The sequence below is a fragment of the Phormidium tenue FACHB-1052 genome (assembly GCF_014696675.1).
Taxonomy (GTDB): Bacteria; Cyanobacteriota; Cyanobacteriia; order Phormidesmidales; family Phormidesmidaceae; genus Nodosilinea; species Nodosilinea tenuis_A.
In genome coordinates, this window is the sequence record NZ_JACJQN010000028.1 from 1 (window position 1) to 46,590 (window position 46,590).

Genomic DNA, 46,590 nt, shown 5'->3' on the forward strand with positions numbered 1-46,590 from the left:
CCAGGGGCAATCTGTGGCTGAGGTCCTGGAGGTGCTGATGCCTGCTTAGACTCGATAACTCTGCCCCGAAGTAGCCCTTCAGGCTAACCTTCCAAGTCGTGTAGGGCACCGATTGACCCAGCCATATGTTCAAGGCATTGTAGAGGTGGGAGTTTTTTTCACAGCGGTCACGCTTTTGAGTGGCATCTAAGCTTAGAGCGCTGGCTCCCCCTTCATTCCTCCAATCTCTGAAACTACGGCATAGCGAAGCATCCAGCTACTTACAATCAACTTTTGTCAGTCAACCAGCTAAATCCCACGCTCTACCATTGCCTTGCCAAAATTGTTCGGAGGGTTGAGGTGAGATCTAACCTTGGCTAAATTTTCCTGCTTGCCAAATAGATGAGTCAAACCATATATTAATTAGACGTAGCGTTTTTCTAAGTTAAAAGTTCCTTGAACGGCATTGAAATCAAATATTTCGCTTGTACGTCACTGAAATTTCTGCGGACATTTACTATTAAATTTTCTAAAGATTATGGCATTTGATAATTTTCGTAATCATGTCAGCAAATTGTTGGCAGTCAGTGCTTTAGGTATAGGCTTCTTAGGGGCACCGCCACCTGAACCTGTCGCAGCTCAAGTTTGCAATGTCTTTGGCTGTTCGCAACCAGGGGCAGGAGCTTGTAACCCGTTTGGCTGCCCTAATCCTGGAGCTGGAGAATGTACTCCCTTTGGCTGCCCATCACCTCCGCCCAGCCCCTCTAACAATACCAACGACTCCCGTCGAGATTTTACTGTTTATAACAATACCGGCACTAATATTACGGCTCTGTACCTCTCCGATTCGAGTGATTCAACCTGGGGTTCTAACGACCTTAGCAACTTGCTTTACAGCGGTAACTCGATACGCTACTCGCTTACCGGCGGGTGTCAGTGGGATCTGAGAGTACAGTTGGCCAATGGGGGTGAGATAACTCAGTATGCCATTGATACCTGCCTCAATGCTAGCTATAGTCTGGGCGGAAATGTCACTCAACCTGCGCCCTCAAGCTCCGCTAATGGCAGTGGCGTTAGCGAGTGTATGGATAGGGTAATGTATCAAGAATTTAGAGCCTATACGGGGCCGGATAGGGATGGTTGGTATAGATTCAATTTGCCTTCCAGCCTGAGTAATGACCAGGTTCGGCAAGCTGGATTTCGTTACTCAACGGTGAGGTCTGACAATCAAAATCAGCAGTCTGTAGTACGGGTGCAGGTTGAAACCGCTGAGCAGGCGGCCCAGACTTGTCGGTAAACCGGCCTCCAATTAGAAGCAGATGCTGAACCACTCACGGAGAATATTTACGTAGATTACGACCAATCGGGCATGGTTTAAAGTGGGTATGGCTTACCTACCAATTTTTCAATTCTGGGGCAGCTAGAACTTTAAGGTTTCCCTAGAAGTGAAAAACGTAGAACCCTGAAAAAAATTAGTGCTTTTAAAGATTTATGGTTTAGTTCAGCAGGTCTTAATGCATCAACAACCTACAGTATTTGCAACGTTATTGACCATTCAACAATAATACCGAGGGGCTCGGCCCAACAGTTCTCAATGCTAAGGTTGCCAGCTCCATATCTTCTAAAGCGGCTGATAGGTAAAGGTGAAATAGAAGCCGTTTTCTTGCCAAGAATTGCCCCGGTTCAGTACGCCAATTAGGGGAATGCCGTAGGTGAAACCCAGGCTAGCGGTGGGGATGGGCTGCCACTGCACCCCCAGCCCAGTGCCGAGCAGCACTGAAGGAGTGGGGCTTTCGGTCAGCGTGTTCCAGCCGGTGCCCGCGTCCACAAAGGGAATCAGCAAGAGCTGGTTGGGGGTGGCCGACAGGGGAATGCGCAGCTCGACTGAGCCGATTACAGCGTTGTCGGTGACGATCTGGTTTTGGGCGTAGCCGCGCACGGTGTCTTGCCCACCGACGCTAAAGCGCTCTAGGGGCAGCAGGGAATTGGGGGTGAGCTGGGCGTTGACGCGGCTGACCAGCAGCAGGTTAGGCGAAACCCGCTCGACCCACTGAAACTGGCCCAGCCAGGCAAAAAAGCGGCCATCGGTGCCGCTGTCGTTGACGGTGGCATCGAACAGGCCCAGGCCGAGGCTAAACTGCGATCGCGCCGCCACCACCCGCCGCAGATCTCGCGCCAGCCAGTCCTGGGAAAATCGCAGGGCGCTCACCTTCGCCACCCCATTCTCTGGCCCGATCGAAAACGAGAAGGGAATGTCGTTGAGAATAAAGCTACGGCTTTCGCGCAGGTCAAAAGCCAGGCCCAGGGCAAACTCCTGGCTGATCGAGCGGCTCAGGGGTTGGCGCAGGCTCAGCGCCAGGGTTTGGCTGTTGCTGCGAATGCCCGCATCGACAAACTGGGGCGTGACGATGCGGCTGCTGACATTTTCGTAGCGCAGTTGCAGGGTACCGTCGCGGGCGTTGAGGGGCAGGCCGTAGCGCAGTTCGTAGAGGTTTAACCCCTCGGTGTGGCCGTAGCGCAGGCTGGCGGCATCCCCCAGACCCAGCACGTTGCGGTGCTGCACCTGGGCCTCGGCCTGCCACGAGCCAATGCTCGATGACTGGGAGTTGTCGAGGGTGATCGCCGCTGAGAGAGGGTCGGCCTCCGCCACATCGAGAATTAGAATGTTTTGCCCCGGACGGCTGCCAGCGGTGAGTTCGGCATCGACGCGCTCTAGTAGGGGGTCGATTTGCAGCAGGCGCAGGGCATCTTCGATCTGGGCAATTTGCAGGGGCGACTGGGTGGCCAGGGCAATGCGATCGCGCACATAGCCCTCTCGCAGTCGGCCCAACCCATTCACCTGAATGGTCTCGACCCCGCCCTCGATCACCTGAATCTGCACCACCCCGCTGCCCAAATCTTGGTTGGTGGGCAGAAAAGCCCCGGAGGTGACGTAGCCGTTGCTTTGGTAAAGCTCGGTAATGGCGGTGCGCAGCCCGAGTAAATCAGCCAGGGATAGGGCATTCCCCTCCAGAGGTTCCACTAAGGCTGCGATCTCACTGTCTAAGACGGTGTTGCCCACCACCTCAATGCGGTCAACGGTAAACACGAGTTCCTCGGTCGGGGGGGCGCTCTCCTCAGGAGTGGTTTCTGGCCGCAGTAGCGGCTCCTCGGGCGGAATCGGCTCGGGCAGCGGTGGGTTGAGGGGGGCTGGTCGGGTGGGCTCCGTCGGTTCGGGCAGCGGTGAGCCGGGCGGCGTCTGGGCCTGAGCCCCCAGATCGAGGGCCAGCGACACGATCAGGGCACACAGCCCAGCACGAAGTAGATGCATCACAAGTAGCGTCTCTGATTACAAAACCGACGGCGGCATGGGGAGTTGCTCTGACAGTTGCAACTATCTAACGGGGCGATCGCGGCGTCAATGGAGAAATCGGCCAATTTGGCGAACTGCCCTGCGGTCTTAGGCTCTAGCCCCTGGGGGCTGAGCGATCGGCACAGCGACGGCTGAGCACCAGGCGGCCATCGGGCAGTTGATACACCCCATCGGGCTCTTGAATGGCGGACGCGGTGGACTCCTCCACCGTGCGCACGGTGCCAGTGGGATAGGCCGAAATCGCGCCATCCCCAGGGCTCAGCGGCAGACCACCGCCGCCTGTGACGGTAAACGCCCCTAGCCCTGGCCCTGTGCGGGCAATGCAGCTGCCGCTGGTCAGCGCCGCCGTGTCGACCAGGGCATCTTCGAGCGGGGTTAGGCTGCCTTCAATAAAGCTGGTGTCGAGCGTCTCTACGGCGACCACTCCGCTTACCCCCAGCTCTGAGGTGGCGGTGATGTCGCTGAGGGGGCTGCGATCGAGCCGGGGCTCAATGCCAAAAATGCCCCGCGCGGCGATGGAGACATTGCCCCCCGCTCCCGCAAAGGCATCGGCTCGAATGTCGCTGTTTTCGCTGGGGATGGCGACGATGAAGGGGGCGCGAATGGTGATGTTGCCGCCGTTGCCCCCGGCCTGGGCGGTGCCCGCCGTGGCGGAGATAAGGCTGCCGTTGCGCAGCAGCAGCACCTGGCTCAAGTCGATGACAATGTTGCCGCCATTAACGGCTGCCGACTCGGCAATCAACTGCCCCCCCTGGTCGAGCACCAGGCGCGGAGTGTTGCCCAGGTCGCCAATGATCAAGTTGCCCGCTGCACCCGCTGCACTAGAGCGCACCGAAATAGTGCTTTGGGGAATAAAAAGACGGGCGATGCTGGGCCTGTTAGCGGCTTGGGCAGCAAAGGTTGGATTGCTGCCGGAGACCAAGATACTGTCGGTGGCGTTAACTCGCACGGTGCCTGCCGAACTCCGGCCCTCGCTGTTAGCTAAGACTTGACCGCCGTTGAGCACCTGTACCTGGCGGGCTGATAGGTCAATGTCGCCACTTGGCCCACTGGTGGGAAATTCGGTAGAGGTTTGGAGTCTGCTGGGAAAGCCCGATTGCGCACTGTAGCCGTCGATTAGGAGGCGATCGCGCGCCTCCACCTGAATATTGCCCGCTGGCCCCCGCCCCACGGTTGTAGCGCTAATAACGGCTCCCTCGGTTACCGATAGAGCCCCTGCTCGAACTGAAATATTGCCGCCTTCACCAGTGCTGGTGGTATCTACAGTGCTCAAGAATGCACTAGGAAAAAATTCATCATTCTGAAAGAGAATTCCGCTGTTGAGAGACACCGTAGTCACTGCATCAATCTCAATGTTTCCAGCATTGCCGTTGCGAAAAGTGCCAGCCTGAATCTGTGCGCCATTATTGAATGAGACAATTCCCTGCGACACAATTTTAATGTTGCCAGCATCGCCTAAGCCATCTGTAAAAGACTGTAATCGTGATAGGTTATCTACATCCACGCGATCGCGAGTATTAATCGTAATGTCCCCTGCATCACCCTGGGCTACGGTTGTTGTACCTATGTTCCCATTGTTCGCAAAAAAAGAACCGGCTTCTAGAGTTACATTGCCTGCATTCCCGATTGCTATTTCCGATTCGATACTGCTTGTAATGCTTGCGGTGTCGCTCAGCGAAATGTAGTTTCCAGCTTGGATATATATGTCACCGGCATTGCCTGACGCATTTCCATTATTTGTAACAACGCTTGCGATCGCGCTGGGGATTATAACAAAAACAGGCTCATCAATTCCTGGGACAATTGTAGTTCCGCGGCTAGCAAAGCCATCTAGCGATACAAAATCACGGGCTTGAATAAAAATGTTACCAGCATTCCCCTGGCCACGTGTAAGAGATTGAATCGTACCGCTATTTGTCAACGCTACAAAGCCAGCATTAATTCTAACATCACCTGCTGTGCCTGTGCCTTGCTCCTCAATAGTGCTAAAAATAGAACTGCCTGGTCTGCCTTCAATAATGCCATCAATAATAAAGCCATCTTGAACATCAATAATCACGTTTCCACCGCTGCCCTGACCATTAACACTAGTATCAAGTTTGGCGCTGTTTGTGAGTGATAGCTCTCTCGCTGTGATCCGAATATCACCTCCTATATTCTGAGAACTGCCAAAGATGGAGCTGAAGATAGCGCTGGGGAAGCCATCTAAGCTGACGCGATCGCGAGCATTAACCACCACGTTGCCAGTTGTACCTATTCCAAAGGAGCTAGCGCTAATCTGAGCCCCATTTGATAACGAAAGATTAGTCGTTTTGATGTTAACATTGCCCGCATTCGCAGCTAAGCTTTCTATTCCCAAGCTAAACACATTAGAGGCATTTAAAGCTATATCTCTATCAACCAAGATATTGATATCGCCAGCATTACCTGGGCCAAAGGCTATGCCACTTATATTGGATTGGTCAGCAATAAAATTGTTGGCGCTGATGTTGACAGTTCCAGCGTTGCCTATTCCCCCAGGAGTAATTTGATTTGCAATTATGCTGTTAGCCTCAACGCGAAGAGTTTCGGCTGCATCTAAGTTGATATCACCTGCTTGACTTTGTTCATTGCCTACGCCTGAAGCGATGCCAGCTAAAATCGTGCTGCCACTAGTATTAACGTTGCGTCCTGTAATGGCGATGCTGCCGCCACCATTGGCGCTGACATCGATGCCCGAGTTCTTGATGATGATGTCAGCGCGCTCTAAACCCCCTGGAAAAGTTAGGCGAAGCAAGCTGTCGTCTTTTGCTAGTTGAACTGTGCCTTCTCCAGCAACAGCACCTAACTCAATTCGTCCTCCAGCCGAAAGATCCACATCCAGGATGCTGTTATCGAGCACGATGTTGCCGCCTGCCAAAATCAGGCTTTGTCCTCCATCCACAAAAAGAATGCCTTGACTGGTAATAGATCCCCGACTGAGTTGGTTGAACCAGAGGGCTGAGGGATCCACGGTGAGAATCGGCAGCGGGTTGGGATCTGCTGCACCAAAGCTGCCCTGTTCACCAAACTGAATAGCGCTGGCCGTCGTCGCCGTAAACGCCCCCTGCACATCCAGTCGGGCACCGGGGCCAAACACCAGCCCGTTGGGATTCATTAAAAACAAATCGGCTGTGCCATCGACCCCCAGGGTGCCAAAGATGTTTGATGGGCTGCCCCCGGTGACGCGGCTAAAGATCGCCTCCACTCCAGCGGGGTTAGCGAAATAGACCCGCTGCCCGGCATCCACATTGAATTCCAGAAAGCTGTGGAACAGGTTACCCTCCTGCACAGCACCGCCACCAATCAGTTCGGCGAAACCGCCCTGCACAGGGGCATCGGGAGTCACCGTTGAGCTTTCGGTTCCTAGGGTGGCGTCGGGCACGAGCTGTGCCAGGGTGGGGGAAGTAGCGGTGAGGGTGGCGATCGCCCCTAACACCAACATGCCGCAGACAGGGAGGGTAGAGTAGCGCATAACCAGGGGCCGAGGAAAAAGCACCCAAACTTTAGCACCTGTCTCAGTTTTGCGACGGTCAAACCTTGAGATCAGCGCATGGCGTAGTTGATGGGTTTTGGATAACAAGTTTGAATTTGCAAACCTTGCAACAGACAAGTCATCGAGCTAGCGCGCTTCCACTTAACCTGCCATTGCGGAGGTTTCAGCAAGCGAGTTAACGTAACTCTGCAACGTTCTAGCGCTAAGGTTTTGTAGGCTTGGCTTAGCGGTGATTTCCCTCGTTTTGACCGTCACGTAATCCCTTGGCCCTATGAAACCCTTTGACAAACTTCGGCACAGTTGGCAGCGCCGTCACCCGGTAGGGAAAACGCCGTGGCGGCAGGTGGTGCCCGGTGTGGTGGTGCTGGGGTTGGTGGTGGGTGCCCGGCTGCTGGGGCTGTTTCAAGGTCTGGAGCTGAAGATGCTGGATACGCTGCTGCGCTGGCGACCGGCTGAACCCACCGATGAGCGGGTGCTGATTGTCGGCATTGATGAGGCCGATATTCAACGGCTCGGTACCTATCCGGTGCCGGATGGCGTGTTGGCTGAGCTGCTGCAAACCCTAGCGGTGCATCGGCCCCGCGCCGTGGGCATCGACATCTACCGCGATATGGCGGTGGAGCCGGGCCACGCGGCCTTAGTTGAAACCCTAGCGACCAAGCCCTACGTAATTGGCATTGAGAATATTTTGAGCAATCCGCCCGTGGCGGGGCCGACTTATCTGCCCCCCGAACAGGTGGGATTTGTGGATTTTCCCCAGGATGACGATGGGTTTGTGCGCCGGGCTCTGCTGGGGTCGCCCAACGCCGTGGGAGAGTTTCGGTTTTCCCTGGCGCTGCGGCTGGCGGAGACCTATTTGCAGGCAGAGGGGCTGGCCCTGGAAAATGGCCTGCGCGACCCCTGGGCCATGCGCTTTGGCTCAGTAGAATTTTCTCAAATTTCTCCCCATGCGGGTGGCTATGTGGGGGTCGATGCGGGGGGGCATCAGGTGTTGCTGAACGGGCGTAGCGGTTCTCAGCCCTTTCGGCAGGTGACGTTGCAGCAGGTGCTCGACAACGCCGTAGACCCCACCTGGATTGAGGATGCCATTGTGCTGGTGGGAATTACGTCATCAAGCGCGAAGGACTTTCTCAACTCGGCGGCGGTAGCGTCAGACAATCCGGGGCTGGTGTATGGGGTGGTGATGCAGGCCCACGCCACCAGCCAGCTGGTGAGTGCGGTGATGGAGGGTCGCCCACTGTTGCGCACCTGGCCCGACGGCCTGGAGTATCTATGGATTGTGCTGTGGGGCGGAGTGGGCACGGTGCTGATTGGGTGGGTCAGATCGCCCTCTTGGTATCTGCTGACCCTGGGCTTGATTGGTTTGGGTCTGGTGGGGGTGAGCTTTGGCCTGCTGTGGCTGGGGGGCTGGTGGCTGCCGCTGGTGCCGACGCTGGTGGTGTTTAGCGTCAATGGGCTGGTGCTGCCGGGGTTTTATCTGTACGACCAAACCCTGCGATCGCGTATTGCAGAGCGCCAGCAAATTATTGACCAAACCTACAGCGCCATTCACAATGGCCCCCTGCAAACCCTGGCCCTGCTGCTGCGGGAAGCCGAACCCGCCGCCTGGGCCGAGACCCGCCTCCGGCTAGAGCGCCTCAACCAGGAGCTGCGCGATATTCGCGAGAGCCTGCCTGCCGCTGTGCTGCCGGATAACGCCCAGGCCATTCCCCTACACGAACAGCTTTGGAACACCTATACAGCGACTCTGGCACGGGGCGAGCAAGACTTTCCGGGGCTGCGATCGCTCAAGCTCAAGGTCGTCACCTTTGAACCCCTCAGCACCCTGGGCCTTTCGGCTGACGACCGACAGGGTCTCTGTCAGTTTTTAGAAGAGGCCCTGCTCAACGTGGGCAAACACGGGGTGAACGTGACCCGCCTCACCGTCGTCTGCCAGGCTACCGACGCCGAAAACTTGATTCAGGTGATTGACAACGGCCAGGGCCCCTACTCCCTTGACACCTCCTCGGCGGGTACGGGCTGGGGCACCTGGCAGGCCAAACAGTTAGCCCAGCGCTTGAACGGGCAGTTTAATCGCGAGTTTAGCAGTGCGGGCACCTGTTGCGAACTGCGGTGGGCTCTGGTGGCTCAGCGTCGCCTGGGGTTTAGAAAGCTGAATCGATGAGGTGACGAGAATCAAACCCTAGGGCACCCCTTGCCGAAACCGGCAAGGCCGCTGACCGTTAAGCGTCGATAAACTGGCGCAAAATGTTGCCGATTTGCTGGGCCACTCATTTAATCTTAGGGGCACACCTACAGAAAGGTAATGAGGGATGCACAAATCAGCGATCGCGGCGGCACTTTTGACGCTTGGCAGCCTAACCGGCGTTTTCCTATCGGTGGGCAACCCTAGCTGGGGCAATGAGGTGACCTTACATTCCTCACCCCTGATTGCTCAAAGCTCAAATCGCCGTGGTTATGAGCCACCGCCCACGTCTCGAGCACCTCGCCGCACCGTGGGGGGTGGCACCCGAGGCGGCTGCGATGGCAGTGCCCCGATCAACCTCACGGCCCTGGCATCCCAGTCGCACATTGGCGCAACAACGACTCGTCGTCCCACCTTGGTCTGGTACGTGCCCGAAGAAACCCCTTACCAAATGCAGCTTCAGCTCTATCGGTATGCGGCGGCTGAGGGTGACGAGCTGACGCCGGTCAACACGTTTGAGCTGGGGGAGAGCCAGCAAGGCTACACGTCGTTTACGCTGCCTGAGGATGAACCCGCGCTAGCGGTGGGCAGCACCTACCGCTGGAAGGTGATTTTGCTGTGCAACCCAGGGCAACCCTCCAAGGTGGCGTTAGATGAGGCCGACCTCCAGGTGGTGGCCGCAACGAGTGGGGCTGCGATCGGGCAGGGCAATCTGGTCGATCGCGCCGAGCAGGCGATCGCAGCAGGGCTTTGGTACGATGCGATCGCCCTGCTGTCCCAAACTCCAGTTTCCCCAGAGGCCGCCGCCTACCGCCGCGACCTGCTAGCGGGGCTGGCCGAGCAGGAAGCCCTGAACCCCAACGATGGCATCTCTCTATTTAGCGATCGCCTCAATTATCTGGCTGAGCAAGAGTAGTGCCCTAGTCGCAGGCGCGGCTCAGCACCAGGCGACCGCTGGGAAGTTGGTACACGCCATCGGGCTCTTGAAGACTGGTGGCGGCAGGCTCGTCTAGGGCGCGCACCGTGCCGGTGGGGTAGGCCGAGATGCCCCCATCGCCAGGGGTAGCGGGCAACCCATCGCGGCCTGTGACGACAAAGGAGCCTAGGCTGTCTTGACTGCGGGCAATGCAGCTCCCCGCCGTGAGGGCGCTGGTGTCGACAATGGCATCGGTTAGGGCTGTCAGGCTGTTTTCGACGAAGGTGGCGTCGCCCACAAAAATTTGCCCCGACTCGATGCCGCCTGTGGCGTTGATATCGACGCGATCGTTGCCGTCTAAATCTAGCAGCTCATTTCGGCTCAGATTGCGTGCAGCAATGCTGGGGTTTTGCCCAAAGAATGTAGTACGACTGAGGTCAATTACCCCGCCCCGGCCATCGGCAGAAAAGGCCAAAATATCGCTGTCTTCGAGGGCAATGAGGAAATTGGATGCGATCGCAATATTGCCACCTCCTCCCTCACCTTGGCTCACAAAAGTTTGAATATCCCCATCGTTGCGAAGAATGATATAACCCGACTGAATAGTTATCTGCCCTCCCGTAAAAGATTCTGAACTAGTCAATATAGTACCGTTATCAATCAATAGCTGTTCTGAGACTAGCAGCACAATATTTCCCGCATTGCCATCGCCAATGCTACTGCTGTCCAAAGCTGCGTTTTGCAGAATCTCTACATTTTTTGCTGAAAGCTCAATGTCTCCGCCAGTGCCGATACCGGCAGGCTCAACAATGCTAAATACACCTGTAGATTGAGAAGATCCAACGAAGCGCGCCAATTCAGAAACTCGTAGATTCACGTTGCCTGCGTTCCCAATACCAAAGGTAGAATTACCAATTTGTGCTCCATTCAAAACCTCAAGATTTCTGGTCGTTATTTCAACATTCCCCCCGTTACCGTTGCCTGTTGGCTCAACGCTACTAAAAACACCGCTGGGTGTATTATCTATAGAATTAAAGCCAATAAATTGAACCAACTCAGAGACATTTAAACTAAGGCTACCTGCATTACCTGCTCCAATAGTCGATACACTGATTTGAGCACCATCTTCCATTTTCAAGATGTGAGCAGTAATCTGAACATTGCCACCTTCTCCTTCTCCGCCAAATTCAATACGGCTAAACGCTCCACTAGGGCTGCTATCAACAGGATCAAATCCAGCAAAACGCGCTAGTTCGGCGATGTTTAGAATAACGCTACCTGCATTCCCGATACCAAGCGTTGAAGCACTCAGTGTTGCACCGCCAGAGATGTCAAGTGTGCCAGCCGTTATCTGGAGATTGCCTCCGGTGCCTATTCCCGTTGGTTGCACACTGCTAGATGCTCCGCTGGCGATACCCGCGATGGGGTTAGACCCACTAAAACGGGCCAACCCAGCAACGTTGAGAGTGACACTGCCTGCGTTTCCAAGACCAAAGGTTGAAGCATCCAACAATGCTCCATTCAAAACTTCTATAGTTCTAGTGGTTATTTCAACATTACCGCCTGACCCAACGCCCGCTGATTCAACACGGCTAAATGCTCCACTAGAAAATCCGCCAATACGAGTTCCTTCGAAGCGGGTTAAATCAGAAATATTCAAAATTACGCTGCCTGCATCCCCTATCCCAAAAGTTGAAGCACTCAATTCAGCTCCATCTAGCACCTCCAGCACTTGGCCAGATATCTGAACATTACCACCAGTACCTTCCCCAGTAGACTCAATATTGCTGAATGCTCCACTAACGTTGCCTAAAATTGGGTTGAACCGGGCAAAACGGATCAAATTAGCGCCATTCAAGATCACATTTCCTGCGTTTCCTAATCCGGAAGATGAAGTATTAAGTTGTGCACCATCAAGGACTTGGACATTGGCAGCAGTAAGCCTTATGTTTCCGCCATTTCCTACTCCAGTTGGATCGACACTACTAAAGATTCCACTAGACCTACCACTAACTGTATCAAAACCAGCAATCTGTGCTATCTCAGCAACTGTTAAAAATATATCGCCCGCATCTCCTGTGCCAAAAACACCAGTACCAATTCGTGCTCCATCTACAATGTTGAGATTTTTAGTGTTGATTTGAATACCTCCGCCGGTTCCTTGCCCAGTCGGTTCAACACTGCTCAAGATGCTGCTAGGAAAGCCGCTGATAGGGCTAGATCCCGCAATATGAACTTGCTCAGTCAAAGTTAAATTAACGCTGCCAGCATTGCCAAGCCCAAAGGTTGATGCGCTTAATACAGCACCATCTATAATTTCGAGATTTCTAGCAGCAATTTGAATGTTGCCTCCGCCTCCCTCTCCATTGGGAGCAATGCCACTGAACACTCCCCCCGCGATACCGTTAATTGGGTTGGAACCAATCAAGCGAACAGTGTCGCGAATATTGAATTTAACGTCACCACCTTGGCCATCACCAAAAACTAATGCTGTAATTTGTGCCCCATTTGAAATCTCTAAATTGTTAGCATTGATGCGAACGTTGCCACCAGTGCCTTCGCCTCCCGCGACTAAATTGGCAAACACTCCAGTGACACCGCTACCGTCAGCACCATCAAAAAGAATTGTGTCGGCAGCGTTGATTACTATATTTCCCACTGCCCCTGTTGAAGTAGTATCAATAAAACTGTTGGTTACAAGAATGTTGTTGCGAGCATCAAGGTAAACTGTGCCACCTTGCTCGTTAGCTCTGCTAGTGTTGATGCCATTTCCAAAGAAGCCTTCGCCTGTAATATTAATATTGCCTTCAGTTAGAGTGTTGTTGGGTTGATATTGATTGGTTAACAAGACTAGGCCATTAGGTGCGTTAATAAAAACATCACCAATAGTAATTTCTGCGCTTGAAGGTGAGTTTGTGGGAAGCAAGGCACCCAAAAATATGTCAGTATCACCAAGGCCCGTTATTAATTCTAAGGGTGCCGTTCCGAACATCTCTAAACTAACCCCAGCACGAACATCAAGAGTTGGTTGAGCACCGCCATCGACTTCCACTACTGTTCCATCCGAGAGCCTAATCGTCTCTCGTAAAAAATCATTCCCTAAAACTCCTGGATCAGGAGCCGTGATTAAGGCAGTGCCAAGGGCAACTGACCCACCAGCTAGGATGTGAAGCGAACTGCCTACATAGGTGTCAAAAGACACGTCTCCTCGTGAGCGGATGATTGGATCAATTGGGCTGTAGAGGCTGCCGCCGCTGCCGTTGAGGGTTTCTACGGTGAAGTTGCCGCCGCTCCAGTAGTGGGCGTCGCCGCCGACGGGGTTTTGCGATCGCAGCACCATATCGCCATAGCTGTATAGCCCGCTGTCGGGGTGGCTGAGAGCCACAATATCGACCTGCTCGTTGCCCTGCACTAGCAGATCGCCCCCGGCGAACCCTACAAACGGGGCATTTACCGCATCGCGAATTTGTACGGTGTTGCCCAACAGCGTTAAATCGCCGCCCGCTGCCACCTGCCGCTGCAAGTCAAGCTGGTTAGCGGCCAGGGTAAGGTTTTCGCCTGCGGCCAGTAGGGCTCGGCTTTCGATGTTGCCAGACGACTCACTTAGATAGTTGCTAAATAGGGCGCTAGGGTTCACCGTTAGCAGACTGCTCTGCTCTGGGGCCGTAGCGCTGTAGACCCCATCGCCCATCGAAATCGCCTCGGCGGTGCTGGCGTAGAATGAGCCCTGGATATCGAGGGTGGCGGTTTCGCCAAACACCAGACCGTTGGGGTTGATCAAAAACAAGTCTGCAGCGCCATCGACCCCCAGGGTGCCAAAGATGGCCGAGGGGTTGTTCCCAGTAATGCGGCTGAGAATTGACTCGACCCCTGCTGGGTTGGCGAAGTAGAGCCGCTGCCCAGGATCGACATTAAACTCTAGGAAACTGTGGAACAGGTTGCTGCCGCGCAGGGCACCGCCTTCAATCAGGTCGGCTTCGCTGCCGCGCACCAGCACATCAGGAGTCACGGTAGAGGCCTCACTTCCCAAAGTGTCATCGGGCGTAACTTGCGCCTGGGCTAAGGGCGTTGCTCCTGCCATTGAGAGCAAAACCAGGGTCGTAGTCAGCGGGAGTGACCTGGTCAGCAAGGCTTTGCTCAAAGCAGGAAAAATAGCCATAGATGCGGTTTAGAGCATAGTTCAAGGCAACCCTACCACGGGCCTAAGCTGAATCCGGCTCACTCTTAACGATCGCACAACGTGACAGCGGCATACCCTCTGTCAACAGACGTTATCGCTACTGGTGAGGCCGCTTAGACCAGCGGTTTAGACAGATGATAGGGATAGCGGGCGCTAAGGCTGTAACTCCTCACTACACTACAAATGTCGGTGGCCAGGGCTCCACGGGCAGCGCTCAGCTCTTCGGAGAGATCTGCAATGGTGAAAAGAATTTGCAGGGCGTCGGCAGGCAGCTCGTTTTCGACAAAGTAGTTGGCTTTGGCCTGGGCGATCGCCCCGTCTAAACCCTGCTTAACCGCTTGACGAAACGCCTCTAAAAATTTCTCTTGCTCATCGGGTAGGGGAGTAGAATCTGCCACTTGCTCCCAGTCCAGGGCTTCGGGCTGGTAGGGGCTACCCGAGCCCCCTCGCACATGGATGCGATACTGGCGCAGCTGGTCGGCTAGCTGCTTGAGCTGCTCAAGGGTGGTGTTCATTTCTTGCAGCTGCTCGGCCTTGGGCGGCTGGCAACGGCGAGGGCCACCGTTTTGGCGATCGCCTGCGCGATCGCGGGTGTACACCCGCTGATAGCGCTCTAATAGGTCTACCGCAGCCGTCACCTCGTACTCACTGCAGAGGTGAAAGGTGCGCAAGATTTTTGCCACTTGCTCCAGACTGGTGTCATTCAAAATGGCCCAGGGGCTGGCTCGGTAAAGCCCTTTTTCGAGCAGCATATGGTTTAGCTCAGGGTGGTTGCAGGTTAGGCGGTTGCTCCAGGTGCCCAGGGCGGCTTTGGTCGGGTCGTAGCTCTCCAAAATTTTTTGGGTAAAGGGGCGATGGATAGCGGGCGATCGCCCATCGTCATCGAGCACTAATGCCAGCAGTTCAACGGTGGTGAAGCCGTAGGTTTGGCCAAACCGCTGAGTCAGGCGGTGGCAGGCATCGCGAATTTGGTGACTGACCAAGCAGCGCAGGCTGAGCAAGGCCAGGTCGGCCTGCGCTGTCTTTGAGCGCCAGCGATCGAGCAAAGCCTTTTGCAAGTTGCTGGTTTGGGTATCGGTATTCTTTAACAAGTCAGCAAACGCCTGCTGAATCCAATCCTGTACTTGGGATAGCAAACGCGCCTGATACTCACCTGCACTGGTCATGCGAAGCAGTTGCCAATATCGAAATATCGTCATAATTCCGGGGCTGAGTTGCGACTAGTTTTGCCTTGAACAACCGAAGATTGAACACGCTATTTCTAGCTATGGCTGGGTCTGGGAAACTTATTTAACAGAGGCATAAGGAGCTGGCCTACGGCTGTAATTCATGGAGCGAATAAGTGAATGAATGGGTAAAAACTGTTTACCTCTGAACCGACTCGCTGATGATAGTAATGGCAACTAGACAGATCACCAGCAAAAATCCCTGGCGTAGCAAATAGGCCAAAAGGAAGGCGGCGACTTCGGCTAGCAGCCCCCAGCTAAGGGCGATCGCAGCAATATAGGCCACGGTGCAGCCAGCCACGCTCAGCAAAAAGTATTTCAACACCTGGGTACACAGGGCCAACAGCCAGTGATTAGAACGGGGGCATCGCATAATCAAATCTCCAAAGGGTTGAGTTGGGCTGAAAAGTTCAGAAAAAATTGTGTATTCTCTTGCTGTTAATAGCGATCTGTAGTGGTTCGTTATCTACAGCTGTGTCGGACAAATTGAAGGAGTTGACTAGCGGCTGAGTTAGCTGGCAAGCCACCAAGCCACATTTCTGCCTACAAATCGTTGCCAATCAAAATCAACGACTCATGAGGTGCCCCAGCCACAAACTTGGTATGGGTGATCTTGACTCAGACTGAGCGATAGTGATCTCTGCCTCAACCGGGTGTAGGTTCTGCATCTCTACCGATAAGCTTGGCCGTTGCACAGCAACTAACGCAGTAGCAGCAATCAACCAAAACCCCATTGTGGAACGACGCATAGGCAACCGGCGTTGCTGATCAACGGTATGATTTGCCCCCCTATCCCCCCAATCCTGGGGGGAACCAGACGACTGCAAAGCCCCCCAAATTTGGGGGGTTGGGGGGCGATGCAGCAACTGTTGCTTTTGCAGATTCATTCCTCAATTCAGCAACGCCAGACAACCCTCTACCGGCGACGACACCAGCATATAGGGCTAGTTGACGTGAACTTATTCAGTTTTCTGCCAAGACAACGTCAGCTTTGCGTACCCGTTTGGCGCAGCAGTAAATCTACAGTTCTGGTGAATAAGTTCCCCCATCTCAGCCATAGAACCTGGCAGAGAGACCCTAGGGACTCTCTCCCCCACGCCGCAGAGGACTTTTCCCATGACTTCTACATCCACCGCGCTTCGCCCCACCACTCGACGGCTACAGATGACGGCCCTGGCCGGGCTGTGTGGTTTAGCCGCAATCCTGTCGTCGTTAACCTCTAGCCCTCCGAGCATAGTGTTGACCCCTCTATCCACCTCCCTGACGGAGATAGCGACTTTGCCCAGTCTGCGGCTGCCGGTTTCGCTACCCACGGGTACCCAAATTACGCCCCCCATCGGCAGCGGCTATGGCCAGCTCACCGTCAAAAATGGCAACCCTGTTGATGCGGTTTTTAAGCTAGTGGATGCCAATGGCGAAACCCTGCGGTTTGTGTACGTGCGGGCCAACGAAGACGTCACCCTGGACGATGTGGGCACCTGCACCTGCGATCTGCGCTTCGCCACCGGCCTCGACTGGGATGCTGACCAGCAAAAATTTCGCCGCAATATGGCGCTCTCGGCCTTTAGCGACCCCACAGAGTTTGCAGTCAAGCGCGAAGGCAATACCGAATACTGGACGACCCTCGAAGTCACGTTGCATCCGGTAGAAGGCGGCAATGCTCAAACCGAAGCTCTAGATGAAACCGAATTTTAAAGTGATACCCAGTACTGGGAAGCCAGCCAGCCTGAGGGCGACCCCGTTTTCCAGCGCGATCCACAACGTCTTCACGTGCTCCCCCAGCTCACTTACCCTGTTTCTAGCCCTTCAGGAGTGTCACCGTGCCCAGCCTTAAGCGTCGTCAGTTTTTACAGTTTGCTGGATCAGCTCTGGCCGCTGTGGGCCTCAGCCAAGTCAATATTTGGCGGCAGGGCGATCGCTACGCCCGCGCCCTAGCCCAACCCACTCGCCGCAAACTGGCTCTGCTCGTGGGCGTCAACCACTACCCTACCGGGGTCACTTCTTTGCGAGGCTGCCTCACCGATGGGCGCATGCAAAAAGAGCTGCTGGTACATCGCTTTGGCTTTGACCCAGCCAATATTCTCACCCTAGAAAACCAGGCCGCCACCCGCCAGAACTTGCTAGATGCTTTTGAGAGCCACCTGATCGATCAGGCCCAGCCGGGGGATGTGGTGGTGTTTCACTTCTCGGGCCATGGCTCTTTAGTGCGTGACCCCGACCCGATCGCGAGCGCCAATGGGGCATCGGGCTACAACGGCAGCCTGCTGCCCTACGACGCTCGGCTCAACCTACAGGGCAACCAGGTCAACGACATCATGGGCAAATGCTGATGGCCAACCTCAAAACCGACCCGGTGACGGTCATGCTCGACAGCTGCCACTCCGGCGGTGGCACCCGAGGCGATCTGATCATGCGGGCCGTCGAGTCATGGGTAGCCCTGGGCGATGCGTCAGCCAGCGCTCTAGAACTGGCCGAACAGGAGCGCTGGCTGACGCGGTTGGCCTGGTCACCGGCCCAGCTCAAGACCGAGCGCAGCAAAGGCATTGCAAAAGGGGTAGCGCTGGGGTCGGCCCAGGCCAACCAGCTAGCGGCAGATGCTTCCTTTGGTGAGGGGGTGGGGCAGTTTTATGCAGGGGCATTTACCTACGCGCTGACCCGTTACCTCTGGCAGCAGCCCGGTAGCCTGCCGCTCGATCGCGGGTTTGTAGACCTATCCCGCAGCACGCGAGATGTAGCCAACAGCGCCCGCATTGTGCAGTCGCCCATCTACGAGGTGGAGCCAGGGCGCAACTTTGGTCAAGAGCCACTCTTTTTTAGCCCTCCCCAGAGCCCGGCAGCAGAAGCCGTGGTGGTCGGTACTGAGGGTGGCGAGGTCAAGTTTTGGCTGGGGGGCGTGTCGTCCCAAAGTTTGGCAGCGTTTGAGAGTGGGGCTGTTTTTTCGGTCGTGGATGACAATGGCCATGAGATTGGCCAAATTGAGCCAACCCAGCGGCTAGGGTTAAAGGGCTACGGTACCCTAACGAATAGCATTCTGGGGCAGATCGCAGCAGGGCAGTTGCTGAGGGAACAGGTGCGGGGATTGTCAACCGCTCTGACCCTACGAGTGGGTCTAGATGAATCCTTAGGGACAGATCGGGAGACAGCGCGATCGCAACTGGTAGCTTTTGACCGCATTCAGCCCGTCGCGGTAGACAGTGGCCAAAGCCCCCACTATCTGCTGGGGCGCATGACTGAGCAGGGGCTGGCGATCGCCGCTGCCGAAGCTGTGTAGGATGTAGATCAGTTGGGCAGCGTTGGCCTGTTTACGCAGGGGTTGTCAGCCATTCGCGACAGCGTTGGCGAGCCTAGTGAGCCTATTACAGCGGCAATTCAGCGGCTCAACCCTACGCTCAAGCTTCTGCTGGCGGGGCAGGTGCTGCGATCGGTGCTCAACGGCGACACCTCCCACCTCAATGTTGATGTCGTTGTGCAGCCGATCAATAGCACCGTGGCTGTGGGTCGTAGCGCCAGCCGTCGGGGCAGCCAGAGTAGCCTAATTGCCCAGCGGTTAGCGTCTTCGGGGCAGACGTTGCGATCGGGCAGCGAAATTGTGGTCAACGTCACCAACGGTGAAACCCGAGGTCTCTATGTCGGGGTTCTGGCTATCAGCGGCTCAGGCCGTATGTCGGTACTGCATCCCACTGATTGGGATGCCCCCGAGAGCGCATCGCTGCTCTTACCGGGTCAGCAGATTGGGGTACCGCAGCAGGAGGCAGGGCGCAACCCTAACCGCAACTGACCCCAGCGCAGCATTTCACCTCTGCCTAAGCAGTTCGGGCTATGCCGAAATTATGACCCTGGTCAGCACCAGCCCTCTGCGCGATGCCTTGCGCAGTCTAAAGCAGATTGCCGAGGCCAACAACACCCGCAGCGGCGACCCAATCGGGCTACAAGGCGATGACTCTGTCAGCGTAGTAGACACCCTGCTAGGTGACATCGATCGCGCGACTCGCGGCGAGATCCCGGTGTGTGGTGACGCCTGCGGAGTAGATACGACCCAGCTTGCCGCCCTCTCCACTCTGATTCAGGCAATAGACAACTGAGGACGTTGCAAAAAAACTACGAATAGACTCGTTCAGGTGGCTACAGGTGAGCTTTGACCAACATTAACGCGCCCGATAAAATTCCTAGCGACAGCGAAATAGAGCCCAGCAGGGTAAGCAGCATTTTGCGGCGCATAACTCGGCTTCTGAGTCTGGCTGAACCATCAAAGCTCTCTCGCTCGGAGCTAGGAAGAATGGTTAAAAACCCTAGAGAATACAGAACAGCAGCCATAAAAAATTCAAAAACTGGAGTCAATAAAACTAGGCCGCGCTCCACCCCAGCATCCATATCAAAGGGGATGGCTAACATAAAAATGGCTAAATAAGCTGCAATAGCGATTAGGCTAGCTTGCAACATTAATCGGCAGAATGAGTGATAAACCGCAAAGGAAGACTCTACGGCTGTTTCTGGAAGTGTTCGCACAATAGTCATGAAATATTAATATTACTCTTTATTTTTTGGCGTGGCTGCCAGTTATTTTAGTGAACAACTGCCACAGCTCGGCCTAAGCAGCTCCAACTTTATGCTTATTTTAGCGACTTATGTGGTAACCCAGAAGAGCGGCAAGATTTAGGAGAATAGTCTTTCATCAGCTCCTAAAACCTTTGCTGACGAAAAGAGTAGAGAATGCTGATTCCATGGGCGGCATTAGCTCAGCCGCACCACGGCCTCATTATCCAGCAGCGTATTGCCGGTGAGAATGTCTTCAACAGTAATGCGCAGCAGCCGATCGCGATCGACTTGAAACAGCACCCGCACCCGATCACTGCCCGGAAACCCCAGCGGATTGAGCTGAGCAATGGTGCGCGCCCCCTCGCGATCGTTCAGCGGCTGCACGGCGGGGGTATCACCGCTGAGCTGGCGCGTCACCAGGCGACCGTTTTCGAAATACACTTCGGTCTGGGTGCTAGCGGCCCCCAGTTCGCCCACGATCAGCTCAATGCTGGGCTGCTTTTCCACTGAGGCTCCCAGGGTGATTTCGACTGGGGCGGCCATGGGGTAGGGCTGCCCCTGGTTGAGAATGGGATGCCAGCTGTGGCAATTGTTGCGCCTGTCCCAATAGCGAATGCCGTAGCTGTGATAGAGAAAATCTTCGACGGCTAGGCCCTGGGCAATTTGCAGGGCTCCCTGGGCCACGGCTTCAAAGGGGCGATCGCACCTCACCCGCTCTGTCCCAAACCTCTCTGTCACCCACCGCTGCACCGCCGGAATCTGCGCGGTGCCCCCCACCAGCAGCACCGCGTCGATCGCATCCGCGTCGATGCCCTGGCGCTGCCCCTGCTGGAGCACCTGGGTCAGTCCCTTCTCCAACCGCTCAAAAAACTGGTTCTGGGTGAGAATCTCTTCAAACTGGTCGCGGGTCAGGGCCAGGTCGTAGGTGTCAAAGGTTTCGTCGTCAAAGTAGGCTTCCGCCGCCTCGGTCTGCTCCGACAGCGCGATCTTCAATCGCTCCGCCAGCCGCTGCACCACGGCCCCCCCTGAGATTCCCTGGCTGGCAAAGTGCTCCACCAACCAGTGGTCAATGTCGGCCCCGCCTAGGTTTTCGCCCGCCTTGGCCAGCACCCGCGCCACCTCGGGCTTTTGAGCGCTGGTCTGCTCCGCTCCCTGGCCCCGCCACTTGAGCAAAAACCCCACCGGCTGCTTTTGGGCGGGGGCCACCAACCGCACCAGCGACCAATCCAGCGTGCCGCCCCCAAAATCGAGCACCAGCAGGGTTTGCTCCCCCGTCAGCCCGTAGCCCAGGGCGGCGGCGGTGGGCTCGTCAATCAGCCGCACTTCTTTGAAATCCAGCGCGGTGGCCACATCTCCCAGCCACAGGCGGTAGGCCTCAAAGCTATCCACCGGCACCGTCAGCACCAGGCTGTCGTCTTCCCCAGCTACGGTGCGCACCTGGGTCAAGAGCGATCGCAAAAACCATTCCCCCAGCTGCTCAAAGGAGAGCGTCTCCCCATCAATATCGGGCAGAAACCCTTGCAGCGGTGTGCCAATGCCGCGCTTGACGTTGGCAAAAAATCGAGGATCGGTGGGGATGTCGAGGCCGCGATCGCGCACCGCCTGCCCTACCACTACCCCATCAGCCCGGGGCTTTTCCACGTAGACCAGACTGGGCACCAGGGGCGGCACCGTTGCCAAACTCAAGCTCAGCCCCGGCAGCGCTAGGGTCTCCGGGCTTTCAGAAACTGGGTTCCAGCGGGCAATGACGGTATTGCTGGTGCCAAAATCAACCGCTATAGCCATGGTTGCAGAAAGAAAACGGTGCTACTCATCCTACCGGGAGAATGGCGGCAGTACACTTGCCAGCTCACTCAGCAAACGTTCTACTAGAAGGGCCTATCCCTGGGGTTAGTATTCTGCCACCCCAAACTAACCAATCTCTCAAGTATGTCTGATTCCGATGCCTCCCTGTCACAAGCCTCGGCCCTGGCCCCCTGGCGCAGCGCCCTGGCGCGCGCCCTGCACCGCAATCGCAGCCGACCCTACAGCCGCTATTTTCAGCTCGCCACCGTCACCTCATCGGGCCGCCCCGCCAACCGCACCGTGGTCTTTCGCGGCTGGTTGCCCAACAGCAACACCCTCACCCTAATCACCGACCAGCGCAGCGCCAAGGTCGCCGACATCGTCGCCCACCCCTGGGCCGAAGCCTGCTGGTATTTCACCGATACTCGCGAACAGTTTCGCTTGGCAGGTTCCATCCAAGTGGTGACTGCTGAGGCCGATCCTGCTCTACTGCAAGCCCGGCAGAATTCTTGGGAAGCTCTCTCCGATAACGCCCGCCAGCAGTTCTACTGGCCCCATCCAGCCCAGCCCCGCACCGCCGAAGCCGACTTCTCACCCAAAGAAATTCAGGCAACGCCCCCTGCTGAATTTTGTCTGGTGCTGCTGGAGCCTGACCAAGTTGACCACCTAGAGCTGCGCGGCGAACCTCAAAACCGCACCCTTTATGACCAACAACCCGGTAGCACCTGGCAGATCAACGCGGTAAATCCTTAGGGAAGGCAGGCTCGTTCCTGGCTGAAACGGAAGGAACATAGGCAGCGCTAGACCGTTATACACAGCATAATCTCGGCCATTGGCATAGATATGCGACTTAAGAATTGGGGCAAGAATTGCTGTAGCGCAGGAGCCTCAAGATGCAGCTTCGACCCGGTAAAGTTATTCGGATAAATATAGCTATCCTCAGTCTCATTATGGGCGGACAACCTCGATCGTGGTATAAAAAGTTGCTCGCAAGGAGGCTGTATCGGTAGCGATAGCAACACTCCTGCCCATCGTGCCCGCTTGACGTGGTACCATCGAGCCGAACTGGCCGTGTCTACTATCGCGGCAATTTTTGGCAAAGCATTATGGCAACCGAAAAGTTTAGCGCTAACGAACGAGCTTTTTTGGAAAAAGTCATGCAGCGGGCCAACCTGCCAGATATTTACGACGCCCGTGACTTAACTCTGGTCGTGTTCCGCTCTATGCGGGACCTGATGACCACCGAAGCGGCCGATCGCACCGAAGCTGCTTTCAAAGACGACGAGATTGCCGCTCTTTGGAAAGACGATAACCCGATTGTGCGGGTGCTCAGCCGCCTGCGCCCTCCCCTCAAAATCGATACCGAAACCTTCCTGCGTCGCATTCAGCAAGAAGGCGGCATGCCCAAAGACGCGTCTGCGGAAGGGGTGGTGATTGCAGTCTTCTCCGCCGCCCGCGAAGAGCTGTCTGAAGCGCAAATCAAAGAGATTTCGAGCACTCTGCCCGACGGGCTCAACGTGATGTGGGATCAGATCTAGCCATTTAGCTCTGGCCCTGCCTCTTTAAACTCCCTGGCGGCGCAAACGGCGATCGAGCCACATCAACACCGCCAGAGCGGGCACCACCGTCACCATTAACCCCAGCCAAAAGCCGTGGGCTGCTGCCTCCCCCTGGTCTAGCGCCCAGCCGCCCAGGGGTGGGCCGATCAGGTAGCCTACGGCCCAGCACATGGAGTTCACTGAGAGGTAGACGCCGCGCAGAGGTTCAGGGGCGATCGCCGCCACCAGCGCCGAGCCAATCGGCGTATAGGCCACCATTGCCAGGGCCATGATCCCCAGTGCTAACCCGCCCCACACCAGCGGCAGGGCTCCTATCCCCGACTGCCACACCAGGCCAAACCCCAGGCCCCACAGCAGCGCCGACACCATCAGCCCCTGGGCGGGGCGGTAGCGGTTGAGCCAGCGAGCCATGGGCAACTGGGCGATCGCCGCCAGCACCACATGGCCCGTGAACAGCAGGCTCAGCGTCCCCTCACTCACCCCCTGCTCGCCCCCCGCAAACCGATTGAGATAGAGGGGCAGCGTGCTTTGAATCTGCGCCAGATAGCCGGTGAACAGCACATTGACCAAGGCGTAGACCATCAGGGTGGTGTCTCGCAGAGCATGGCCCCAGCCCTGGAAGAGCGATCGCGCCCCATTCCCCACTGGACGGGTTTCGGCAATAGCGGCATAGATAATGCCAAAAAACAGCAGAAACGTAATGCCGTCAATGGCAAACAGCGCTCGGTAGGCTCCAGTTAGTGAGATTAGCGCTCCCCCAGCGATCACCCCTACCCCTAGTCCCAGATTGTCGGCCAGGCGCACCAAGGCGTAGGCTTCGTTGCGCTGCTCTGGGGTGGTGATGTCTGCCGCCACTGACTCCGCTGCTGGCCAGTAGAGCCCCACACCAAAGCCCATCAGCAGGTTGCCTGCCAAAAATATCCAGAAATCATTGGCCAGCAGCAGCACTCCATCTGCCGCCGCTGACACTAGGGCCGAGGCCAGCAGCGTCGGTCGCCGCCCCACTGTGGGCGAATCAGACAGCGACCCGCCCAAAAAGCGTCCGGCCATGCCCGCCACCGAACCCAGACCAATCCCCAGGCCCACCTGGGTGGCTGTTAGCCCCACCTGCTCGGTAAAGAAAATCGGCGCGTAGAATAGCGTAAAGCCAATGCCCACCTGGGACAGCAGCCTTCCACTTGCCAAGATCCACACCCGGTGGTCGAGGTTGGGCAGCCATTTCTTGAGCCAGCGCTGGAGGAATGCCATCATTACGGCAAGGAATTTTGGGGCCGTCGTAGGGCGTCTACCAGGGCCACGGTGCCGCCCACCATGCCCCAAACCATCCACAGGCCCAGGTCGTAGCCCTTGCGCTGGGCCACCTGGGCTGCCACCAGGCCAATCACGCAGTGCAGAAACATGGGCAAGTAAGCCAGCGGTAACGAATCAGCCATTTTTGGTGTAACCCAGCGAAAACAATCCGAAACAGGCGAAAGATGGGGCGATCGCATTCCTTACCTTACACGCAGGGCTAGACCTATGCTGTGGAGAGTACTGCTTGCCGTCGCCAATTAGAATCTGCCGAGAGAAATATCACCGTGGCCACTGGACTGTTTGTAGGGTTGATCACCCTCGACTGCATCTATCGCGTCGATCACGTGCCCAGCAGCGACGAAAAACTTGTTGCTGAAGAAAGTTTGCTGGTAGCGGGGGGGCCAGCTACCAACGCCGCGATCGCCTTTGCCGCCCTGGGCAATCGGGCGATTCTCCTGGGTGCCCTGGGTCAGCATCCCCTGGCCGATCTGATTCGGGCCGACTTAGCGACCTACGGCATCGAGGTGGTAGATCTCACGCCTGAACTGCGATCGCCGCCGCCGCTCTCCACAATTCTCGTTACCGCTGCCACGGGCGATCGCGCCGTTGTTTCTCGCAATGCCGTCGGGCGACAGGCCGACCCTGCTGTGATGGCAGAAGCCTTGCTTGCCGATGTCGATATTGTTCTGATCGATGGCCATCAGATGGCTGTCAGTCATGCTATGGCGATCGCCGCCCAGTCCCAAACCATCCCCATTGTCATCGACGCAGGCAGTTGGAAGCCAGGCTTCGACCGCGTCCTGCCCCTCGCCACCAGCGTCATCGCCGCCGCCAATTTTCAGCTGCCGAGGCAACCCGACACCCTGACGGCCCTCAGCGCCTTAGGCATTCCCGAAATCGCCACCACTCACGGCCCCAGTCCTATTCGCTTTTGCGATCGCAGCACCCTGGGCACCCTCCCCGTCCCCCAAGTCGCCGTCCAAGACACCCTCGGAGCCGGAGACATCTTCCACGGAGCCTTTTGCTACTACCGCCTGCACACCCCTTTCCCCGACGCCCTGACCCAGGCCGCCCATGTCGCTGCCGAGAGCTGCCGCCACTTTGGTACCCGTGCCTGGATCGAGAATGCACCCCAGCGGCTATAGTGCTCTCTTGTAATCCCCCCATCTCCCCCACTCCCCTACCCCCCTCACTCCCTACTTCCCCATGCCCTACGCCCAAGAAAAACAAGTCGCGATCGCCGCCGTCACCCAGGCCGCCCAGCTCTGCGAAGCCGTGCGCCAGGGCCTCGTCCCCGCCGCTATTGAGAAAAACGACAAAAGCCCCGTCACCATTGCCGACTATGGTGCCCAGGCCTTGATTTGTAAAGCTTTGTCTGAAGCATTCCCCGACGACCCGGTAGTGGGCGAAGAAGACACCACCGACCTGCGTCAGCCCGAAGCCGCCGCCGTGCTCGCCGCCGTTACCAAACAAGTGCAGAATGCCGTTCCCAGCGCCACTGATAGTGATGTGCTGAGCTGGATTGACCACGGCAACGGCGATGTCGCCCCCCGCTACTGGACTCTTGACCCGATCGACGGCACCAAAGGCTTTTTGCGCGGCGACCAGTATGCGATCGCCCTGGCGTTAGTTGTTGACGGCGACATCAAAGTGGGGGTGCTCGGTTGCCCCTTCCTCAGTTTTGACGGCGGGGAAACCGGGCTGCTCTTTGCTGCCGTGCGCGGTGAAGGCACCGTGATGATCCCCCTGGCGGGCGGCCATCCCCAGCCGTTGAAGGTTACTGCTGCTGACGATGTTGACCACCTACGCCTAGTCGAAAGCGTCGAGTCGGGCCACGGCGACCTCAGCCAGCAGGCGCAAGTAGCCCAGGCCGTAGGCATCACCGCCCCCTCTATTCGCATGGATAGCCAGGCCAAGTACGCCGCTGTGGCAGCAGGTCAAGCCGCCCTTTACCTGCGCCTGCCCTCCCCCAAAACCCCCGACTATCGCGAAAAAATCTGGGATCACGCCGCCGGGGTGCTGGTGGTCGAAGAAGCTGGGGGCCGCGTTACCGACATGCACGGCAATCCTTTAGACTTTGCCAGCGCTGCCCGCTTCCCCAACAATCCCGGCGTCGTCGCCAGCAACGGCGCGATCCACGATGCGGTAATCCAAGCCCTTAAGTGAGTTGTGGTGCCTCCTATAGGGGTCGGGTGCCTTTTATCTATTGTCATAGTCCCTGTCTTCGTTTCAGGCACCCGACTCCTTAGAAAGAAACCTCGTATAGCTCGCGCACCGACTCTTGCAGCAGCACCACCAGCGTCGCCACCCCCAGCACCGTGCCCAGGGGCGTAAACAGCAGCGCCCCGCAGGCCACCACAAAGCTAAACCAGTAGTGCTTGTGTCGTCGCAAACAGCCGCCTGAGATGATTAGCGCGATCGCCAGCACCAGCCCGTAGAGAAACAGCGCCAGCCCGATCGCCAAAAACGTCAGCCCCGCCGCAAAGGGTGGCAGCTCACTATCGCCGCTGACCAGACTCTCAGGAGCCAGCAGCACCGCCCCTCCGATCGCCACAAACACCAGCGGCAGTAGCGCCAAGGCCAGCACCAGCCCCGCCACCACGTAGTGCAGCACCGCCAGCACCTTTAACCGCTCAACATCTTGACTGGGGGGCAGTGTGGTCATGGTGAAAACATCCCCATTAATAAATTCTCTACATAGATCTTGTACCCCTTAGCTCTTGGCCTAGGCTTATATGTCTCAACATTAAGCGGTGAGCCGCCTGCGCCCGTTGGGTTCTCCCCCAGAAAATACGCTATTGGCCGTCCCTCACCCCCAACCCGCTTCGCTATGCTTAAAGCAGGTTCACCTTCACCTGTTACCCATGCCCGCTAACGACCCCTTGCCCCCTTCTCAAAACCCAGACATCACCTGGGAAGAAGTTGAGGCCGAACTGGGGGAACTTGTCGCCACCGTGCAGGGTGCTCCCCTGGCGCTGCCCGCCGCCGACCCCGCCACCTGGGAGGCCGTGGAGCAAGAGCTGGGCGATCTGGTGCTCGACTTTCAAGACCTGCAAGACGACCTCAACTACCGCCGCGCCCAGGAAGCTCTGGGTGGCCTGGTGCAGCGCCTCAACCTCACCCCCCGCGAGCAAGCCGGCGTCGAAGAAGCCCTGCAAAACCTGCGCGGCCTGAAGGACAAGCTAGAGAATACGGTGGTACACATCGCCGCCTTTGGCCTGGTGGGGCGAGGTAAATCTTCCCTGCTCAACGCCCTGATGGGTCAAGAGGTGTTTGCCACGGGCGTCACCCACGGCGTCACCCAGGTGGTCGAAGGCAGCGCTTGGGCTGTCAGCCGAGAATCCCTCGCGCCCGACCTGCCCGACCTGCTGCGAGTTTCGCTCAAGAGCGTTGGTCAGTCGCGCATCGAGCTGATCGACACCCCCGGCCTCGACGAGGTAGATGGCGAAGACCGCGCCGCTCTGGCCCGCCGCATTGCTGAGCAGGTCGATCTGATTCTGTTTGTGATTGCGGGCGACATTACCCGTGTTGAATACGAGGCGCTAAAAGCTCTGCGCCAGGCCAGCAAGCCCATGCTGTTGGTGTTCAACAAAGTTGACCAGTTTCCCGAGGCCGATCGCCAGACCCTCTACGAAACCCTGCGCGATCGCCGCCTTCAAGACCTAATTTCTCCCGACGAAATTGTCATGGCAGCGGCTTCACCCTTGGCAGTGCAGGCTGTCTCCCAACCCAATGGCGAAACCACCTACAAAACCGTGCGTGCTCAGCCCCAGGTCGACGACCTCAAGCTCAAAATTCTCAATATTCTGCACCGCGAAGGCAAAGCCCTGGTAGCCCTCAACACCCTGATGTATGCCGAAGGTATCAGCGCCGAAATTTTGGAGCGCAAGCGGCAGATCTGCGATCGCATCGCCGACGACACCATCTGGAACGCCACCATGATTAAAGCCGTCGCCGTTGCCCTCAACCCGATCACCGTGGCCGATCTGATCGGCGGCACCGTCGTGGATGTCATGCTGATTCTCAACCTGTCAAGGCTCTATGGCCTGCCCATGACCCGACCCGCCGCCCTCAAACTGCTCCAGCAGATTGCCCTGGGCCTAGGCGGCATCACCATCAGCGAGTTGGTGATTACCCTGGGGCTAAGTTCGCTGAAGGGCATGCTGGGGGTGTCGGCGATCGCGACGGGCGGGCTGGCGATCGCCCCTTACATTCCCGTGGCCCTGGCCCAGGGCGGCGTTGCCGGTCTGGCCACCTACGGCATCGGCCAGATTACCAAAACCTACCTCACCAACGGGGCCACCTGGGGGCCAAACGGCCCCAAAGCCGTGATCGGCGAAATTCTCGATGGCCTCGATGAAGCGTCCATTTTGAACCGCATCAAAGCCGAACTCAGGGCCAAGATTGCCCCTTAGATTGTCGTTTTTCGCGCCTAGAGCTGCGTCTTTTTGCGTCTCTCTTGCCCATAGGGACACAGATCGAGCACAACACAGCGATCGCAGCTCGGATTTTTGTAAAAGCAGCACCGCTGACCGTGCAACATCATCACTTCGTGGTGGTCATAGACCTGCTGCGCATCCCACTCAGCGGGCAAAAACGCCTCTAGCGGCACGTGAGATGGCCCAACCGCCATCTTGGAAGAAATCAGGCCCAGGCGTTGGGCGACTCGGTGGTGGTGGCTATCTACTGGCAGCGCTCGACCTCGCAGCTCGCTAAAGCACAACACCGCTGCGCTGGTCTTTGGCCCGACTCCGGGCAGCGCTTCTAGCCAGGCGCGAGCTTCCGCCACCGACATATCTTTCAAAAAGTCGAGCGACCATTCACCGTTAGTTAGCTCGCCGACCAACCGCAACACCTGCTGGAGGCGGGGCGCTTTTTGCTCAGGCCAGGTGCAGGGTGCGATCGCCTGTTCCACCAGTTCCGTCGGCGCATCCCGCACCGCTTCCCAAGTAGGGAACTGGGCCACGAGCTGCTTAAAGGCGCGGCCCGAGTCTCGATTTTTAGTACGGTGAGACAGCAGTGATGACACCAGCTCGCTCAGCGGATCGAGCGCATGAAAGTAGGGAATCGGGCAATCATATTCCGCGCATAGACGCTGGTGAATCGTGACGACCTGGCGCTGCAAGTCTGAGTCGATTGGTTGGGCAAGCAAAACAAAGATCCGCCATCTAGCTATTGCGATGTATCGGTGTCATTTTCAGTAGAATCTAGCCGCTGCGGAGTTTGAATCACAGGAATATCGGGCGTCTCGATTTCTCTAACCGGAATGTCTAAGCGGTTTTCTGGCCCTGTATCTGTAGCATCGTTACCATCATCAGGTGTATCTGACGTATTTTCAGAGGCCGGTGCCTGAGGCGATTCTGTGGTAGCCGGTGAGTCTCCCGAGTCACCCGTATTGGGGGCAGCCTGGTTAGTGTTTTCGTTATTGGGGTTAGCCGGGTTGGTGTCTTCGTTTGAATTGGGCGTCTCATCAGGATTTGTTCTCGTTGGGCTTGTCACAGCAGGACTTGCCCCAGTAGAACTTGTCCCCGCCGGGCTAGTAATGGTAGTGCTTCTGACTTCAGAGGACGATGAGGTGCCCTGCGACTCATCTGAAGTGTTGCTAGCCTCGGGCGTCGGGGAAGTCTCAGGGTCATTGCTGTCTTGGCACATGTCATCTAAATTGACGACCTCACCCTCAGAGTTAATCAGATAGCAAAATCCTTGGGCATGGCTAACGCCGGGCCACATCAATGCACCGGCCACTAACCCTAGACCACCTGCGTAGCTCAAAAGATTAAGTCTCATAGCCTTCAACAGAATGGGCGTACTTGCGTAATCTATCAGGCCGACAAAAGATGCTGTATCGACCGTCGGGTAGAGACTCTAACGCAGGTCAGTTACGCAAGATTGACAATCCATTAAATGCGGTGTTAGCCGGTGCCCTGTTTCGAGGCGATTGCGATCGGGTACGGGTGCTGTTTCAAAATGAATTAAACTCCCAGAGATATCGTGGTAGTCCCCATGGAAACGCTGACCCTAACTCGACCCGACGACTGGCACCTGCATCTGCGCGACGGCGCGGCGCTAAAGGCAGTTTTGCCCCACACCGTGCGGCAGTTTGCTCGGGCGATCGTGATGCCAAACTTGAAGCCTCCGGTGCGCACGGTAGACGAGGCGGCAGCCTACCGCGATCGCATTTTGGCGGCGGTGCCGGCGGGTCAGCCGTTTGAGCCGCTGATGACCCTCTACCTCACCGACAATACCCGCCCCGAAGAGATTTTGGCGGCCAAGGCGGCTCAGTTCGTCAAAGCGGTGAAGTACTACCCCGCTGGGGCAACAACGAACTCGGATGCTGGCGTCACCGAGATTAGCAAGTGCGATCGCGTTTTTGAGGCAATGCAGCAGGTCAACATGCCGCTACTGCTCCATGGGGAGGTTACCGACTCAGCGGTGGATATGTTCGACCGCGAGAAAGTGTTTATTGAGAAATACTTAATTCCTTTGAAGCAGCGGTTTCCTCAATTGCGCGTGGTGCTGGAGCACATTACCACTTCAGAGGCGGTGAAGTTTGTGCTGGCAACCGACAATATTGCGGCGACGATCACTCCCCAGCATCTATTATTTAACCGCAATAGTTTGTTTCAAGGGGGCCTACGTCCCCACTACTACTGCCTGCCTATTTTGAAGCGTGAAACCCATCGGCAGTCGCTTTTGCAGGCGGCTACCTCAGGCAATCCGAAGTTTTTTTTGGGCACCGATAGTGCTCCCCATCCCCGCAACGGCAAAGAAAGTGCCTGTGGTTGTGCTGGGTGTTTTTCGGCGTTGCATGCCATGGAGCTATACGCAGAGGCGTTTGAGAGTGTTGATGCCCTCGATAAACTGGAGGCGTTTGCCAGCTTTTATGGGCCAGACTTTTATCAACTGCCAAGGAATAGCGATCGCATTACCCTGAGCAAAACAACCTGGCGCATTCCCGATGAGCTGCCCTTTGTCGATGATGGACTGGTGCCGTTGCGGGCCGGGGAAGCGATGACCTGGAAAATGGTTTGATCTGGGCAGGCTAATGGGAATTTAGGCGATCGCGAATAAAATAGAAAATACCTAACAGTTGGCAGAAAGATTATGACCGAACTCCTTCAACGGGCTATTGCAGAGGTTTCAAAGCTGTCAGATGAGGAGCAGGATGCGGTCGCAACTCGACTCTTGGCTGAGTTAGAGGATGAACAAGCCTGGCAGAGCCGGTTTGATGCAACTACAGATAATCAATGGGATAGTCTGGCTGCGATAGTTAGAGAGGAAATTGCTTCTGGTGACATTGTCTCAACGGATGAAGTATTTCCGATTGAGTCATGAAATCGAGCACAACTAAGGATTTTTGTAAAAGGTTGAGTCAGTTACTTGCTTTAGTGCGTGAGCAAACTAGAAAGGCTTACTGGCTTTGGAAATCAGATCCCTACCATTGCAGTCTTCAATTTAAGCGTGTTAGTCAACACCAACCCATTTATTCAGTTCGGGTCGGCCTTAATTACAGGGCACTTGGCCTTCTAAAAGAAAACCTTGTTTTCTGGTTTTGGATTGGAACCCATGCAGAGTACGATGAATTGCTAAAATGCCTTTAATAAAAAATACAAATGCATACTTATGCCACAGATTCTAAAGATAGAGAATCAACTCCGCTTTGGCTCTCAGCTTTGGCAGTTGCTACCACTCTTTCACTAAATTCTTTACTTAAAGTTTTGAATTTACAGGTTCCATGGTGGATTGATGCTCTTTCAGTAATGGGATTCTATGCAACCTCGTTCTGGCCAATGTCAAAGGCGTCAAGGAGCCCTGGGCCGTCATCACCAATGAGCCCCCCTCCCTCAATACCCTGTGGCAGTATGCCCTTCGGTTCCGAGTCGAGGAGCTTTTCCTCGATTCAAAATCGGGGGGCTTTGAGCTAGAGTCCTCCAGCATTCGCTCGGCAACCGCCCTCGAACGCCTGTATTTGGTCGCCGCCGTCGCCATCCTTTATGGCACCACCCAGGGCATGGCGGTTCAACTTGATGGCCTCCGCACTCAGGTTGACCCCCATTGGATGCGAGGCATCAGTTATCTCAAAATCGGGCTCCGCTGGCTCAAGGGAGCCGTCAACAAAGGGCGTCCGTTGCTTCAGCCCATTGCCCTTTTCACCGTTGACCCAGAGCTCTGTTTTGCTTCTAAAAAAGCTGAAGCTCGCTACTATGACCGCATCTGGTTCTCTAGAATCCAGTCCATGCGCTGCCAATTATCCCCCTGGGAGGCAGGTTAAAGATGTGTCAGGCAGTCAGGGGATTTAGTCCTATTCTGCGATCGCGCAGAAATACCTGCTTAGGACGCCTGCGTGGGAAGAGCCTCATGGCAGTGCCGCTGATTGCATGCCCCATCCGTTACCTGCTCCTACTTTTCTGGTTTTGACGGAGAAGGGGCAACAGGCTAACGAGCTGCTCCTCTCAAATCTCCCTTGCAGAAAAGTGCAAGGTCTTTGGCTGTAAATGCGGTTTAATTCTGGTTGAGTCGCCCTAGAGTTATAGAGCAGCTAGGGAATCTATCTCGGCTGGTGCAGCGAGGGAGAGCTTGTTTGACAAAGCTTGTTAAGCCCGTTATCGACTCGGCTTGGCTATTGCGCTGGTGGCATCGGCACCAGGCCCAGTGGCTAAACCGCGAAGCCGATGCCATTCGCAATGGTCTGCTGCAAGATCTGTTTGCGGTGCGTCGGCAGCTAGAGCTGCTGCCCGGCAGCGGTGGTTTGGCCGCCGTCGAGCACCTATACCAGTCGCTTGCAGACCTGGGCAATCGGCTCAGCTCTCCCTACCTGCACGACTCGCTGCCCTTGGCGATTCAGCAGGCGTTGGCGGACTGGCCACCCCAGGTGCCTGCCAGAGCAGAGCTACCTAGCCAGTGGCCGACCGAACCGATCGAGCATACTCTGCTGCTGCTGGCGGTGTTAAATCACCTGGGGCAGGCCCTGGCGGCCCAGCCCAGCCTGCCCCAGGTCTGCGTTGTGAGCCTCGCCGCTGGCCCCGATCGCAAGCGGTTGACGGTCGCTGTTGATTATGAAAGTGCCGTTCCTGCTGCCTTGTTAGATTTAGACCAAGCGGAGACTTGGAGGGCTTACCTGACTACCTTTGACCTGTTCAGCCAGGGCCAGGCCAGCGCTACCCACGGGGGCGCTGCCCTGCGTTGGTTCTTTGACTGGTAGCGGATCACCGCGATCGCCCATGTAACGTATTGCTGCATCACCCCAACCCTATGACTACCCAACGCCAACAGCTGCTAGTCGTCGATGACCACGACGCCGTTCTCAATGGCACCGTCAGCGCCCTGCAAAAAGACTATCCCGACGCCGATATTCGCACCGTGCGCACCGCCCAGGAGGCTGCGGCCAGTGTGGCCACGGTCATGCCCGCCCTGCTGGTGGTCGATCTGTCGATTCCCGCAACCGCCGGGGCACCCTCGCTACCCGAGACGGGAATTGGACTGCTGCGATCGCTCATGCAGCAGCACCCCGACCTCAACATTGTGGTGCAGAGTGCCCATGTTAAGTCGCTAGTGCGGCTCAAACCGGCGATCGACGCCCACCAAGGGGGCTTTACCATTGTCGATAAAAGTCTGCCCCTGCACGAAATGCTGACCAAGGTGAGCTGGGCGATGCAGGGGTTAATCTACACCCCTAAAGATATGCGCAGCGGGCTGGAGGTCAAGCCCGAGTGGCTTAACGTCTTGCAACTGGCGTTTAAAGAAGGGCTGCAAGACAAGGCCATGGCCGATCGCATGAATGTCTCAGAACGCACCGTGCGCCACTACTGGAGCAAGGTGCAAGATGCCCTAGGCGTCTACCCCGACCCCGGCAAAAACATTCGCATTCAAACGGAAATTCGCGCCCGCGAAGAGGGGTTGATCGACTGAGCGATCGCACATTTGCTCACCTCTATCTGAGGGAAATAGCAAGTGACTTTAATCGGCGGCTCCACAAGGGGGCCGCTTTTTTAGTGCTGTAGTTTTCGGCAAACTACTTGGCAAGTTCAAGCTATTTTGCTGGCATTTATACCCCCTGACTGGGGCGGTTGAAAGCCCTAATCTAAGAGCCATAGAGAGCCAATTCCTTCGGGAAAAATTCTGAGTCAGGCTTCTCTTTTTTGTCATTCTATGGCCGCATCGAGTCTTGGTAGAACTACGCAGACTCAACTAAATATCGGCTTAAATGTTCCACTCTTATTCTTTGGAGAAACCGATGGCTATTATCAACGGCAGTGTTTTTGGCGATGTTGTGACTGGCACTATTGGCAGCGATTCTATTGCAGCTTTTGGCGGCAACGACTACATCTACGGCAGCTCTGGCAACGACTTAATCAAGGGCGGCTCTGGCGTAGACACCGTTGACTACAGCATGCTGGGTCAGCCTATCACCTTAGGGGCCGGTGGATTTGTCGGTAAGGGATTGGCTGGGGCTGACCAAATTGTGTCTGTCAACAACGTCATTGGTGCGATCGGTCAATTTAATACCATTGATGCCTCTACAGGCAACAGCGGCATTGTGTCGATTAGCGTCGATCTTTCTATTAATAGCTTAGTGGTTAATGATATCCCCGGCATTGGCACCATTGGACTGGGAGTTCAAAACTTTATTGATGTGATTGGCACCACCCAGGCCGATTTTATTGCCGGTGACTTTCAGGGTAATATTCTTAACGGTAACGGCGGCGACGACTTCTTATTTGGTAATTCTGGCAACGATTTAGTGATTGGCGGCCAGGGCAGCGATATCGTTTTGGGGGGCAGCGGTAGCGATACGCTGATCGGTGGTTCTGGCAATGACTTCCTTAACGGCTATGGCTTTACCCTTGGCGAGTTTGACGTGCTTGAGGGTGGTTCAGGGGCTGATGTGTTTACCCTGGGCGATGCCAACAGCCCCTACTACTTGGATTCGGGTTATGCCACTATTACCGACTTTAACTACCTGGAGGGTGACAAAATTCAGGTTACAGGTAGCGCCAGCAATTACGGCATTGCGTTCCAAGATCTTTCTGGAGGACTGGCTACTGATACGCTGATCTTCTTTGGCAGCGATTTGATTGGCGTTGTGCAAGATACGACAAACGTAATACCTGCGTTTGATTTCATCGCTGCCTAGGGCTGGCGATCGCGTTAATTCTCACTAATACTTGTCTCTCTAGCAATGCGATCGCTCCGCATTGCTAGAGTTTTTTAGGGTCATTGCCGCCGCCCAGGCGACTCCCGAGAAGAACGTGGTGCCCTGCCTGAGATCCTCTGCTACCCTGAGGCTGAGCTGTTGCTATGCCTCAGGAGAACCGGCTCAACAGGCTGCCTTGTCATCAAAAAGGGGTGTGTCTTGATGCCAAACCGTCTGCGCCGTCGCTTGAATGGCCTTTGGGGGCTGCTGTTTTTGGTGGGGCTAATGCTGGCCATCTGGAGCGGCCAGGGGTGGTGGTCGGTAGGGTTGGCGAACGATGCGATCGCAACCCAGGCGGGCACCCCAGAGCAGCTAGTGCAGGCCGGGGTTTCTGCTTATCAAGCTGGCGATTACCAGAGCGCCATCGATCGCTGGCAACGGGCGCTACAGAGCTATGGCCCTGGTGCCGAGTCATCGTCTCGGGTGCTGGTCTATGAAAACCTGGCTAGAGCCTACCAGCAAGTGGGGCAATCTGCTGAGGCACTCGATGCCTGGGCGGCAGCGGTGACTCTTTATCGCGAGGTGGGCGACTCGCTGCACCTGGGGCGCACCCTAACTGAGCAGGCCCAGGTGCATTTGAGCCTGGGGCAGCACCGCCGGGCGATCGCCCTGCTCTGTCTGCCCGCTACAGAGGCTTTTGCAGACTCTTGCACCCCCGGCTCGGCCTTCGCTCTCGCCACCGCCACTGACGATGCCCTGGGGGAAGTAGCCGCCCTGGGCAGTTTGGGCGAAGCGTATCGGCTTCTGGGCGACTACCCAGCAGCCGAGGCTGTGTTGCAGAAGGGTCTACAGCTGGTGCAGGAGCTGGGCTATGGTCAGTTTGAGGGGCCACTGCTCAACAGCCTGGGCAGCATTTTTCAGCGGCGATCGCGCATTGACAACCGCCGAGCTGAGGCGGCTAGCCAGCTCGGGCTAACCGGCATTGCCAACACCTTTAGCAGCCAGGCCCAGGGGCAGGCTCAGCAGGCCCAGCAGCTTTTAGAGCAAGCGCTAGAAAGCGCTCAGGGGCAGGGCAATCTAGCCGCTGAGTGGCAAACCCGCCTCAACCTGCTGCCCCTCTATCAACAGCAAGACAACTCGGCGGCTGTGGGTGTGACCCGCCAGCGGCTGAGCGAATTAATCGCCCAGTTGCCCGCCAGTCGCACCCTGGCCTACGGAGCGATCGCTCTGGGACGGTCATATCAGCCAGTGGGCACTACCTTTCGCTGTGTCATGCCCGGTGACGAGGCCCAGGCCCAGATTTGGCTAGACCGGGGAGCGGCGATCGCCACCCAAATTAACGACTACCGCGCCCAATCCTTTGCCCTGGGAGAGCTGGGCCACCTGCGCGAGTGCCAGGGCCAGCTAGCTGCCGCCATGGCATTAACCCAGCAGGCCCAAATAGCGGCCACCCAGGGCTTGGAGGTAGCCGACAGCCTCTACCTGTGGCAGTGGCAAGCGGGCCGCATCGATCGCCGCCAGGGCAACCTGGACGCAGCCCTGGCCGCCTACACCCAGGCCGTCACCACCTTAGAGAGCATCCGCACCGAAATTTTGGTGGCCGATCGCGATGTGCAGTTTGACTTTCGCGATACCGTTGAGCCCCTCTACCGCGAGCTGATTGAACTCCAGCTATCGGGGGTGGCCAGCCTTCAGGCGGCAAAGCAAGACCTGCCCCCAACGGACTCCGCCCTAGAATCGGCCCTGGTCACCGCCGATGCCCTGCGGCTAGCAGAGCTGCAAAATTACTTTGGCAACGACTGCATTCTCAACCCCGTGGCCCAGGCCCGAGTCGATCTGCTGGCCCAAAGCGCCAATACCGCCGTCATTAGCTCGGTCGTTCTGCCCCAGCGCACGGCCCTAATCGTCAACCTGCCCAACCAACCTCCCCAGCTCATCTGGATTGACAATAGCTCCCAGCTGCGAGACACCGTGGTGCAGTTTCGCCTCGGGTTAGAGGCCTTCTACACCGAACCCTACGACACTACCGTGGCCCAACAGCTCTACGGTCAGCTAATTAAACCTTTGGAACCGGCGCTAAAAGCGGGCAGTATCACCACCCTGGTGTTTATCCACGACGGTTTTTTGCGCAGTGTGCCCATGGCGGCCCTCTACGACGGCGACCAGTTTTTAATTGAGAAATACGCCGTGGCCACCACCCCGGCCCTCACCCTGACCACCGCCGCCGCACCGCGCCCTGAGAACTTGCAGGCTCTAGTATTGGGCAGTAGTCAAGCGGTGGTCGCAGCAGGGCGGCGGTTTCCGCCCATTCCAGCGGTGCCGACGGAGGTGGCCTCGGTCTTGGCCGCACTGCCGGGCAGTCAGGCCCTGCTCGATGAGGCCTTTGGCCAGGCCCAACTGCAGCAGGCCTTGCAAGAAACGCCCTTTTCCATTCTGCACTTTGCTACCCACGGTCAGTTTAGCCCCGACCCTAGGGAAAATTTCATCATCACCGGGCAGGGGGAGACCGTCACCTTTGGCCAGCTAGAATCGTTCATTCAGGCGGGGAACTCTAACAGCCCCCAGATTGACCTGGTCATGCTCACAGCCTGCGAGACCGCCGCTGGGGACGATCGCTCTACTCTGGGCCTGGCCGGGGTGGCGATTCGGGCGGGGGCCAGAAGCGCGATCGCCTCCCTCTGGCAGGCCGACGATGCCACCACCGCCCAAATTGCCCAAGACTTTTATCGGTTCTTGAAAGAGCCCCATCTCAACAAAGCCCAGGCGCTCCAGCAGGCCCAGATTCAGGCTATTCAGCGGGGTGCTAGCGTGACCCCTGGCAAGTGGGCACCGCTAATTTTGGTCGGCAACTGGCTTTGAACCGGAGATTTGCTCTCTGAAAATTTTCAAACGTTTGAACGTTTTCAGCGTGGCAATGTTCTGACTGACCTGGCGACGGCCACAGCATAAAGCCTCGGCCAGAGAAACGCAGACGTGTCTCTCTGGCCGAGGGCTAGCCGATGGGTGCAATTCATCAGTGGGTGCTGAGTTTGGGCAGCTTGACCAAGCCCCGGCGCAGGGCCACCACAGTACCCCCAGACATCAGCAGTAGGGCGGCTCCACCAACGCCCATGGTGCTGAGCGAAGCCTTTGACGAATCATTGTATCCTGAATGCTGGCAAAAATTAGCCTGGTCGCCACCCAAAAAGCAGCAGCGACCCTCAGATCGCTGCTGCTCGCCCTGCTGGCTGTTTTCGCCATCGCTGGCCTGCTAGCCGTTGCTCAACAAACCCTTGATGACCGTCTCTGCGGCTGACTTATCCCCTGGGGCAGTTCTCTGTAGGCGTTCGGCCAATTTGAAGACGTTTGCCTTGGTCGCATTAAAGGGTTTGGGAATGGTAGTTAACCCTAGCTGATCAAATTCCAAAAAGCCGGAGTCAGGCCCCGGCTTTTGAGTCTGCGTCGTCGAACTTCAACAGCCGTCTGGCCCGCAGAAACTGTGCCCGTACAGCACCTCCGCGTCACAGATATAGGCAATGCCCGCATAATCATTAAAAAACTGCACGGCGACCCGATCTGCGATCTTCTCGGCCATATCTCGATTTTCGGTGAGCACCTCAAATTTGATATTCGACTCGGTGTCAGAAACGCTGGGTTGTCCTGACGAGCGCACGTTACGACTGCCTTTACCGCCAGTTTCTAACACTGTGTAACCGGTCGCCCCGGCTTCGTCAATGACCTGAGCGATCTTTTTTAGCAGCAACTTCTCGGTGATGAGCACGAGCTTTTTGGCCGGTTTGGACATAGGTATTACCTTTCACATGAATTTACTGAACCACTGGGTCGCCGGACTAGGGGAGCACCGGCAGACCGGAGCCGTCTGAGATTAGCCACCCGTCAGCGCCTGGGCGAGCCCGACGAAGAGCGGTATGCACAATGCGATCGCAACCGGCGTGCCGATGGCCGTGGACGCGCCGATGTAGGCAGAGGGATTGGCCGACGGGATCCCAGCCCGCAGGGTGGGCGGCCCTGAAATGTCTGAACTGGAGGCGGCAATGACGGCTAGGAGTGCGACGCCGCCAGCGCTGAATCCGGTTGCATAGTGGGCAATCATGCCGAGACCGAAGGCGATAAACCCATGCAGAAACGGTGCCACAAAGGCATATAGGGCATACCACTGAGCCACCTTGCGCAGCTCGTTGAGTCTGGCCCAGGCCTCCATACCCATGATCAGCATCAATATCGAAAGCAGGCCGCGGAAGAGGGGATCATAGAAGCTCTCGTAGACACTTTCGGGCCGAGTTAGGATGCCTAGGGCAAGACCCAGCAGCAGTGCCGATAGGGCAGAACCCTGGATGCTTTCCTTCACGATGGGCCAGATCTGAACTCGATCGCTTGGGAGGCTGCCCCCCGGCCCGCTGGCATACCCGCCTGTACTACCACCCGATTCACCCGAATATCCGCCTGCATCACCGCTGCGCTGGTCAATGGGAACCCCGCCTGCGGCAACTGCGGGAACCGGCTGGTTGATGGGAGCCCTGCCTGCGGGAATCGGCTGCATGCCGAGATACTCTTCATGTCTGAGATATTTCTCGTTTTTGAGATACTTCTCGCGCTTTTGCTTGCTGGTATAAATGCTGGCTATAACGATTGCCGTCACGAGCGCCGGGATGTCCATAAAGGGATAGAGTGCGCCAGCCCATGCCTCGTATTCGATGCCTTGCCCTTCCAGTACCGTTATGCCGGCGACCATGGTAGAACCACTCACGGCACCGAACAAGCCCGAAGTGGCAACGGCATCTACGACTCGGATGCCGGGCAGTTTGGCGAACGTGTAGCGCCCAATCAGCACGATCACGATCCCTGTTACTACGGCAAACAGCGCGGGCAGCAGCATCTCTGCCAGATTGCCATTGCGAATCGCCATGCCGCCGGTCAGACCGACTTTGATCAGCAGCATGAAGACGATGAACTTATAAATTGCATCGGGAATTTGCAGCTCGCTACCGAGGGCAGCAATGACGATACCGCCAATCAGAAAGCCCAGGGTTGGGGACTGCAACTGCGCCCCAAAATTTGTTAAGAACTCGGACAAGAAATCCACTGAAACCTCCTTCTACCTCCTCTGAGGCGTGACTATGGTGATAAGTGAGCTTTAGACCTTGAGGAAAGTAAGGGCGCAGCGCTTCACCCCCACAGCACAGGTGTATGAAAATACCTGTCGACATGGTCATAGAGAGGGCCGCTCTCCGAAGAGGGCTGAAAGGTGCCGGTGTTCTGCACGCTTCTATAGACTCTTGTCTATTAATGCCTAAATCTCTATGTGCTCGAGTCTATCCTGAAAGGTGCCGGTTTTTTTGCTCTCCACCATGGATTTGCAACGCAATGTCAAATCCAAGTCATAAGTTTTTCTTTTTATAGACAGCTATTTTTTCCCGGCCTAGAACGCGCCGCTGCGCGCAACCTCAAAATCAAGCAGCTAGCGGAAAGTTCAGCCTCGAGCTGGGTGAAGCAACTCCGCAAGCTGCCTCTGGTGCTGGGCATCGTCGACGATCTGCTACCCCTCAATGCCAAAGCGTTGCGCGGCACGGTCAGATAACCGTAGGGTTTCAAAGTGCCTTGAACGGGCTTTCAAGTTGGCCTAGGGTTGGCCCAGTCAAATCAGCCTCAGCATTTGGCTGGGTATTGTAGAGGATGATCGGAGCATCGCGTCCTCTCAGCGATAGGGATGGCGCTACCTAAAAACTTTGAATTGGAGCCAATGAAAATTTTGAGTAAGCCGGACGATTTTTGGAGTCATTTGCGAGCTGTCTTAGGCTACCAGCTGCATCCCTAACAATTCGGCTTGAAGCGGATTATTTCCAAAATACTGTTTTTTTGTTGAAGTTTTTAGATAGAGTAGGAAAGCAGTTCTAAACGACTCTAGACTAATTTTCTATGGGTTGTTTAGTATTTTGACCTGTATTTTGTGGGCGTTCTAAATTATGGCAGTAAAAGAGAGAGAAGCGTTGACTGGCAAAGCGCTTCTAGCCAAGGTAAAAGAGAATGATGGACGGAGCAAGCGGGAACTGGCTAAGGAATGTGGTTATTTCACCGTCAGCAAAGATGGGCAAGCCCGTGTCGCTCTAGCCGAGTTCTACGATGCATTACTGGCAGCCAAGGGCATTCAACTTGAACCCCAGAAGAGTGCCGATGGCCGGGGCCGAGAAGCGTCTTACACCCTAACGGTTCACAAGAATGGACAGATTGTGATTGGCGCAGCCTATACCCAAGAGATGGGGCTGAAGTCTGGTGATGAGTTCAAAATTAAGCTGGGCTATAAGCACATTCACCTGGTTAAACTGGATGATGAAGGCAATGAAGACAATGACTGATTAGATAGCGATGTCAATGACGTGTTTGTCCCAGAAATGAGTTTCTGGTTTCAAGGGGCAACTCACCACTCAAGGTGAGTTGCCTTTATTTTGCTGTGTTTTAGCTGCGGGGGTTATAGAGACCTTCTGATTGGAGTTTTTCCGACGCGAATTTGAGGAAGGGCTCAGTTCTACCCTTGTTGTGGGTTTTGAGGGAATCATCACCGAGGGATTTGTTGAAGGCCTCAATTTCCTGTTCAAGATCAGTGGTAATGGCCTTAATGGCGGCGGCATGAACGCCGACGGCTTTGAGTAAGGCCCCCGAGAACTTGACGGTTGCCTCGGGATGTTCCTTGGCCCATAGTTGGGTGATCTCAAGGAGCCGCACCCCGCGCTGATAGGGCTTAGTATTTTGCGCCTTGTCGTGGTCGTCATCAACAGGCCGAGCCGGTTTAGGTGCCGCCGATGCCACTGGTGCCACTGGTTGCTCAGCCCCCTCACCATCGCCCTCTCGGTCAAAATCAAAGGCAAAGAAGCGCTGCGCGGCCTGAAGCTGATTGGGGTCAGCGGCGATCGCCTTCAACTCGTCAAGCATCGCCACTAGTCGCTCATGTTCGACTTTCAGCGCCTTGAGTTCTGAATCATCGTTCTGTCCCCCACCGCCAGAGCGGGCGAGTCGATCAATCGTCGCCGCCTGGGCTGAGATTGTCTGGGCCTGAGTCGAGATCGTCTGAGCCTGAGATGAGATCGTCTTCCAAACCGGGTTACCCTCCTGAGCCTCACTCATCGTCGTCATCGTTTTGGCGGGAAGAGAATCAGCCACAATCTGTGCTCCTTCAATTTCTATTTCTATAAAAGGTTGTGCAACCGGTGCATCCAACTCATCGGGTGGCAGAGGAATGGGGCCACTAGCGGACAACTTCACCCCCCGCGCTGTGAGCGGCTTCCCATTACGCGTCAGATAATACTGGTAGTAATGCCCCGTCACCGAGGCATTGCCGGTGGTTGTGTCATCGAGCAGCACATGACCGAGGAGATGCTGAGCCAAACGTTGCTCCGCGATATTGGGTGGGCAGAAGAAGTGGAGGGCGATCGGCACATAGACCGCGCGGCAGCGATGAATGGAAATATTGGTAAACCCCTTCGGGGTGGGCAGCACCTCACCGAGCACCTTAACCACCCGACGATTCACCCGAGCATTCAGCGCCTCCATTCTGGGGTCATCAGAAGCGACCCCGTCTAAGTCATGAATATCAGCCATAACCCTCAACGTTTCAACCGCCAGTAAGACGTTCTGTGCGGGCACCAACGTCAGCAAGTCGTAGGCCGCTTTTGCCGCCTTTTGCTGCCCCGTAAAGCGCAGTAAGTAGGGGTGCCCCTGGGGAATCAGCTTTGCCATCTCCCCCCCATGGGGATGGAGATGGCCGAGGCTGACGACCTCTGTGTGCCGTCGCCCAGTGACAGCCGCGATCGCAATGATCAAGTCGATCGGGTCATTCGAGGCCAACAGGACGTTAATTTTGCCCATATAGGCATCGAGGTCAACCGGCTGGCGATCGTCCTGACGAGCATTGGCATTTTGGGTGGTAGCGGCTCTGAGCAGGGCCTGCATTTCAATCGGGTAGGTGAACCCATCTAAGGCATAGTGCCGCGCCTCAGAGCCGCTGCTAGGCTCTCCTGGCAACGGATTGCGCTTCGTCCACCGCCGAGGGTACGAATTTTTGCCATTGAGAGTGATACGCCCCGCCTCAATCGCAGCTTTTATAGCTTTCGTGTAGCGCGGGAAATAGACCGAATTGATACTGCTGCGGGGATAGGCCCTCTCCAAAAGCTCCTGTTCCGCTGCACAGAGACGGTCAAGCGCCGCCTTTGTGTCAGTGCCAAGGGCATTCATCTCCATCAGCTTGGTCACCAAGATAGTGATCAGCTCCTCCAGTTCTTTTTTGGTGAGTTTGGTGCGATCGCCCTTTTCGATGCGCTGCTCCATCGCCGCGACGATTTCGGTGCGGGCTGTGTCGAAGGTTTGGGATAGAGAGGCCATAGCTGTTGTCGGAACGGTACGTTATTGAGCGGCATCATCTACAAGGTTTAATTATAGCAGTCAATAAATCTATATAGGTCAACCTGTAATTTTTTGCTAGTTGAGTTAGGCGTAGCCCAGGCTGGAGGAGGGCCATGGGTGATGGGTAGAATAGCCCCATGGAATTTCACCTTAGTCCCTAGTCTGTGCCGGGGGCTTTTTACGGCTCGAATTCCCACAGGTCAGCGAGTTGATAACGGAAGCAGTGTTGCCGATACCCAGGACGCGATCATCGCATCACCCCCGCCTTCTACCGAGCCACCGGCACTGGCCTGCTAGGCGTTGATAAGTAGAATGACTGTAGTGCAACTACGTCATTCCCATGGATTGTCCTTACTGCCAAAGCCAGCAAGTCGTGAAAAACGGGCGAGAGTCGCTTACGGACGGCACTGTGCTTCAGCGCTATCGCTGTAAGGGGTGCAGCAAGTGTTTTAACGACCGAACCGGCACCCCGATGGCTCGCCTGCGCACCCCGAGTTCAGTGGTTGCGACCGCCCTCAATGGCCGCAGCGAAGGCCTGGGAGTGAGAGCAACCGGTCGCTTGTTTGGGGCGTCGCACTCTACCATTTTGCGGTGGGAAGATCGCTTAGCCCGTCAGGCGGATGCCTGGTCACCGCCGGCCCCAGGTGGTCGAGAGGTAACGCTGGAAGGCGATGAAGTCTACACTCGCGTGGGCGAGAACCGTCCCCCCCAGTAGCTCCCAAGGGTGGACGATTCACTTTATTGAGCGCCAGAGCCGCTACTGGGTCTCAGCGATGGCCGGGCACAAAGACGAACTGCTGTTTCAACGGGGAACCCAACAGGCCTGGCAGTGGGCCAAACACTGCCCGTTCATTCGCTGGTTTACCGATGGAGAACACCGCTATGCTAAAGCACTGTGGGACTTGGCTAGCGTCTATTTGGCCCTGCGGGAGTGTCCCAGTCGGTATCGCACCCGAAAAGTCTGGCGGTATGGCCTGGAAGTCGCCATGAAAGTGAAAGGGTCTCAAGGTCTGCGGCGGGTCGTCTGGGTGAGACCAGAGCATCCCTACACCGCCGTTAGCCCGCTAACTGAGGTGCATGCCAACCATAACGAGGCTCACAATGCCGCCCTAAGGCGGCGATGCAGCGCTTATCGTCGGCGGCAAAACCTCTATGCTAAGACTCGCGATGGATTGCAACGAACCTTGGATGTTCAGCGGATCCTCCACAACTGGGTCAGGCCACACGGGGGACTTGGCAAACGGACGACTCCGGCGATGGCGATCGGCTTGTGTTGTCGCTTGCTATTCACCCAGGAGCTTCTCTGCCTGAGAGGGTTTCAATGTATCTCCTCTTAACAGACCAGTGCCAGCTGCTCGGATATCGCCGTTGCGCATGTGTTTTTTGTGGCCTCTGGAGTGCCGCCATTGGATATTGGCAAGGGAAGCGAGGGCGCGGAGTTTGTTCGTCAAAGTTCCAGAGCCGTTGATGACGGCCTGCACTTGCTCAGGGTGGATGGCGTCAGTGGCATTGAGGGCCAACGCATTGTCGAGAGAAGCGACAACGACCTCAGGCGCAGGGTTGCTAAGGGAATCTTGGTGCCGTTCATCGGCTTGGGGCAGGGCAGCGCCGCCATCGAGGGGGGCGATCGCATTGTCAATGCGTAGAGCCAGAGCGTAGATTTCGGCGGACCATTCGGCCTCGTAGAAGCGACGAGCGGCCTTGCCTGCTTGGAGGGTATAGAGGCAGGCAAGGAAAGCCAGCCAACCCGCGATCTGGAGCAGGATTGAGAGAGTGCGGTAGACGTCAAGGGCGCGATCGCTTCGCAGTGCTTGACAGGTGTTTCAGGTAGCGGTGGCCAGGATAGTAGCGGCGGTGGCGTAGGGGGCCAGCAGGGGGGTAACGAGTGCTTGGGGGGTGTTCATGGGGAATTGCCTTAAAGTGTGGGGTGAGGAGCCCTCATGGCGCTGAGGGCAGGCGTGTAGCGCTATTCGATGGAGAAGCCGTTGACGGTTTCTCCAGGAGGTTGAAGAGGCTGCTGGTGGCTACTGAGGTATTGCAAGTCTTTGGGGTCAAGCCCCAGAGCGAGGTGCTGCTTAACGTCGGGCTTGGAGGTGGCAGTGGTTCTGGTCATGGGGAGGGATTGAACTCTGACTACTCCATAATAGTTTGACTGCAACAAATATGCAATAGCAGTCAGAATGTTTATATTCAAATCTATTGCAGTTCAAAACCTTTGTAAATAAAGGGTTTGAACGCTTCGCAGGGAAATACTAACGAGTGTCATTGTCAAAATAAGAATATAAAAGTCAGCAACACAGGGAGCGATCGCGCTTTCGAGAGGCTGAAAGCATTGAAAAACCGTGCAAACTGATTGATATAAATCTCTTATGTCTCTGCCTTGTACACAGTTAGACATATGGAATATTAATATATTAGCAGTCAAATGGATAGGGGTTTTTATGTAAGTCGGGGATCGCTGGCGATCGCAGCAAGAGACAGAACAGCTAAAAGCCTTTATTTACAAGGGTTTCAGGGGTTTCGGAGGATCGCGATCG

At 56.2% G+C, this 46,590-nt stretch carries 41 protein-coding genes; 25 read left to right on the forward strand and 16 right to left on the reverse strand.

The window, feature by feature from the left end:
• Window positions 1-1,600 precede the first annotated feature (1,600 nt).
• The gene (locus tag H6G07_RS24765; protein ID WP_084173671.1) at window positions 1,601-3,289 is read right to left on the reverse strand and encodes a ShlB/FhaC/HecB family hemolysin secretion/activation protein; all 1,689 of its coding nucleotides are present in this window, start codon (window positions 3,287-3,289) and stop codon (window positions 1,601-1,603) included.
• A 136-nt stretch (window positions 3,290-3,425) separates the two neighbouring features.
• Window positions 3,426-6,824, reverse strand: a complete 3,399-nt coding sequence (locus tag H6G07_RS24770; protein WP_073611112.1) for a two-partner secretion domain-containing protein — start codon at window positions 6,822-6,824, stop codon at window positions 3,426-3,428.
• 292 nt (window positions 6,825-7,116) lie between these two features.
• Here H6G07_RS24770 and H6G07_RS24775 point away from each other — a divergent pair, with 292 nt between their 5' ends.
• Together H6G07_RS24775 and H6G07_RS24780 are read left to right on the forward strand one after the other, a co-directional pair.
• Complete coding sequence (locus H6G07_RS24775; RefSeq protein WP_084173673.1) at window positions 7,117-9,009, forward strand: sensor histidine kinase; 1,893 nt, start codon at window positions 7,117-7,119, stop codon at window positions 9,007-9,009.
• Between the two features lie 148 nt (window positions 9,010-9,157).
• The gene (locus H6G07_RS24780) at window positions 9,158-9,946 is read left to right on the forward strand and encodes a DUF928 domain-containing protein (protein ID WP_073611113.1); all 789 of its coding nucleotides are present in this window, start codon (window positions 9,158-9,160) and stop codon (window positions 9,944-9,946) included.
• Window positions 9,947-9,950: 4 nt separating this feature from the next.
• On the opposite strand, the gene H6G07_RS24785 is transcribed toward H6G07_RS24780, so the two are convergent.
• The 3 genes from H6G07_RS24785 to H6G07_RS24795 form a co-directional block, all read right to left on the reverse strand.
• The gene (locus tag H6G07_RS24785; RefSeq protein ID WP_073611114.1) at window positions 9,951-14,105 is read right to left on the reverse strand and encodes a two-partner secretion domain-containing protein; all 4,155 of its coding nucleotides are present in this window, start codon (window positions 14,103-14,105) and stop codon (window positions 9,951-9,953) included.
• A gap of 134 nt (window positions 14,106-14,239) precedes the next feature.
• Complete coding sequence (locus H6G07_RS24790; protein ID WP_139297209.1) at window positions 14,240-15,325, reverse strand: hypothetical protein; 1,086 nt, start codon at window positions 15,323-15,325, stop codon at window positions 14,240-14,242.
• A gap of 166 nt (window positions 15,326-15,491) precedes the next feature.
• Window positions 15,492-15,725, reverse strand: a complete 234-nt coding sequence (locus tag H6G07_RS24795) for a hypothetical protein (protein WP_073611116.1) — start codon at window positions 15,723-15,725, stop codon at window positions 15,492-15,494.
• 743 nt (window positions 15,726-16,468) lie between these two features.
• Between H6G07_RS24795 and H6G07_RS24800 the strand changes: the two genes are divergently transcribed.
• From H6G07_RS24800 to H6G07_RS24820, 5 genes are all read left to right on the forward strand, one after another.
• The gene (locus H6G07_RS24800) at window positions 16,469-17,047 is read left to right on the forward strand and encodes a hypothetical protein (protein WP_139297210.1); all 579 of its coding nucleotides are present in this window, start codon (window positions 16,469-16,471) and stop codon (window positions 17,045-17,047) included.
• A 125-nt stretch (window positions 17,048-17,172) separates the two neighbouring features.
• Window positions 17,173-17,682, forward strand: a complete 510-nt coding sequence (locus H6G07_RS26575; RefSeq protein WP_084173675.1) for a caspase family protein — start codon at window positions 17,173-17,175, stop codon at window positions 17,680-17,682.
• Window positions 17,682-18,623: a hypothetical protein gene (locus tag H6G07_RS24810; protein WP_139297211.1), complete on the forward strand. Its 942-nt coding sequence runs from the start codon at window positions 17,682-17,684 to the stop codon at window positions 18,621-18,623. The genes H6G07_RS26575 and H6G07_RS24810 overlap by 1 nt, the downstream gene beginning before the upstream one ends.
• A 12-nt stretch (window positions 18,624-18,635) precedes the next feature.
• On the forward strand, window positions 18,636-19,130 hold the full coding sequence (locus H6G07_RS24815; RefSeq protein WP_084173679.1) for a hypothetical protein: 495 nt from the start codon (window positions 18,636-18,638) through the stop codon (window positions 19,128-19,130).
• A gap of 52 nt (window positions 19,131-19,182) precedes the next feature.
• Window positions 19,183-19,434 (forward strand): hypothetical protein, encoded by a 252-nt coding sequence (locus H6G07_RS24820; protein ID WP_084173681.1) that lies wholly within the window; start codon window positions 19,183-19,185, stop codon window positions 19,432-19,434.
• 40 nt (window positions 19,435-19,474) lie between these two features.
• Here H6G07_RS24820 and H6G07_RS24825 read toward each other — a convergent pair whose 3' ends face one another.
• Entirely contained in the window at window positions 19,475-19,867 is a 393-nt protein-coding gene (locus tag H6G07_RS24825) for a hypothetical protein (RefSeq protein ID WP_139297212.1), read from the reverse strand.
• A gap of 216 nt (window positions 19,868-20,083) precedes the next feature.
• Window positions 20,084-21,673 (reverse strand): Hsp70 family protein, encoded by a 1,590-nt coding sequence (locus H6G07_RS24830; RefSeq protein ID WP_073611120.1) that lies wholly within the window; start codon window positions 21,671-21,673, stop codon window positions 20,084-20,086.
• Between the two features lie 144 nt (window positions 21,674-21,817).
• Here H6G07_RS24830 and H6G07_RS24835 point away from each other — a divergent pair, with 144 nt between their 5' ends.
• Together H6G07_RS24835 and H6G07_RS24840 are read left to right on the forward strand one after the other, a co-directional pair.
• The gene (locus tag H6G07_RS24835) at window positions 21,818-22,426 is read left to right on the forward strand and encodes an Npun_F5749 family FMN-dependent PPOX-type flavoprotein (protein WP_073611121.1); all 609 of its coding nucleotides are present in this window, start codon (window positions 21,818-21,820) and stop codon (window positions 22,424-22,426) included.
• A 353-nt stretch (window positions 22,427-22,779) separates the two neighbouring features.
• Window positions 22,780-23,211: a DUF2267 domain-containing protein gene (locus H6G07_RS24840; RefSeq protein WP_073611122.1), complete on the forward strand. Its 432-nt coding sequence runs from the start codon at window positions 22,780-22,782 to the stop codon at window positions 23,209-23,211.
• Between the two features lie 24 nt (window positions 23,212-23,235).
• Here H6G07_RS24840 and H6G07_RS24845 read toward each other — a convergent pair whose 3' ends face one another.
• The gene (locus H6G07_RS24845; protein WP_073611142.1) at window positions 23,236-24,480 is read right to left on the reverse strand and encodes an MFS transporter; all 1,245 of its coding nucleotides are present in this window, start codon (window positions 24,478-24,480) and stop codon (window positions 23,236-23,238) included.
• A gap of 2 nt (window positions 24,481-24,482) precedes the next feature.
• The gene (locus H6G07_RS24850; protein ID WP_073611123.1) at window positions 24,483-24,665 is read right to left on the reverse strand and encodes a hypothetical protein; all 183 of its coding nucleotides are present in this window, start codon (window positions 24,663-24,665) and stop codon (window positions 24,483-24,485) included.
• Window positions 24,666-24,809: 144 nt separating this feature from the next.
• Between H6G07_RS24850 and H6G07_RS24855 the strand changes: the two genes are divergently transcribed.
• A complete protein-coding gene (locus H6G07_RS24855; protein WP_073611124.1) occupies window positions 24,810-25,670 on the forward strand; it encodes a PfkB family carbohydrate kinase in 861 nt (286 codons plus the stop codon).
• A gap of 61 nt (window positions 25,671-25,731) precedes the next feature.
• Window positions 25,732-26,691 carry a 3'(2'),5'-bisphosphate nucleotidase gene (locus H6G07_RS24860; RefSeq protein WP_073611125.1) on the forward strand — a complete coding sequence of 320 codons (960 nt, stop codon included), beginning with the start codon at window positions 25,732-25,734 and terminating at the stop codon, window positions 26,689-26,691.
• 79 nt (window positions 26,692-26,770) lie between these two features.
• Here the strand turns inward: H6G07_RS24860 and H6G07_RS24865 are convergent, their stop codons facing one another.
• Entirely contained in the window at window positions 26,771-27,190 is a 420-nt protein-coding gene (locus H6G07_RS24865) for a hypothetical protein (protein ID WP_073611126.1), read from the reverse strand.
• A gap of 199 nt (window positions 27,191-27,389) precedes the next feature.
• Between H6G07_RS24865 and H6G07_RS24870 the strand changes: the two genes are divergently transcribed.
• Window positions 27,390-28,940: a GTP-binding protein gene (locus H6G07_RS24870; protein ID WP_084173683.1), complete on the forward strand. Its 1,551-nt coding sequence runs from the start codon at window positions 27,390-27,392 to the stop codon at window positions 28,938-28,940.
• 17 nt (window positions 28,941-28,957) lie between these two features.
• Here H6G07_RS24870 and H6G07_RS24875 read toward each other — a convergent pair whose 3' ends face one another.
• On the reverse strand, window positions 28,958-29,677 hold the full coding sequence (locus tag H6G07_RS24875; protein WP_084173685.1) for an endonuclease III domain-containing protein: 720 nt from the start codon (window positions 29,675-29,677) through the stop codon (window positions 28,958-28,960).
• A gap of 20 nt (window positions 29,678-29,697) precedes the next feature.
• Window positions 29,698-30,312 carry a hypothetical protein gene (locus H6G07_RS24880; RefSeq protein WP_139297213.1) on the reverse strand — a complete coding sequence of 205 codons (615 nt, stop codon included), beginning with the start codon at window positions 30,310-30,312 and terminating at the stop codon, window positions 29,698-29,700.
• 216 nt (window positions 30,313-30,528) lie between these two features.
• Here H6G07_RS24880 and pyrC point away from each other — a divergent pair, with 216 nt between their 5' ends.
• The 9 genes from pyrC (at window position 30,529) to H6G07_RS24920 (ending at window position 38,954) form a co-directional block, all read left to right on the forward strand.
• A complete protein-coding gene (pyrC, locus tag H6G07_RS24885) occupies window positions 30,529-31,557 on the forward strand; it encodes a dihydroorotase (protein WP_073611128.1) in 1,029 nt (342 codons plus the stop codon).
• Between the two features lie 72 nt (window positions 31,558-31,629).
• Window positions 31,630-31,860, forward strand: a complete 231-nt coding sequence (locus tag H6G07_RS24890; RefSeq protein WP_073611129.1) for a hypothetical protein — start codon at window positions 31,630-31,632, stop codon at window positions 31,858-31,860.
• Window positions 31,857-32,126, forward strand: a complete 270-nt coding sequence (locus H6G07_RS27205) for a ParE family toxin-like protein (RefSeq protein ID WP_073611130.1) — start codon at window positions 31,857-31,859, stop codon at window positions 32,124-32,126. Before H6G07_RS24890 ends, H6G07_RS27205 begins: the two co-directional genes overlap by 4 nt.
• Window positions 32,127-32,494: 368 nt before the next feature.
• A complete protein-coding gene (locus H6G07_RS24895; RefSeq protein WP_242026982.1) occupies window positions 32,495-32,797 on the forward strand; it encodes a hypothetical protein in 303 nt (100 codons plus the stop codon).
• Between the two features lie 309 nt (window positions 32,798-33,106).
• Entirely contained in the window at window positions 33,107-33,727 is a 621-nt protein-coding gene (locus H6G07_RS24900; RefSeq protein ID WP_139297214.1) for a hypothetical protein, read from the forward strand.
• A 50-nt stretch (window positions 33,728-33,777) separates the two neighbouring features.
• The gene (locus H6G07_RS24905; protein WP_073611133.1) at window positions 33,778-34,434 is read left to right on the forward strand and encodes a response regulator; all 657 of its coding nucleotides are present in this window, start codon (window positions 33,778-33,780) and stop codon (window positions 34,432-34,434) included.
• 325 nt (window positions 34,435-34,759) lie between these two features.
• A complete protein-coding gene (locus H6G07_RS24910; RefSeq protein ID WP_073611134.1) occupies window positions 34,760-35,659 on the forward strand; it encodes a calcium-binding protein in 900 nt (299 codons plus the stop codon).
• Window positions 35,660-35,881: 222 nt separating this feature from the next.
• A complete protein-coding gene (locus H6G07_RS24915) occupies window positions 35,882-38,518 on the forward strand; it encodes a CHAT domain-containing protein (RefSeq protein WP_073611135.1) in 2,637 nt (878 codons plus the stop codon).
• A 292-nt stretch (window positions 38,519-38,810) separates the two neighbouring features.
• Window positions 38,811-38,954 carry a hypothetical protein gene (locus H6G07_RS24920; RefSeq protein WP_171973113.1) on the forward strand — a complete coding sequence of 48 codons (144 nt, stop codon included), beginning with the start codon at window positions 38,811-38,813 and terminating at the stop codon, window positions 38,952-38,954.
• Between the two features lie 156 nt (window positions 38,955-39,110).
• Here the strand turns inward: H6G07_RS24920 and H6G07_RS24925 are convergent, their stop codons facing one another.
• Both H6G07_RS24925 and H6G07_RS24930 read right to left on the reverse strand, forming a co-directional pair.
• On the reverse strand, window positions 39,111-39,443 hold the full coding sequence (locus tag H6G07_RS24925) for a P-II family nitrogen regulator (protein WP_073611136.1): 333 nt from the start codon (window positions 39,441-39,443) through the stop codon (window positions 39,111-39,113).
• Between the two features lie 81 nt (window positions 39,444-39,524).
• The gene (locus tag H6G07_RS24930; RefSeq protein WP_073611137.1) at window positions 39,525-40,742 is read right to left on the reverse strand and encodes a sodium-dependent bicarbonate transport family permease; all 1,218 of its coding nucleotides are present in this window, start codon (window positions 40,740-40,742) and stop codon (window positions 39,525-39,527) included.
• Between the two features lie 219 nt (window positions 40,743-40,961).
• On the opposite strand from H6G07_RS24930, the gene H6G07_RS24935 reads away from it, so the two are divergent.
• The gene (locus H6G07_RS24935; protein WP_190740800.1) at window positions 40,962-41,237 is read left to right on the forward strand and encodes a hypothetical protein; all 276 of its coding nucleotides are present in this window, start codon (window positions 40,962-40,964) and stop codon (window positions 41,235-41,237) included.
• A gap of 385 nt (window positions 41,238-41,622) precedes the next feature.
• A complete protein-coding gene (locus tag H6G07_RS24940) occupies window positions 41,623-42,012 on the forward strand; it encodes an AbrB/MazE/SpoVT family DNA-binding domain-containing protein (protein ID WP_073611138.1) in 390 nt (129 codons plus the stop codon).
• A gap of 100 nt (window positions 42,013-42,112) precedes the next feature.
• Here the strand turns inward: H6G07_RS24940 and H6G07_RS24945 are convergent, their stop codons facing one another.
• On the reverse strand, window positions 42,113-44,032 hold the full coding sequence (locus H6G07_RS24945) for a protelomerase family protein (RefSeq protein WP_190740802.1): 1,920 nt from the start codon (window positions 44,030-44,032) through the stop codon (window positions 42,113-42,115).
• 361 nt (window positions 44,033-44,393) lie between these two features.
• On the opposite strand from H6G07_RS24945, the gene H6G07_RS24950 reads away from it, so the two are divergent.
• Together H6G07_RS24950 and H6G07_RS24955 are read left to right on the forward strand one after the other, a co-directional pair.
• Window positions 44,394-45,390, forward strand: a protein-coding gene (locus H6G07_RS24950; RefSeq protein WP_139297232.1) for an IS1/IS1595 family N-terminal zinc-binding domain-containing protein whose coding sequence is annotated in 2 segments (ribosomal slippage) — window positions 44,394-44,753 and window positions 44,755-45,390 — 996 coding nt in all. Because the reading frame shifts where the segments join, the coding sequence is not laid out codon by codon here.
• Between the two features lie 48 nt (window positions 45,391-45,438).
• On the forward strand, window positions 45,439-45,699 hold the full coding sequence (locus H6G07_RS24955; RefSeq protein ID WP_190740804.1) for a hypothetical protein: 261 nt from the start codon (window positions 45,439-45,441) through the stop codon (window positions 45,697-45,699).
• A 320-nt stretch (window positions 45,700-46,019) separates the two neighbouring features.
• Here H6G07_RS24955 and H6G07_RS24960 read toward each other — a convergent pair whose 3' ends face one another.
• On the reverse strand, window positions 46,020-46,166 hold the full coding sequence (locus H6G07_RS24960) for a hypothetical protein (protein WP_171973125.1): 147 nt from the start codon (window positions 46,164-46,166) through the stop codon (window positions 46,020-46,022).
• Between the last annotated feature and the right edge of the window lie 424 nt (window positions 46,167-46,590).

What these genes read in the sequence shown, in the direction of transcription:
- H6G07_RS24890 (WP_073611129.1), top strand. Translation starts at nt 31,630, where the DNA reads ATGACCGAACTCCTTCAACGGGCTATTGCAGAGGTTTCAAAGCTGTCA.
- H6G07_RS24880 (WP_139297213.1), bottom strand. Translation starts at nt 30,312, where the DNA reads ATGAGACTTAATCTTTTGAGCTACGCAGGTGGTCTAGGGTTAGTGGCC.
- H6G07_RS24860 (WP_073611125.1), top strand. Translation starts at nt 25,732, where the DNA reads ATGCCCTACGCCCAAGAAAAACAAGTCGCGATCGCCGCCGTCACCCAG.
- H6G07_RS24795 (WP_073611116.1), bottom strand. Translation starts at nt 15,725, where the DNA reads ATGCGATGCCCCCGTTCTAATCACTGGCTGTTGGCCCTGTGTACCCAG.
- H6G07_RS24915 (WP_073611135.1), top strand. Translation starts at nt 35,882, where the DNA reads ATGCCAAACCGTCTGCGCCGTCGCTTGAATGGCCTTTGGGGGCTGCTG.
- H6G07_RS24925 (WP_073611136.1), bottom strand. Translation starts at nt 39,443, where the DNA reads ATGTCCAAACCGGCCAAAAAGCTCGTGCTCATCACCGAGAAGTTGCTG.
- H6G07_RS24800 (WP_139297210.1), top strand. Translation starts at nt 16,469, where the DNA reads ATGACTTCTACATCCACCGCGCTTCGCCCCACCACTCGACGGCTACAG.
- H6G07_RS24865 (WP_073611126.1), bottom strand. Translation starts at nt 27,190, where the DNA reads ATGACCACACTGCCCCCCAGTCAAGATGTTGAGCGGTTAAAGGTGCTG.
- pyrC (WP_073611128.1), top strand. Translation starts at nt 30,529, where the DNA reads ATGGAAACGCTGACCCTAACTCGACCCGACGACTGGCACCTGCATCTG.
- H6G07_RS24780 (WP_073611113.1), top strand. Translation starts at nt 9,158, where the DNA reads ATGCACAAATCAGCGATCGCGGCGGCACTTTTGACGCTTGGCAGCCTA.
- H6G07_RS24920 (WP_171973113.1), top strand. Translation starts at nt 38,811, where the DNA reads ATGCTGGCAAAAATTAGCCTGGTCGCCACCCAAAAAGCAGCAGCGACC.
- H6G07_RS24830 (WP_073611120.1), bottom strand. Translation starts at nt 21,673, where the DNA reads ATGGCTATAGCGGTTGATTTTGGCACCAGCAATACCGTCATTGCCCGC.
- H6G07_RS24845 (WP_073611142.1), bottom strand. Translation starts at nt 24,480, where the DNA reads ATGGCATTCCTCCAGCGCTGGCTCAAGAAATGGCTGCCCAACCTCGAC.
- H6G07_RS24765 (WP_084173671.1), bottom strand. Translation starts at nt 3,289, where the DNA reads ATGCATCTACTTCGTGCTGGGCTGTGTGCCCTGATCGTGTCGCTGGCC.
- H6G07_RS24940 (WP_073611138.1), top strand. Translation starts at nt 41,623, where the DNA reads ATGGCAGTAAAAGAGAGAGAAGCGTTGACTGGCAAAGCGCTTCTAGCC.
- H6G07_RS24790 (WP_139297209.1), bottom strand. Translation starts at nt 15,325, where the DNA reads ATGACGATATTTCGATATTGGCAACTGCTTCGCATGACCAGTGCAGGT.
- H6G07_RS24850 (WP_073611123.1), bottom strand. Translation starts at nt 24,665, where the DNA reads ATGGCTGATTCGTTACCGCTGGCTTACTTGCCCATGTTTCTGCACTGC.
- H6G07_RS24835 (WP_073611121.1), top strand. Translation starts at nt 21,818, where the DNA reads ATGTCTGATTCCGATGCCTCCCTGTCACAAGCCTCGGCCCTGGCCCCC.
- H6G07_RS24810 (WP_139297211.1), top strand. Translation starts at nt 17,682, where the DNA reads ATGGCCAACCTCAAAACCGACCCGGTGACGGTCATGCTCGACAGCTGC.
- H6G07_RS24770 (WP_073611112.1), bottom strand. Translation starts at nt 6,824, where the DNA reads ATGCGCTACTCTACCCTCCCTGTCTGCGGCATGTTGGTGTTAGGGGCG.
- H6G07_RS24945 (WP_190740802.1), bottom strand. Translation starts at nt 44,032, where the DNA reads ATGGCCTCTCTATCCCAAACCTTCGACACAGCCCGCACCGAAATCGTC.
- H6G07_RS24820 (WP_084173681.1), top strand. Translation starts at nt 19,183, where the DNA reads ATGACCCTGGTCAGCACCAGCCCTCTGCGCGATGCCTTGCGCAGTCTA.
- H6G07_RS24775 (WP_084173673.1), top strand. Translation starts at nt 7,117, where the DNA reads ATGAAACCCTTTGACAAACTTCGGCACAGTTGGCAGCGCCGTCACCCG.
- H6G07_RS24840 (WP_073611122.1), top strand. Translation starts at nt 22,780, where the DNA reads ATGGCAACCGAAAAGTTTAGCGCTAACGAACGAGCTTTTTTGGAAAAA.
- H6G07_RS24910 (WP_073611134.1), top strand. Translation starts at nt 34,760, where the DNA reads ATGGCTATTATCAACGGCAGTGTTTTTGGCGATGTTGTGACTGGCACT.
- H6G07_RS27205 (WP_073611130.1), top strand. Translation starts at nt 31,857, where the DNA reads ATGAAATCGAGCACAACTAAGGATTTTTGTAAAAGGTTGAGTCAGTTA.
- H6G07_RS24960 (WP_171973125.1), bottom strand. Translation starts at nt 46,166, where the DNA reads ATGACCAGAACCACTGCCACCTCCAAGCCCGACGTTAAGCAGCACCTC.
- H6G07_RS24785 (WP_073611114.1), bottom strand. Translation starts at nt 14,105, where the DNA reads ATGGCTATTTTTCCTGCTTTGAGCAAAGCCTTGCTGACCAGGTCACTC.
- H6G07_RS24870 (WP_084173683.1), top strand. Translation starts at nt 27,390, where the DNA reads ATGCCCGCTAACGACCCCTTGCCCCCTTCTCAAAACCCAGACATCACC.
- H6G07_RS24825 (WP_139297212.1), bottom strand. Translation starts at nt 19,867, where the DNA reads ATGACTATTGTGCGAACACTTCCAGAAACAGCCGTAGAGTCTTCCTTT.
- H6G07_RS24905 (WP_073611133.1), top strand. Translation starts at nt 33,778, where the DNA reads ATGACTACCCAACGCCAACAGCTGCTAGTCGTCGATGACCACGACGCC.